General features: G+C 59.3%; 53 protein-coding genes, 3 tRNA genes and 2 pseudogenes (1 of these 58 running past the window's edge). 32 read left to right on the top strand and 26 right to left on the bottom strand.

Annotation, left to right across the window (positions count from 1 at the left end):
- The 7 genes from uvrC to ACIONG_RS04955 form a co-directional block, all read left to right on the top strand.
- On the top strand, positions 1-351 hold the 3' end of the coding sequence (gene uvrC / locus ACIONG_RS04925; RefSeq protein WP_212809125.1) for an excinuclease ABC subunit UvrC. Its footprint begins 1473 nt before the window's first position; only the last 351 of its 1824 coding nucleotides appear in the window; the start codon falls outside the window, past its left edge; its stop codon occupies positions 349-351.
- A 32-nt stretch (positions 352-383) separates the two neighbouring features.
- Positions 384-944 carry a CDP-diacylglycerol--glycerol-3-phosphate 3-phosphatidyltransferase gene (gene pgsA / locus ACIONG_RS04930; protein WP_008080159.1) on the top strand — a complete coding sequence of 187 codons (561 nt, stop codon included), beginning with the start codon at positions 384-386 and terminating at the stop codon, positions 942-944.
- Positions 945-1004: 60 nt separating this feature from the next.
- A tRNA-Gly gene (locus ACIONG_RS04935) sits at positions 1005-1080 on the top strand.
- Between the two features lie 46 nt (positions 1081-1126).
- A tRNA-Cys gene (locus ACIONG_RS04940) sits at positions 1127-1200 on the top strand.
- Between the two features lie 194 nt (positions 1201-1394).
- Positions 1395-1481, top strand: a tRNA-Leu gene (locus ACIONG_RS04945).
- Positions 1482-1914: 433 nt separating this feature from the next.
- Positions 1915-1998, top strand: coding sequence for a YceK/YidQ family lipoprotein (locus tag ACIONG_RS04950; protein ID WP_401297195.1), 84 nt, complete (start codon positions 1915-1917; stop codon positions 1996-1998).
- Between the two features lie 61 nt (positions 1999-2059).
- A complete protein-coding gene (locus ACIONG_RS04955) occupies positions 2060-2455 on the top strand; it encodes a GFA family protein (protein WP_401297116.1) in 396 nt (131 codons plus the stop codon).
- A 36-nt stretch (positions 2456-2491) separates the two neighbouring features.
- Here ACIONG_RS04955 and sseB read toward each other — a convergent pair whose 3' ends face one another.
- Entirely contained in the window at positions 2492-3292 is an 801-nt protein-coding gene (gene sseB, locus ACIONG_RS04960; protein WP_212809122.1) for an enhanced serine sensitivity protein SseB, read from the bottom strand.
- A gap of 177 nt (positions 3293-3469) precedes the next feature.
- Between sseB and ACIONG_RS04965 the strand changes: the two genes are divergently transcribed.
- Complete coding sequence (locus tag ACIONG_RS04965; protein ID WP_212809121.1) at positions 3470-3769, top strand: hypothetical protein; 300 nt, start codon at positions 3470-3472, stop codon at positions 3767-3769.
- 168 nt (positions 3770-3937) lie between these two features.
- Positions 3938-4453, top strand: a complete 516-nt coding sequence (locus ACIONG_RS04970; protein ID WP_401297119.1) for a hypothetical protein — start codon at positions 3938-3940, stop codon at positions 4451-4453.
- 74 nt (positions 4454-4527) lie between these two features.
- On the opposite strand, the gene ACIONG_RS04975 is transcribed toward ACIONG_RS04970, so the two are convergent.
- A complete protein-coding gene (locus ACIONG_RS04975) occupies positions 4528-6657 on the bottom strand; it encodes a TonB-dependent receptor family protein (RefSeq protein WP_401297121.1) in 2130 nt (709 codons plus the stop codon).
- 161 nt (positions 6658-6818) lie between these two features.
- Positions 6819-7643, bottom strand: coding sequence for a suppressor of fused domain protein (locus tag ACIONG_RS04980; protein ID WP_401297123.1), 825 nt, complete (start codon positions 7641-7643; stop codon positions 6819-6821).
- 166 nt (positions 7644-7809) lie between these two features.
- Between ACIONG_RS04980 and ACIONG_RS04985 the strand changes: the two genes are divergently transcribed.
- Positions 7810-8025, top strand: a complete 216-nt coding sequence (locus tag ACIONG_RS04985; protein WP_103302320.1) for a hypothetical protein — start codon at positions 7810-7812, stop codon at positions 8023-8025.
- 31 nt (positions 8026-8056) lie between these two features.
- Here the strand turns inward: ACIONG_RS04985 and ACIONG_RS04990 are convergent, their stop codons facing one another.
- Positions 8057-10702 carry an EAL domain-containing protein gene (locus ACIONG_RS04990; RefSeq protein ID WP_401297125.1) on the bottom strand — a complete coding sequence of 882 codons (2646 nt, stop codon included), beginning with the start codon at positions 10700-10702 and terminating at the stop codon, positions 8057-8059.
- 299 nt (positions 10703-11001) lie between these two features.
- Here ACIONG_RS04990 and ACIONG_RS04995 point away from each other — a divergent pair, with 299 nt between their 5' ends.
- Both ACIONG_RS04995 and ACIONG_RS05000 read left to right on the top strand, forming a co-directional pair.
- A complete protein-coding gene (locus tag ACIONG_RS04995) occupies positions 11002-13197 on the top strand; it encodes an OsmC domain/YcaO domain-containing protein (protein ID WP_401297127.1) in 2196 nt (731 codons plus the stop codon).
- A 143-nt stretch (positions 13198-13340) separates the two neighbouring features.
- The gene (locus ACIONG_RS05000; protein ID WP_401297129.1) at positions 13341-13775 is read left to right on the top strand and encodes a hypothetical protein; all 435 of its coding nucleotides are present in this window, start codon (positions 13341-13343) and stop codon (positions 13773-13775) included.
- A 159-nt stretch (positions 13776-13934) separates the two neighbouring features.
- On the opposite strand, the gene ACIONG_RS05005 is transcribed toward ACIONG_RS05000, so the two are convergent.
- Complete coding sequence (locus ACIONG_RS05005; protein WP_401297131.1) at positions 13935-14393, bottom strand: GNAT family N-acetyltransferase; 459 nt, start codon at positions 14391-14393, stop codon at positions 13935-13937.
- An 82-nt stretch (positions 14394-14475) separates the two neighbouring features.
- Between ACIONG_RS05005 and mug the strand changes: the two genes are divergently transcribed.
- A complete protein-coding gene (gene mug / locus ACIONG_RS05010) occupies positions 14476-14988 on the top strand; it encodes a G/U mismatch-specific DNA glycosylase (RefSeq protein WP_401297133.1) in 513 nt (170 codons plus the stop codon).
- Here the strand turns inward: mug and ACIONG_RS05015 are convergent.
- From ACIONG_RS05015 to ACIONG_RS05030, 4 genes are all read right to left on the bottom strand, one after another.
- Complete coding sequence (locus ACIONG_RS05015; protein ID WP_401297135.1) at positions 14985-15479, bottom strand: PaaI family thioesterase; 495 nt, start codon at positions 15477-15479, stop codon at positions 14985-14987. The genes mug and ACIONG_RS05015 overlap by 4 nt on opposite strands.
- Positions 15480-15487: 8 nt before the next feature.
- Positions 15488-16645, bottom strand: a complete 1158-nt coding sequence (locus ACIONG_RS05020) for a GGDEF domain-containing protein (protein ID WP_212809113.1) — start codon at positions 16643-16645, stop codon at positions 15488-15490.
- Between the two features lie 107 nt (positions 16646-16752).
- Positions 16753-17781, bottom strand: a complete 1029-nt coding sequence (locus tag ACIONG_RS05025) for an NAD(P)-dependent alcohol dehydrogenase (protein ID WP_401297137.1) — start codon at positions 17779-17781, stop codon at positions 16753-16755.
- A 55-nt stretch (positions 17782-17836) separates the two neighbouring features.
- Positions 17837-18085 carry a hypothetical protein gene (locus ACIONG_RS05030; RefSeq protein WP_103302467.1) on the bottom strand — a complete coding sequence of 83 codons (249 nt, stop codon included), beginning with the start codon at positions 18083-18085 and terminating at the stop codon, positions 17837-17839.
- 169 nt (positions 18086-18254) lie between these two features.
- Between ACIONG_RS05030 and ACIONG_RS05035 the strand changes: the two genes are divergently transcribed.
- Positions 18255-18893 (top strand): ATPase, encoded by a 639-nt coding sequence (locus ACIONG_RS05035; RefSeq protein ID WP_401297139.1) that lies wholly within the window; start codon positions 18255-18257, stop codon positions 18891-18893.
- Between the two features lie 87 nt (positions 18894-18980).
- On the top strand, positions 18981-19322 hold the full coding sequence (locus tag ACIONG_RS05040) for a hypothetical protein (protein ID WP_103302310.1): 342 nt from the start codon (positions 18981-18983) through the stop codon (positions 19320-19322).
- Positions 19323-19437: 115 nt separating this feature from the next.
- Here the strand turns inward: ACIONG_RS05040 and ACIONG_RS05045 are convergent, their stop codons facing one another.
- Positions 19438-20436 carry a zinc-dependent alcohol dehydrogenase family protein gene (locus tag ACIONG_RS05045; RefSeq protein ID WP_401297141.1) on the bottom strand — a complete coding sequence of 333 codons (999 nt, stop codon included), beginning with the start codon at positions 20434-20436 and terminating at the stop codon, positions 19438-19440.
- A 260-nt stretch (positions 20437-20696) separates the two neighbouring features.
- Between ACIONG_RS05045 and ACIONG_RS05050 the strand changes: the two genes are divergently transcribed.
- On the top strand, positions 20697-21338 hold the full coding sequence (locus tag ACIONG_RS05050) for a LysE family translocator (RefSeq protein WP_212809111.1): 642 nt from the start codon (positions 20697-20699) through the stop codon (positions 21336-21338).
- 15 nt (positions 21339-21353) lie between these two features.
- Here the strand turns inward: ACIONG_RS05050 and ACIONG_RS05055 are convergent, their stop codons facing one another.
- The 3 genes from ACIONG_RS05055 to yghU form a co-directional block, all read right to left on the bottom strand.
- Positions 21354-22547: an ATP-binding protein gene (locus ACIONG_RS05055; RefSeq protein ID WP_401297144.1), complete on the bottom strand. Its 1194-nt coding sequence runs from the start codon at positions 22545-22547 to the stop codon at positions 21354-21356.
- Between the two features lie 138 nt (positions 22548-22685).
- Positions 22686-24866, bottom strand: a complete 2181-nt coding sequence (locus ACIONG_RS05060) for a TonB-dependent siderophore receptor (protein WP_212809109.1) — start codon at positions 24864-24866, stop codon at positions 22686-22688.
- Between the two features lie 289 nt (positions 24867-25155).
- Positions 25156-25995, bottom strand: a complete 840-nt coding sequence (gene yghU / locus ACIONG_RS05065; protein ID WP_401297146.1) for a glutathione-dependent disulfide-bond oxidoreductase — start codon at positions 25993-25995, stop codon at positions 25156-25158.
- A gap of 254 nt (positions 25996-26249) precedes the next feature.
- On the opposite strand from yghU, the gene ACIONG_RS05070 reads away from it, so the two are divergent.
- Positions 26250-26576, top strand: coding sequence for a hypothetical protein (locus tag ACIONG_RS05070; protein ID WP_401297148.1), 327 nt, complete (start codon positions 26250-26252; stop codon positions 26574-26576).
- Positions 26577-26593: 17 nt separating this feature from the next.
- Here ACIONG_RS05070 and ACIONG_RS05075 read toward each other — a convergent pair whose 3' ends face one another.
- The 3 genes from ACIONG_RS05075 to ACIONG_RS05085 all read right to left on the bottom strand — a co-directional run bounded on the left by ACIONG_RS05075 (position 26594) and on the right by ACIONG_RS05085 (position 29064).
- Positions 26594-27637: an alpha/beta hydrolase family protein gene (locus ACIONG_RS05075; protein ID WP_401297150.1), complete on the bottom strand. Its 1044-nt coding sequence runs from the start codon at positions 27635-27637 to the stop codon at positions 26594-26596.
- 48 nt (positions 27638-27685) lie between these two features.
- On the bottom strand, positions 27686-27940 hold the full coding sequence (locus ACIONG_RS05080; RefSeq protein WP_401297152.1) for a hypothetical protein: 255 nt from the start codon (positions 27938-27940) through the stop codon (positions 27686-27688).
- Between the two features lie 152 nt (positions 27941-28092).
- The gene (locus ACIONG_RS05085) at positions 28093-29064 is read right to left on the bottom strand and encodes a LysR substrate-binding domain-containing protein (protein WP_401297154.1); all 972 of its coding nucleotides are present in this window, start codon (positions 29062-29064) and stop codon (positions 28093-28095) included.
- Between the two features lie 126 nt (positions 29065-29190).
- Between ACIONG_RS05085 and ACIONG_RS05090 the strand changes: the two genes are divergently transcribed.
- The gene (locus ACIONG_RS05090) at positions 29191-29466 is read left to right on the top strand and encodes a DUF2798 domain-containing protein (RefSeq protein ID WP_401297156.1); all 276 of its coding nucleotides are present in this window, start codon (positions 29191-29193) and stop codon (positions 29464-29466) included.
- Positions 29467-29487: 21 nt separating this feature from the next.
- On the opposite strand, the gene ACIONG_RS05095 is transcribed toward ACIONG_RS05090, so the two are convergent.
- On the bottom strand, positions 29488-30258 hold the full coding sequence (locus ACIONG_RS05095) for an APH(3')-II family aminoglycoside O-phosphotransferase (RefSeq protein ID WP_401297157.1): 771 nt from the start codon (positions 30256-30258) through the stop codon (positions 29488-29490).
- 198 nt (positions 30259-30456) lie between these two features.
- Between ACIONG_RS05095 and ACIONG_RS05100 the strand changes: the two genes are divergently transcribed.
- Positions 30457-32244: a thiamine pyrophosphate-requiring protein gene (locus tag ACIONG_RS05100; RefSeq protein WP_401297159.1), complete on the top strand. Its 1788-nt coding sequence runs from the start codon at positions 30457-30459 to the stop codon at positions 32242-32244.
- A gap of 119 nt (positions 32245-32363) precedes the next feature.
- Positions 32364-33113 carry a DUF72 domain-containing protein gene (locus tag ACIONG_RS05105; protein WP_401297161.1) on the top strand — a complete coding sequence of 250 codons (750 nt, stop codon included), beginning with the start codon at positions 32364-32366 and terminating at the stop codon, positions 33111-33113.
- Here ACIONG_RS05105 and ACIONG_RS05110 read toward each other — a convergent pair.
- Positions 33079-33356: pseudogene (locus tag ACIONG_RS05110) on the bottom strand (saccharopine dehydrogenase NADP-binding domain-containing protein); the annotation flags it as partial. The gene ACIONG_RS05105 and the pseudogene ACIONG_RS05110 overlap by 35 nt on opposite strands.
- A gap of 176 nt (positions 33357-33532) precedes the next feature.
- On the opposite strand from ACIONG_RS05110, the gene ACIONG_RS05115 reads away from it, so the two are divergent.
- Entirely contained in the window at positions 33533-33919 is a 387-nt protein-coding gene (locus ACIONG_RS05115; RefSeq protein ID WP_401297163.1) for a DUF1801 domain-containing protein, read from the top strand.
- 285 nt (positions 33920-34204) lie between these two features.
- On the opposite strand, the gene ACIONG_RS05120 is transcribed toward ACIONG_RS05115, so the two are convergent.
- Together ACIONG_RS05120 and ACIONG_RS05125 are read right to left on the bottom strand one after the other, a co-directional pair.
- Positions 34205-34423, bottom strand: coding sequence for a hypothetical protein (locus ACIONG_RS05120; RefSeq protein WP_103302295.1), 219 nt, complete (start codon positions 34421-34423; stop codon positions 34205-34207).
- 174 nt (positions 34424-34597) lie between these two features.
- Positions 34598-36277, bottom strand: coding sequence for an MFS transporter (locus ACIONG_RS05125; RefSeq protein WP_103302294.1), 1680 nt, complete (start codon positions 36275-36277; stop codon positions 34598-34600).
- A gap of 262 nt (positions 36278-36539) precedes the next feature.
- On the opposite strand from ACIONG_RS05125, the gene ACIONG_RS05130 reads away from it, so the two are divergent.
- Genes ACIONG_RS05130 through ACIONG_RS05145 form a run of 4 tightly spaced genes read left to right on the top strand, consistent with a single transcriptional unit; the run spans position 36540 to position 42805 of the window.
- Entirely contained in the window at positions 36540-37661 is a 1122-nt protein-coding gene (locus ACIONG_RS05130) for an AAA family ATPase (protein WP_401297166.1), read from the top strand.
- Positions 37658-38092, top strand: a complete 435-nt coding sequence (locus ACIONG_RS05135) for a hypothetical protein (protein ID WP_103302292.1) — start codon at positions 37658-37660, stop codon at positions 38090-38092. Before ACIONG_RS05130 ends, ACIONG_RS05135 begins: the two co-directional genes overlap by 4 nt.
- On the top strand, positions 38092-39921 hold the full coding sequence (locus ACIONG_RS05140; protein WP_401297168.1) for a hypothetical protein: 1830 nt from the start codon (positions 38092-38094) through the stop codon (positions 39919-39921). Before ACIONG_RS05135 ends, ACIONG_RS05140 begins: the two co-directional genes overlap by 1 nt.
- Positions 39914-42805, top strand: a complete 2892-nt coding sequence (locus ACIONG_RS05145; RefSeq protein ID WP_401297170.1) for a bpX6 domain-containing protein — start codon at positions 39914-39916, stop codon at positions 42803-42805. The genes ACIONG_RS05140 and ACIONG_RS05145 overlap by 8 nt, the downstream gene beginning before the upstream one ends.
- A 14-nt stretch (positions 42806-42819) precedes the next feature.
- Here ACIONG_RS05145 and phnE read toward each other — a convergent pair whose 3' ends face one another.
- The 5 genes and pseudogenes from phnE to ACIONG_RS05170 all read right to left on the bottom strand — a co-directional run.
- Positions 42820-43587, bottom strand: a complete 768-nt coding sequence (gene phnE, locus ACIONG_RS05150) for a phosphonate ABC transporter, permease protein PhnE (protein ID WP_212809096.1) — start codon at positions 43585-43587, stop codon at positions 42820-42822.
- Positions 43584-44408, bottom strand: a complete 825-nt coding sequence (locus tag ACIONG_RS05155) for an ABC transporter permease (RefSeq protein WP_315447230.1) — start codon at positions 44406-44408, stop codon at positions 43584-43586. The genes phnE and ACIONG_RS05155 overlap by 4 nt, the downstream gene beginning before the upstream one ends.
- The gene (locus ACIONG_RS05160; protein WP_401297173.1) at positions 44402-45199 is read right to left on the bottom strand and encodes a phosphonate ABC transporter ATP-binding protein; all 798 of its coding nucleotides are present in this window, start codon (positions 45197-45199) and stop codon (positions 44402-44404) included. Before ACIONG_RS05160 ends, ACIONG_RS05155 begins: the two co-directional genes overlap by 7 nt.
- Complete coding sequence (locus ACIONG_RS05165; RefSeq protein WP_103302286.1) at positions 45196-46059, bottom strand: putative selenate ABC transporter substrate-binding protein; 864 nt, start codon at positions 46057-46059, stop codon at positions 45196-45198. Before ACIONG_RS05165 ends, ACIONG_RS05160 begins: the two co-directional genes overlap by 4 nt.
- A gap of 167 nt (positions 46060-46226) precedes the next feature.
- A pseudogene (locus ACIONG_RS05170) lies at positions 46227-46328 on the bottom strand (RidA family protein); the annotation flags it as partial.
- A 170-nt stretch (positions 46329-46498) separates the two neighbouring features.
- Between ACIONG_RS05170 and ACIONG_RS05175 the strand changes: the two are divergent.
- The gene (locus ACIONG_RS05175; protein ID WP_212809092.1) at positions 46499-47659 is read left to right on the top strand and encodes a radical SAM/SPASM domain-containing protein; all 1161 of its coding nucleotides are present in this window, start codon (positions 46499-46501) and stop codon (positions 47657-47659) included.
- 7 nt (positions 47660-47666) lie between these two features.
- Here ACIONG_RS05175 and ACIONG_RS05180 read toward each other — a convergent pair whose 3' ends face one another.
- Positions 47667-48527 (bottom strand): LysR substrate-binding domain-containing protein, encoded by an 861-nt coding sequence (locus ACIONG_RS05180; RefSeq protein WP_401297176.1) that lies wholly within the window; start codon positions 48525-48527, stop codon positions 47667-47669.
- 113 nt (positions 48528-48640) lie between these two features.
- Between ACIONG_RS05180 and ACIONG_RS05185 the strand changes: the two genes are divergently transcribed.
- From ACIONG_RS05185 to ACIONG_RS05210, 6 genes are all read left to right on the top strand, one after another.
- The gene (locus ACIONG_RS05185) at positions 48641-49693 is read left to right on the top strand and encodes an agmatine/peptidylarginine deiminase (protein WP_401297178.1); all 1053 of its coding nucleotides are present in this window, start codon (positions 48641-48643) and stop codon (positions 49691-49693) included.
- 3 nt (positions 49694-49696) lie between these two features.
- On the top strand, positions 49697-50605 hold the full coding sequence (gene aguB, locus ACIONG_RS05190) for an N-carbamoylputrescine amidase (RefSeq protein WP_401297180.1): 909 nt from the start codon (positions 49697-49699) through the stop codon (positions 50603-50605).
- 2 nt (positions 50606-50607) lie between these two features.
- Positions 50608-51711, top strand: coding sequence for an extracellular solute-binding protein (locus ACIONG_RS05195; protein ID WP_401297182.1), 1104 nt, complete (start codon positions 50608-50610; stop codon positions 51709-51711).
- 53 nt (positions 51712-51764) lie between these two features.
- Entirely contained in the window at positions 51765-52886 is a 1122-nt protein-coding gene (locus ACIONG_RS05200; RefSeq protein WP_401297184.1) for an agmatine/peptidylarginine deiminase, read from the top strand.
- Between the two features lie 50 nt (positions 52887-52936).
- The gene (locus ACIONG_RS05205) at positions 52937-53959 is read left to right on the top strand and encodes a GlxA family transcriptional regulator (protein WP_401297186.1); all 1023 of its coding nucleotides are present in this window, start codon (positions 52937-52939) and stop codon (positions 53957-53959) included.
- Between the two features lie 462 nt (positions 53960-54421).
- Positions 54422-54777 (top strand): Hcp family type VI secretion system effector (locus tag ACIONG_RS05210; protein WP_401297188.1); only part of this gene is annotated, 356 nt, incomplete at its 3' end.

Here is a 54777-nt window from a genome sequence, read left to right on the forward strand (position 1 = left end):
GTCGCCAAGGGCGCGACCCGCAAAGCTGGTTTTGAAACTTTGTATCTGAATGATGCGGCGCACGAGTTCACGTTGCGCGGTGACTCCCCGGCGCTGCATCTGATCCAGCAGATTCGCGATGAGGCCCACCGTTTTGCAATTACCGGACACCGAGCCCGTCGCGGCAAAACCCGCCGGACGTCAACGCTGGAGGGCGTTGCCGGCGTCGGCCCAACCCGTCGTCGCGACTTGTTGAAACATTTCGGTGGATTGCAGGAGCTGTCTCGTGCAAGCATCGAAGAGATCGCCAAAGCCCCGGGGATCAGTAAAAAGCTCGCAGAGTCGATTTATGCAAACCTGCATAGCGAGTAGAATGCCCCTTCACCTCGTAGCCAGTTGTGCCGATGAATATCCCTAATCTGATTACCGTTCTACGCGTTCTGCTCATCCCGATCTTTATTTTGCTGTTCTATCTGCCTTATCAGTGGAGCTACATGGCCTCCGCCTCGGTGTTTGCCTTTGCGGCAGCCACGGATTGGCTGGATGGTTATCTCGCCCGCCGTCTCGAACAAAGCACTCCCTTCGGAGCGTTCCTTGATCCGGTCGCCGACAAGCTCATGGTTGCGGTTGCGCTGGTACTGCTGGTGCAAGAGCACGGCAATCTCTGGCTTACGTTGCCAGCTGCCGTCATCATCGGTCGCGAGATTGTCGTCTCGGCATTGCGCGAGTGGATGGCCGAGCTCGGCGCTCGTGCTCATGTGGCCGTTTCAAATCTCGGAAAGTGGAAAACCGCTGCGCAGATGCTCGCGCTGGTGATTCTCTTGGCCAATCCAAGGGATTTCAGCTTCTGGGTTGTGTTGGGTTATGCCTTGCTGATGGTGTCGGCCGGCCTGACTTTGTGGTCGATGGTTCAATACCTTCGTGCCGCCTGGCCACATCTGAAAACCGATGTTGAAAAGAAATAAAACTTTTTTGAATCAAAGGGTTGACGGGGCTTCTGAAATCTATAGAATGCGCCACACCAAGCGGGAATAGCTCAGTTGGTAGAGCACGACCTTGCCAAGGTCGGGGTCGCGAGTTCGAGTCTCGTTTCCCGCTCCAATTTGTACAGTGTTTGTTGTTGTGCTACTGACAGCAAATGCTTTGAGGCCGAGTAGCAAAATGGTTATGCAGTGGATTGCAAATCCACCTACGCCGGTTCGATTCCGACCTCGGCCTCCACTATAAACAAGCTCCGTAGATCCATGATTTACGGAGCTTTTTTATTTCCAGTGTGCTGCAAGATTTAGTCTTGAAAATCGGCCATTGCGAACTTGCTTCACCGGGGAGTGATGTATATATTTCCCGCACTGCCGCTAGAGCCTGATCCTTTAGGATTACGACTCGGCAGTTGAACAGAGCAACACCGCGCTACCGCCCGAATGGCGAAACTGGTAGACGCATGGGACTTAAAATCCCCCGCTCGTAAGGGCGTGCCGGTTCGATTCCGGCTTCGGGCACCATCTTAAATCAAGGGTTTGCGGGCGAAAGCTGATGCAAACCCTTGTCTGTTTCCGGCTCGCAATTTTGGCCATGGTTCGCTATTCGCCTTATAGGCATGACTTTTTTGCCATTACGATTGCGGATGTACTGCTCAAGCGTGTTCGCATCTCTTTGTTCGGTTAAATGCGCAACATCCATCGAGGCCTGCAGCCCTGAGTCCGGTTTGTCGTCTCACCGTGCCGCGCGTGCTGGCAGGAGGTGTGATGGCATTCGGAAATTTTCCCGATAACGTCTTCAAGGCAGTCAATTTAAAAGTAATAAGGAAATTATGTGCTACGGAAGCTCATGCTGATTTTCGCCGCGTCTCAAATCGGTGGATGTGCCTTCCTCATTGCGGATTCTTACGGGGGCTATAGCTGCTTCGAGGGGACGAAAGTGGAGTTCACAAGCTTGATGCCTTTGGTGGGGCCTCTCATCATTCTTGATCTGCCCTTCACACTGATAGCAGACACTATCGCTTTTCCAACGTGCTTGTAACTTCCAGGGCTTTGGCATCCAGACGACCTGCGGCCAAGCCGTGACAAAAACCGGAGGATAGATGAAAGGAAGCTGCGCCTGTGGGGCTGTAGGTTATGAGATCGACAGCATTGATATGCCGATCAGCCATTGTCATTGCATGACTTGCCGCAAGACCCATGCAGCGGCGTATGTCTCTACGGCTGGAGTTCGAAGGGAGCATTTCAGATGGACTCAGGGCCTGGCGGCACTGAGGGCTTTCGAATCGTCTCCGGGGAAGATCCGACACTTCTGCTGCCACTACGGATCGCATCTCGCGGCTGAGCGAATCGGCTCAGCCGCTATGATCGTGCGAGTTGCCACGTTGGACGAAGACCCTGGCAGCCAAGCTGAGTATCACATCTGGACCGAGCATGACGCCGCCTGGCTGGAAGGAGAAGGTCTCCCCAGGTATTCACAATGGCAGCCTGATCGGTGAGGGCGATTTTTCCGGGGCCGGGCAACGTGGTCTCCGTCATTTCTTGCCAAAACCAAAGATCGAACGCCACTTGCTCACTTGTTTGCGTTCGTAGAAAGGCGTCGTTTGTTCAAGGAAATAGTCGCTAAGCCCTGACTCGCTTTCAGACACGCGATAGAGGTCTACGGGCTCACCGTCGGGAGCCGTATCTCCCGCGACATTGCCCGCTTCGCGCATGACCAGTTCAATATCGCCATCGGCCTCGATACCGACGATCAGATGCGGTTTCTCGTCCACCGAGGTGTCGTGCATCAGCGCAAGAAATGCACGCTTCACGTTGCGGTGGCTGGCCAGTAGTTGCGTCAGCGACTGCACCATCTTCGACGGGTACTGGGCCGGTTGCCCGAGCAGCACTTTGGTTTCTTTTTCTACCTTGCGGACTGTCGCCTTTTGGCCGACTTGGTCAGATAGCAGATTGCGTACCTCTTCCGGGAAGAACTCTTTTCCATAAGGCGATTTCGGATTCAGGAAGAGGTGGGTGCCTTGCGTCATCTCGAACAAGGATCTGGCCGGGAGCTCGAGGTAGGACTCCTCGCTGTCTATCGATTTCTGTAGCGTTTGCAGCGAGGAAAAAAACGGGATGACAGAAGTACCGTCCGGTTTTTCCCAATGCGCGATGCTGACTTTGCTGCCGGCCTCCAGATCCACTGTGCCGTCCTCAGCGTCCGTCGAACCGAGAACGTAGACAGTGGAGTTCAGCAAAATCCGGAAGAACTCGGGCCGATGGGCAGGCTCGTCGGCGGCCAGTCTGAGCGATTGCTCCAGTGAGTTCTCTTGCGGGTGATTCGTGATGTCCATTCGACTACTCCCTGAAATCAGACATGAACGGGAAGGCAACAAGGGCGCTTCATTCTGCCTGTCATCGCTCACAAAAAAAACGTACCGTCATCGGCTGGACAAAGATATTACTAGTTGTTGCCGCAACGCATAGTTGTTTGTTAGATTGCGCGCCTCAAAAATTAACAGGGACGCGTTATGTTTCTTATCTGGCAAGGCTGGGGCATTCTTTCTATTCTGATTCCATTGGTGGGTCTGATTTCTTTCGCCGGACTTCCAAATGGGCTAGGTGTCGGTGTTGGCTTACTGGTTGCCGCTGCAGCTAATGCCTTTATTGGTCACAAGCTGAATAACGCACCGGGCAAAACCTACATTGACCCCGCCACTGGCGGCGAAGTCGTTTTCCGCAAAAAGCACACGTTGTTCTTCGTACCGATGCAGTACATGTCGGTGCTGATGGTTATCGTTGGGCTGTTCGCCTTGCTCAACCTGCACTAAGTACAAAAGGTAAACAGGATGCGCGTGGTCTTTCATGACGGCCACGCGCTCTTTTGCGATCGTCCCTGTCAGGGTTTCCCTGATCGCTTAATGAACTCAGCGGTGGCAGAATTTCTCCCCGTGACCCTGATCTATCGGGCGCCGCGACCTTGAAAGCGGGTCTGATCCATGAATTCTTCTCATTACGTTAGTGTCTTCTTGATGCTGCTCTGCGCCGGGTGCGCCAAAACACCTGTCATACCTCCAGCCGAACTTGCGCTGTTGTCTTTCGAGAAAAGCGCCAATAATTCTTTTATTGTGAATTTCAGCTCGACCGTGAATTTGTTGATTGCTTTCAATCATTACGAAAGATCCAATCAACTCAATCCGACATTGATCTGTTCATTAGACGGAGATATGGAGTTCTCATCAGAACACGCTATCAACGTAAAAGCCGAAGGTCGTGTCGAGGAAAACAGCGAGAATCCATCCGGCTATGAATTCACCACTGAGCTTCTTTTCTATAATGTCAGACCCGACGGAACTCAACACGATCTGAATGACTACGAAGCCATCAGGCCTTTACTGATCAAGCAGTCTTTTATTCCGTGCAAAGTGCGTATTACGGCGTATGGCTACAAGGCTTATTACACCCAGACGCTGCTGATCCCGAGCACGCTGATGCAGGAACGAATGTTTCGCTGAGTTAAACGTTTCTGGGCGACTGCGATCTTCTGAAAATCGCAGCGTCGGCATGGATACCGCGCCGAGCAGTGCCCTCAGAGCAAACTCCACGACACCCCGACATAAACCCCCATTCCTTCACCTGGTGTAGACCGCGCGGCATCCAGCCCTTTGTCGTCATACCCCGGTGTCACCGTTGCCGCGTAGTGCTTGTTGGTCAGGTTGCGCAGGTCCAGCCAGGTCTGCCAGTCGCCCTTCGGCGCGTTGTAACCCAGCGTCGCGCCAAATAGCGCGTACGGATCGGCGTAGTAACTATTGGCGTAATCCACGGCAACTTTTGACACCAATTGGGTATTCATCGCCGCAAAGAATCCTTGCGGCCAGTCGTAGCGTAATTCCCCCTGGTAGTAGTGCATCGGCAATCCCGGCAGGCGGTTATCACCGAAGCGATCATCATCGCGGTAGTGGAAATCGCTGAAGGTATACGCCTGACGCAGGCTCAGTTGGCGGCCGTCATCGGCTGACCAGAGTTTGCTGTTCAAACTGGCTTCGACGCCTTGATGTACGGTGGGGCTGGCGTTGAGCTCATAAGGCGTGACCGCGTTGGCGTCGGGCAGCACGGAAAGCAATTCGTGACGCACCTGCGCGTAATACCAAGCCAGGCTCCATTCGCCGAAGGCGCTGTCGCCGCGACCACCGAGTTCGAGGGTGGTGGCAGTCTGGTTTTGCAGTTTGATCGGATCGCGCTGAGTGCCGGTCGCCGCACCGCTGCCGGTCGGGAAGCGCACGTTGGAGCTGTAGATCAGCGACCACGGGTGCGGAGCTTCGACCGAACGGCTGAGGTTGCCGAATACTTGCAGATCAGGGGTTACCTGATAACGCAGGCCCAGGCGGGGGGCGTAGTCCCAGTCGTTCATGCTGGTTTTGCCGCCGCCTTGCGGGTAGGTGACGGCGCTTTCGCGGCGGGTATAAATGGCGGCGAGGCCGGTGGTCAGCCACAAGTCGTCGGCGATTTCCAGATCGTTGCCAAAATGCAGGACAGTGTCCGAACCCTGATAAGTGAAGTTGCGCATATGAGTGCCGGGCGCATAGCCAGATGTGTTGGGCGCGGTAGGGATGCGCACCAGTTCGCTCGCGCCGTCGTTGGGCAAATGTTTGGTTACGCGCAGGCCCACATTGCTGCGGCTTTCCATGCCCCACAAGGTGTCGCGGCGCTTGTAATCGAAGGTGCCGCTGACATCCGTGTAGGCCACCTTCAAGCGGTTGGGACCTTCGCGCAGGTCCATCGGATAGTCGTGGTAGACGAGGCCGGTCTGGATGCTCGAGTCGTCGTCGATGTAGAACGTGGTTTTGTTGCCGATGAAGGTGCTGCCCGGTTGTTTGCGGCTGTCGTCGCGGGATACATAAGCCGGGTTGGCCGCGCGCGGGTCATGTTCGATGGAATGCTTGGTCACGCGCCCGGCGAGGTCGTTGTCGGTCTGGCGATAACGAATATAGAAGCGCGTTTCCAGGTTCGGGTTGAAGCGATAACCGAAGTTGGCGATCACGCCCTGGCTCTCGCTGGCGGTGTGATCCTGATATCCGTCGGCGTTCGAATCGGTCAGCGACACGTAGTAATCGAAGTCGCCCAGCACCTGCCCGGAACTCAGCTGACGCTGCTGATAACCATGGCTGCCGGTGGCGTAACGCACTTGCAGTTTCGGCGCGTCGTAGCCCGTGTGGCTGACGTAATCGATGGCGCCGCCCAAGGCCAGCGAGCCACGATCAAAGCCGTTGGCACCGCGCAGCACTTCCACATGGTCGACCCACAGTGGTTCAAGCAGTTCGTAAGGCGTGCCGCCGGGGCCGGTCAGCGGCAAGCCGTCGAGCATCGTGTACAGCCCCGAAGCATGCGCGCCCGGTGCCCGATTGATGCCCGAGCCGCGAATCGAAATCTTCACCCCTTCGTTGCCCGCCGATTGCGCATAGACCCCCGGCTGATAGGCCAAGACATCCTGATTGCTCGCCACGCGGCCCTGCAACGGCTGGCGCATATCGACCACGTTGGTGCCCCCGGGCACTTGCTCGAGCCGGGACTTGGCGTCCTCGACTGCCGCGTCCGAGCCGCTGCGATCCTCGGCCGAAATCAGCACTTGTCCCAGTTCCAGACCTTGAGTCTCAGCCATCGCCGGACAGGCAAGGGCCAGGCCCAGCAGGGCAGTGGGCAGGGATTTGGTCGCGGACATCGAGAAAACTCCAGGCAGACAGGGGCAGGCAATGAACATTGCGACGTAAGAAAGAACGAAGGAAACACATGGGAATTTGCTTTCTGCCGGTAAAACCGACGCGCGCAGCCAGCTCACTGCGCGGTGGCAACAACGCTACTGCGGGCCAGCGACGCGTCGGGTCACACCACGCTGGCGCGATCAAGACGGCTGATATGCCCGACACCGGCTTCCTTCAGGCGGGCAACCAGATCATCTCGCGCGCTTTGCCCACCTGTACGGATGTATTCGAGCTCGGCAGCGGTGATCAATGTCACGCAGACCAGTCTGACCGGCGACAAAGGCATGTCATCGATGCGGGTGGAGAAATCCGGCTCGGGAGCGCCAATCACCATGCCGGTCATGTCGTCGTCGGTGACGAAATGCGCGGGCAGTTGTTCGCTCATGTAATCCGATTTGCTGAATCCCGGAATTTCGTAAGACATCGAACCGTATTTCTCCAGCCGATGGACCAGCCCGCCAGCGTGCGCCACTTCGGCCGCGAGGTGTTTCAACAGCTCGAATGCCCAACTGCGCTGGAAGGGGTCGACGTCACCCGGCGCGCCGAGCGCGTGCTCGGGAATGTCCGATGTTTCGATGAACAACTCCATCTCGAAACCATTGCCCATGCCTTCGGCGCCATCGAACGGGTCTGACATGCCTTCGGTCGTGAGGATGATCGAGTCACCACGACGCACCACGCGGTAGGCTTGCCGGGTTGATGGCCAGTCGGGGCCGCCCATGAAACTCGGGCTGATCATGTAACCAAGGACGTCTTTTTCGCTGGTGCCGATAGCATTCCAATGCCGATCCAGGGCTTTCTGGCTGGCTTCACGCTCGGCGAAGTTGGCTTTTTCAGCCTCGCTCAGGTCCTCATAACCGAACGACTCGATGTGCTCTTCGGCGTGTTCCGGGGCCTGTATGGCAGGTTTTTTCGATGAGGTGAACAGCTTTTTGAAGAAGTTCATGTGCGTTCCTTGCGGGCTTGGCGTGCAGCGTCGGGGGAGGGGGCGAATGATACAGAGCGCCGGATATGTGAGGAAGCTCACAGGTGCGCTAATCCGCCCGTCGACTGCGCTGAACCTCCGGGAGGACGTTTCTTTCTACCGAGTGAGTCCTTCACGAGAAAAACCTATGTTCGATCAGCGCAAGAAAGAATTACTGGCGGCATGGCGCAAATTGGCAACGCAGTCGCAACTGCGGATGGACCCGGAGGAGCAGTACGACGAGTTGCTCAAGGCAGCCGATGAAATGGAGGAGCAGGGACTGATCACCAGCGCCGAATGGCGGCAACTGGTGCGGGATGCGGGCAGCGTGTTCCGGGGCGATGCGGATCAGACACCCGGCTGAAACGGCCCATGCGAATACCGGTTGATCGGCGCTATAACCCCTCTAGATTAAGGCCGCTCCGAGAGCGGTCTTTTTTTGCTTTCGGTTTAGCCGGCTGTGCGCTTCTCGACGTTTGCAACAGGCGTGCGAACGCCGCTTTGTCGATCGGGCGGCTCATGAAATACCCCTGCACTTCATTGCACTGATCCACGCCAAGAATATCCAGTTGCTCTTCGGTTTCGACGCCCTCAGCGGTGACCGTCAGGCCCATGGCTTTGCCCAGACCAATGATGGCTTGCACCACCGCCCGGTCATTGGCGCCGCTGCTGATCGAGGCGATAAAACGCTTGTCGATCTTGATCCCGTCGAACGGATATGCGCGCAGGTAACCCAGTGACGAGTAACCGGTGCCAAAGTCGTCCATGTTCAGGCGCACGCCCAGTTCTTTCAGCGCATTCATGGTGGTCAGCGCGCCGTCGGTATCGTTGAGCATGACGTTTTCGGTGATCTCCAGCTCCAGGCGACTCGCCGGAAAACGTGTGGCAACCAGCACTTCGCGGACATCCTCAACTACGTCGGTCACGGCAAACTGCGCCGGGGAAAGGTTGACCGACAGCAGAATGTCTTCCGGCCAGCTCAACGCCGTCTCGCAGGCTTCGCGCAACACCCAGCGACCGAGCGGGACGATCAGATCGGTCTGCTCCGCCAGCGGGATAAACAGGTCCGGCCCGAGCAAGCCCTTGGTTGGATGTTGCCAGCGCACCAGTGCCTCGACCGAGACAATCTGCTTGCCGTCGACCTTGTAGCGCGGCTGATAGTGCAGGACGAATTCGTTGTGCTTGAGTGCGTGGCGCATATCGTCCTCCAGTTGCCGGCGCGTCTGGATCTGGTCGCTCATGTGCGCTTCGAAATAACACCAGGTGTTCTTGCCCTCGGATTTGGCCTGATACAGCGCGATGTCGGCGTAGCGGATCAGCTCGCCGGGGGCGAAACCGTGGCGGCGACTGAGGGCGATGCCGATGCTGGCGCCGATGTGCAGCGGATGATCTTCGAAGATCACCGGTTGATGCAGGTTGCCGATCAGGCGTGTGCAGAACTTGTCGATTTCGTGGCGGCTGTCCATACCGTTGAGCACCACGACGAATTCGTCGCCGCCGAGGCGGGCGACAATGTCGTCGTCGCGGGTGCATTCACGCAGGCGGGCGGCGACTTCTTGCAGCACTGCATCACCGGCAGGGTGGCCGAGTGAGTCGTTGATCGGTTTGAAGTTGTCCAGATCGATCATCAACAATGACAGCGCTGGCGCGTGCTCGCGAAGCATCAGTGCCTCATCCAGATAACGCGCCAGTTTGTTGCGGTTGGGCAGGCCGGTCAGGGCATCATGCATGGACAGGTGCTGGATCTGTGCATGGGCGGCGACTTCGTCGGTGATGTCGCTGGCGGTGCCGCGATAACCGATGACGGCATGCTTGTCGAAGATCGGGCGCGCGGAGAGGCGACAGTGACGTTGCTGGCCGGAATGGTCGCGGTAGGTGCAACGCAAGTCGCTGGCATGGCCTTCTTCATTGAGTTTTTTCAGCCACAGTTCCAGCGGCGTGGTGTCGCAGAACAACAGTTGGCCGATGCCTTGACCGAGCCAGAAGGTTTGCGGATAACCGGTCACTTCACTGAACCGTGCCGATAAATAGGTCAGCGACAGATCCCGATCAACTTCCCAGATCCAGTCAGAAGCGGCTTCTGCCACCGCACGAAAACGTTCTTCACTGGCCTCAAGTCCACGGTTGGCACTTTCCAGCGCCAGATTCGAGCTCTGCATCACTGCAAAACTTTTGTCGACGTATTGCGATGAGCGCAAGGCGTGGCGAAAGAAATACGCGGTCAGCAACATCAGCACCACCATTGTTGCGCCGAGGGTAGGCAGCAATGACCACAATAACTGGCGCCCCGGGCGTTCCAGATCTGCAATCAGGCTGTAACCCGTGTTGTCCAGCGATACCCGAGGTCGGGCCGGATCAAGGGTTTCATCCAGTGCCAGAGTCAGGTTGTTCAAGCCATAACCGCTGCCGATCTTGCGCAGCTTGGTCGGGGTGAGCTTCTCGACGAACACCAGCACCGAGGCTTTCTGCGCGGGGTCCAGTGGCCGTTCATCGTTGGGCAGGATCGTCGCCGCCGAGACCAGTGCCGGCCAGCCCTCGAACAGTGCGTAGCTGCTGACGGCCTGGGTCAGATCGCTCTGGCTTTGCACCTGATCCAGCAGCGACGCGGCACTGGCCCCGAGAAACGCGGAGATGTCCGAGTCGAGCATTTGCCCACGAACCACCGCGTATTTGGTCCGCTCGCGATCCAGCACAAACACGCCGTCATAGCCGTCCGTGGTGAACAGGGTTTTGCCGACATTTTGCTCGGTATAGGCCCAGTTCGTGTCGACCTGATCGCCGAGATGCTCATACGCTGTGGTCCAGTTGGCGTAACTGGTGATGTAGTTTTTTGACGCAGTGATGCGGTTTTCCACGGCGCGAGCGGAATAAAACCGGGTTTTGTTGATTTCTTCGCTGTCGAGCCGGTTGGCGATACCGAGCAGGGCAACGGTCGCAGCGATCACGCCCGTAACAAACAGTGCGCCGACGGCGACCGCCAGGCGCCGGGTGACGGCGCTTTGCCGGGGTGGAGCAGGCGCCGCATAACTGGAAATATCCATTCGCTCGTCCTTGATCCGCAGTCTTCTGAATCTGGAACAGTGGCGCGTGCACAATGTTCAGATTCGTTTTTCGCGATTGCATTGATCCGAATCTGTAGAAGCGTAGTGAACCCGACGAGTCTTTGCCTTGGCGTGTTTGCAACAATTGACGACTGACCCGCAAAACTCGCTGCGGGCATGCATCTGCGGCCCGTAAACCGCGTGGCACCGGTCAGCGGCGATTCCCGAAAGCACAAGACTTCCCGCTCAAAAACCGGATAATGGCCGCCATTCGTTTAGCCGTATTCTGGTAATCCCGCATGGAAATCAAGGTCAACTTTCTCGACAACCTTCGACTTGAAGCCAAGTTCGACGACTTCACGGTGATCGCCGATCAGCCCATTCGCTACAAGGGCGACGGCTCGGCACCGGGACCGTTCGATTACTTCCTGGCGTCGTCGGCCTTATGCGCGGCTTACTTTGTGAAGTTGTACTGCGACACGCGTAACATCCCCACTGAAAACATTCGCCTGTCGCAGAACAACATTGTCGATCCGGAAAACCGCTACAACCAGATCTTCAAGATCCAGGTCGAGCTGCCGGCGGACATCTCGGAAAAGGATCGCCTGGGCATCCTGCGCTCCATTGACCGTTGCACCGTGAAGAAGGTCGTGCAGACCGGTCCCGAGTTCATCATTGAAGAGGTGGAAAATCTCGACGCCGATGCTCAGGCGCTGTTGATGCCGCATTCCACTTCAGAGGCGGGCACTTACATCGCCGGCAAGGATCTGCCGCTGGAGCAGACCATCGCCAATATGTCGGGGATTCTCGCCGACCTGGGCATGAAGATCGAAATCGCATCGTGGCGCAATATCGTGCCTAACGTCTGGTCGCTGCATATCCGCGATGCGCACTCGCCAATGTGCTTCACCAACGGCAAGGGCGCGACCAAAGAGGGCGCGCTGGCCTCGGCATTGGGCGAGTTCATCGAGCGGCTGAACTGCAACTTTTTCTACAACGATCAGTTCTGGGGCGAAGAGATCGCCAATGCCGAGTTCGTGCATTACCCGGACGAGCGTTGGTTCAAGCCCGGCCCGAAAGACGCGCTGCCAATCGAAATCCTCGACGAATACTGCCTGGGCATTTACAACCGCGATGGCGAGCTGCTCGGTTCGCACCTCTACGACACCAACTCCGGCAACACCCAGCGCGGCATCTGCTCGCTGCCGTTCGTGCGCCAGTCCGACAATGAAGTGGTGTACTTCCCGTCCAACCTGATCGAAAACCTGTTCCTCAGCAACGGCATGAGCGCTGGCAACACGCTGGCCGAAGCGCAGGTGCAGTGCCTATCGGAAATCTTTGAACGCGCGGTCAAGCGCGAAATCCTCGAAGGTGAAATGGCCCTGCCGGATGTGCCGCAGGCAGTGCTCGAGAAGTACCCGAGCATTCTGGCCGGTATCAAGGGTCTGGAAGAACAGGGCTTTCCGGTGCTGGTCAAGGACGCGTCGCTGGGCGGTGAATTCCCGGTGATGTGCGTGACCCTGATGAACCCGCGCACCGGCGGTGTGTTTGCCTCGTTTGGCGCGCACCCAAGCCTGGAAGTGGCGCTGGAGCGCAGCCTGACCGAATTGTTGCAGGGTCGTAGCTTCGAAGGCCTGAACGACTTGCCGCAGCCGACTTTCTCGGGTCAGGCTGTAACCGAGCCGAACAACTTCGTCGAGCACTTCATCGACTCCAGCGGTGTGGTGTCGTGGCGCTTCTTCAGTGCCAAGCCAGACTTCGAATTCGTCGAGTGGGACTTCTCCGGTCAAGGCGAAGACTCCAACGCCGAAGAAGCCGCAACACTGTTCGGCATCCTCGAAGACATGGGCAAAGAAGTCTACATGGCGGTCTATGAGCACATCGGTGCCAAGGCCTGCCGGATTCTGGTACCAGACTACTCGGAAATCTATCCGGTCGAAGACCTGATCTGGGACAACACCAACAAAGCCCTGCAATTCCGTGCCGACATCCTCAACCTGCACAGCCTGAGCAAAGTCGGCCTGCGTAACCTCGCCCAGGGCCTGGAAAACAGCGAGCTGGACGATTACACCGAAATCACTACGCTGATCGGCGTCGAGTTCGATGACAACACGCCGTGGGGCAAGTTGACCATCCTCGAACTGCGCCTGCTGATCTACCTCGCCTTGCAGAAGTACGATCAAGCGAAAGACCTGGTCGAAGCCTTCCTGCAATACAACGACAACACCGTCGAACGCGGCTTGTTCTATCAAGCGGTGAACGTGGTGCTGGAGATGGAACTGGACGAGGACCTGGTGCTGGCTGACTACGAAACCAACTTCCGCCGCATGTTCGGCGACGAGCGCATGGACGCGGCCATTGGTTCGGTAAACGGCAGCGTGCGCTTCTATGGTTTGACGCCGACGAGCATGAAGCTGGAAGGACTGGACCGGCATCTGCGCTTGATCGAGAGCTACAAGAAGCTGCATTCGGCGCGGGCCAACTTCACGGCCTGAGACCATGAATGGTGCAGGCACTTGAATAGACTGTGGCACTGACTAACTGCGGCGAGGGAGCAAACTCCCTCGCCGTAGTGGTGATGCAAGGCTTTCGAAACCCTCTGAATTAATGGAATGCCCTCAGTGATGGAGACACGCAGATGGTTGGAGGAGTGGTGAAGTCGAAGCTGGTCAACTTTCTGGTGACCGGTGTGGAGGTGAATTACGACAGGGTTGGCGCTGTGTATGACATCGTCGGCAGCGGCGATGTCGACGTGTTGGCCCGCGTGATGAAGTCCTTCGAAAAAGCCTACGGTGGTTTGTGGGTGGGCGGGAAAATGCTGCTGACCGAGACGGCGGTTCACCTGAGTGCCAATGTTTTGAACCGCATGGTGCAAAAAGGCTCGCTGGACATTGAGATTCCCCTGGAACTGATTCGCAATGTTTGCAACGAAGGCGGGTTCTTTACCAAAGTCATCCGCCTGGACACTGACGCCGGCAGCGTCAAATTCCGCTGCTACGGTGCAAAGGAGGTCGTTGCGTTGATCGAGCGCTACCAAAAGCTGCATTCGGAGGCAGTCAGGGTGGCGGGTTGAACCCAAACCAGCGAAACACCTGTGACTGAGTACCTGTGGCGAGGGAGCTTGCTCCCGCTGGACTGCGCAGCAGGCCCGCTCTTTATAAGAGGGGCCGTTGCGCACCCCGGCGGGACGCAGCGACGATCCGACAAGCCTTCGCCACAGTTCTGTGTAGCGTCAGGAATGGCCCAAGCGTTTCTCCATGATGATCGTGCGTTCGACACCATGAAACTCATCGCGGATTTTCTCGAAGCCCAGCGAGGCATAAAAGGCTTCGGCGGTAATGGAGGAGGGCACTCGCAGACGCTGTACGCCTTCCTTGATGGCGATTGACTCAAGGGTCTCCATCAGCTTTTTGCCGATTCCGGCGCCTTGATGGCACGGAGCAACAAACACGCTTCTGACCACATCCCGAGCAAGACTGGCCGTTGCAACAACGTGCTGATCGATTGTCGCCACAAACATCCGACGTTGATTCAACAACTGCAGGATCGCCGCAGGAGAGAAGCTTTTCTCTACCTGATCGATGATTTCTGGCGAATAGTCCTGGGCATTGGATTCACGCAGGGCGGCGATAATGATCTCGCTGATTGCCGGGGCATCGTCGCCGGTTGCGAGGCGAATCTGCTGACTCATTGAGATGGCTCCATGGTTTACGCTACCTTCCGTGGCTCTATACGGGGCAATGCCCGAGTGAAAATAGCAAAAAAGGAACGGTATGGCAGGTGAAGGGCTTGTGGACATTCTTGTGAATGATCTTTCGGTGATCTTTTGCGGCATCAATCCCGGCCTGCTGGCCGCCGCACAGGGACATCACTTCGCCGGCCGTGGCAACCGGTTCTGGCGCACGCTGCATCTGGCCGGGTTCACGCCTGAGGAATTACGTCCGGAACACGACCGCAGAATTCTGGACTATCACTGCGGATTGACCGCTGTCGTGGATCGCCCGACGGCGCGAGCGGATCAGCTGTCCCTGGATGAATTCAATGCCGCTGCCGCCAACTTCGAGCTAAAGATCAGGCGTTACGCCCCCGGGTTTGTCGCGTTTCTGGGCAAAGCGGCGTTTGCCGCGTTGTCCGGTCAGCGTGAGGTGCAGTGGGGGCGTCAGGACAGCACCTTTGGTGGGGCAGCGGTGTGGGTATTGCCCAATCCGAGCGGGCGCAATCTGGCGTTCACGCAGGAGCAATTGGTGACGGCGTATCGAGCACTTCGTCTGGCCGTCAGGCCTTAGCGTCCCTGCGCCGACGCTGCCAACTGCGCGGTGTCGACCCGCACAAACACCGAGTCGCCCACCGCTGTCAGCACGTCCCCTGCAAACACCTCGCAGATCACCCGGGTCTTGCGCCCGACTTCACCTTCGACTTTCGCCTTCAGGGTCAGCGCTACGCCCATCGGCGTCGGTTTGATGAACTTGATGCCAAGGTTGCCGGTGACGCAGTCGATGCGCGGCAGGGTCCCAGGATCACGGTTTTCTGCGCGGTAGTGATAAGCCATTGCGGTCCAGTTGGAGTGGCAATCGACCAGCATCGCGATCAGCCCGCCGTAAACCAGTTCCGGCCAGCCGCAGTATTGCGCCTCAGGCAGATGTTCCGCGACAACGTGGATGCCGTCTTCGTGCCAGCGGCTTTTCATGTGCAGGCCGTGCGGATTGCGACCGCCGCAGCCATAGCAAACGCCCTCAGGCGCGGCGCTGTCTTGCAGTGAGGTGTCGAAGCTGGACATGGGGATGGTCATCCTGGAGTGGTGCGCCCGGTCAGGCGAATGCGGTTGCGCCCGCCGCGTTTGGATTCGTAGAGCGCGGCATCGCCTTGTTCGATCAGTGCGGCGAGACTGGCGGGCGGTGTGTCGAAAATCGTGGCACCGATGCTCAACGTTACAGCGTCAGGCGTCGGGAATGTCTGTGAAGAGGTTGTCAGGAATTGCTCGCGCAAGGCGTCGCCGAGTTCAACTATGCGTTCATTGGAGGCGTGGGCCAACAGGATCACGAACTCGTCGCCGCCCAGACGCGCCGTCAGCGCTTCACGGGGCAGAAGCGCGCGGATCAACTCGCTTAAGGCGATCAGCAAGCGGTCGCCGGCGGTGTGGCCGTACTGGTCGTTGACCAGTTTGAAATTGTCGATATCGATCAGCAACAGCGCGCCGGGACGTTGCGGCGAGGTGTCCTGCAACAAGCGCGGTGCGCGCATTTCGAGGGCGCGGCGGTTGTACAGGGCCGTCAGCGGATCGCGGGCCGCGAGGCGGGCGATCTCTTTTTCGCGGCGGTAGCGTTCGGTGCCGGTCATCGACAGCGCAATCAGCATGATCGCCATGGTGCCTTCGACCAGCGAGATCTGAATGATCTCGCCACGAAACGCCGCCAGATCGATGAGCGTGCCGGGAATCATCACGGTCAGCGCTTTGAGAACATAGAAAATCCCGTGGGCCAGCAAGACGTAGCGCAGTTGCACCGCACCGACGCTTAGCGACTTGCCGTGGGGGCGCAGCAGAAAACTCGCCTTGAGTGTCGACAGCGCCACCAGCAGCGAGTTGGCCGCCAGCATCACCTTCGACCACAGCGGTCCTTCCGGCAACACCAGCATGACCAGCCAAATGACAAAGATCAGCGACCAGCCGCGAGACAGGCGTGTCTGGGTGAAGCGTGCAACACCCAGCAGAAACAGAAAGTGGGCGGTCACCAACAGGCCGTTGGCGAACCAGATGCCGATCAACACAAAGCCACTGCTGCGCAGCAGGGCAAGGGTTGAACCCACGGTAATCGTGGCGAAACCAGCGCTCCAGAACAGTAGCGAGGGCTCACGAATACTCCGCCACTCGATCGCCAGATACAGCGCCGCGGCGGCGGCGAGGGCGATCGAGATAGTCAACATCGTAGGAGGGTCGAGCGGCATTTCTGGCAGAGCCTGTCTGATTGGCAGTTAGACGGGCGATTGTAAGCGTTCGGGGCTGTTTTGGCAGGAGGGGCGGCGCGTCCGGCAATGGCCGACGCGCCGTTGTTTTATTGACTGGCGTCCAGCACCACGCGGTAGCGCGCCTTGCCGCTACGCAGATGCTCGACCGCCTCGTTGACTTTGCTCATGGGAAACATCTCGACTTGCGGCAGGATCTGGTGCCGTGCACAGAATTCCAGCATGGTCGCCATGGTGCCCGGCGAGCCTACCGGCGAGGCGGAGAGCGACTTTTGCTGCGGAATCAGATCGAACACATGCACCGGGATGGCGCTGGGCACAATGCCGACAAAGTGCAACCGGCCATTGCCGCGCAGGGTGGCCAGCATGGCCGGCCAGTCAAGGTCGGCGTTGGCGCTGATCAGCAGGAAGTCCAGGGTGCCGGCAATCGCCTTCAACGCTTTGCTGTCGGTTGAGGCGACGACGTTATGCGCGCCAAGACGTTTGGCTTCGTCCTGCTTGTTCAGCGATGAGGTGAATGCGCTGACTTCGCAGCCCCAGGCATTGAGAAAGCGCAGCGCCAGATGACCGAGGCCACCGATGCCGACCACGCCGACCCGGTCGGTGGGTTTGACGCCGAATTGCAGCAGCGGGTTGAACACCGTCGAGCCTGCACAGAACAGTGGCCCGACCAGCGCCGGATCAAGCTTTTCGGGTACCGGAATCGCCCATGCCCAGTGCGCGCGCAAACGGTCGGCGAACCCGCCGTTGCTGCCGATGATGGTCGGTTGCGCAGTGCCGCACAGTTGTTGTGAGCCAGAGATACAGGACGAGCAGTGCATGCAACTGCCCTTGTACCAACCGATCCCGACCCGCTGACCCAGTTCGAGACCGCGCACCTGTGGCCCCATTCGCACGATCTTGCCCACCACTTCGTGGCCCGGGACGAACGGATAGCGGCTGATGCCCCAGTCATTGTCGATCAGTGACTGGTCGGAGTGGCAGACACCGCAATATTCCACAGCGACTTCGACATCTTCTTCGCCCAAAGCACCGGGGTCATAGCTGTAACGCTCCAGTGGCGCGCCGGCAGCGGTCGCGGCCCAGCCGTTGAACGTTGTGGGTTCGGTGTTGCTCATGGGACACCTCCGGGTGAACAGACAGGGACATTGGCAGCCCGGAAAGTCTAGTCGGTCATTCGTCCGGCGCGAGCCACGTATCGACGACCCGTCGATCCAGCTCCTCCCAGTACGCCATACCCAATACCCGCGTGGTGTTGAGCCCGCGCAAGTAACCGCGCAACTCATGGGCGGTGTCCCGAATGAGTTGCGGGTCGGCGTCGTTTCTGTTGAGCAATACACTTTCGTACTGGACCAGGTATTCAGCCACCCGCTCGCGAAAATCGGGCAGAACAGCATCTCGGATCAGGTCAAACGTTCTCAAGGAGGGTTCCTCATTCATGTTTTTCTAGTTGTGTTTGAGTGTGTATCAGTCTGCACGTCGCGCAACTATCGCTAGAAGTAATAGTGACCATCACGAAACGCAAGTTCTGCTTTCGCGGCAATGGGCGGAAAATCGCCTCCATCGAAATGCAGCTCAAGGAATTTGCGCGATGAACATTCTGACTCGACTGGCGCTGGCCGCACTGCTGATGGGCGCTGCCGCTGCACCGACCTACGCAGACGATGCCCGGTCGTGTCATTTTCAAACCATCACGGGCAGCAGTGCCACGTTGCAGCACTCGCAGACCGTCGGTGTGTTGTACAGCGAAAACACCCTGGACAACCTGCAATACCTTGAGCGTTACCACGACATGGCGGTCAACGGCGCGAAAGATGCGCTCGACTCGCGGATTCGCGAAGCCTTCGTCGAAAGCTCCGATCCGGGATTGGCCATCGACTGGCTGGTGAGTTCGCTGCAGCAACAGTTCTTGTCCGTGACCGTTTACGACAGCCTTGATGCGTTGATTCAGGCCCATCCGGATGTGGTGGTGAAGCTCGACACCTTCAATCGCCTGTTGACCCAACGCAACAGCCTGGTTGAAGCGCGTTTCACTGCACGTTTCTACGATGCCGACCTGCAATACATCGGCAAGGCCGAAGGGGCGGTGGAAAAACAGCTGCCATCGGTCTGGGTCCACAACCAGGCAGCGCCGCAAATCGCTGCGCAGATCGAGAAACAACGGGACTTGCAACTCAACGCACTGAAGCAGTTCGACAACTCACTCAAAGCGTTGGTGTCCGCAAGCTGAACACCTAAAACATAAATGGCAGCGGCGGCGCCGTGAAGCTGGACCGTTGCCGGTTGAACCGAACCTTTATTTTTCAGGATTACACCGATGCGTCCTTTATTCGTGCCTGCCATGACAGTTGCTTCTTTGTTGCTTGCCGGTTGCGCCTCCGCGCCTAACGACCCGACCCTGACCTTGCAGACCCGCAAGACGCCGGCTCAGTACGCCGATTGCGTGGTGCCGAAGTTGCAGGGCAGCGCACTGAACCCGACTGTGTCGCAGACCCAGCGCAGCTACCGTATCGTCGTTCCGAGCAAGGTGGCGGCGGACAACGTGCTGGAAGCCTACAAGGCCGGCAGCGGCGGCAAGGTGTTTCTCTACGAGCGTCACCTGTTGGCCTCGAACTTCCTGCCGTCGAGTTTTGAACGGGCGGCTCAGGACTGCATCTGATTTCACCCGTTCACCGTATCTGACAGAGCTCCTTTGGTTGGCCGCAACCAACCAATTTTTTGCCCCGTGCCTTCATTCGGTCGCGGGGCTTTTTTTTGCCTGCATTCGTTGAGGTTCAGACGATATCGATCACCACCTTGCCGACGCCCGTGCCTTGCTCCACCGCATCATGGGCCTGACGCGCCTCACTCAGGGTAAAACGCTGCGAATGCAGCAATGGCTTGACCTTGCCTTCCTCGATCAATCGCGTGGCATAACCGAGAATCTCGGCGTGGTGCTTGCGTCCGGTACCGGTAAGCATCGGCAGCAACACAAAAATCCCCGACAGCGTCGCACTGCGCAGCGAGCCGGTGGCCAGGTTGTGGGTGCCGAACGCCGCGCAACTGGTGACGTGGCCATACAGGCGAATCGCAGCAAAAGCGTCATCGAGGCTCTTGCCGCCGACTGTGTCATAGATCACATCGAAACCTTTGCCGGCGGTGTACTGATTCACGTATTGCTCGACCGGCACGTCGCGGTAGTCGATGGCTGTGGCGCCGTAGCCTTCGACAATCGAACGCTTGCCCGGCGAGACCGTGGCGAACACCTCGGCGCCGAGTGCCTTGGCAATCTGCACCGCCATGTGACCGACACCGCCGGCACCGCCATGCACCAGCACTTTCTGCCCGGCCTGGACATGGGCGCGATCCACCAGTCCTTCCCAGGCCGTCAGGAACACCAGCGGGATCGCTGCCGCTTCGCGAAAGTCCAGATTCTTGGGTTTGCGCGACACCAGATCGGCATCCACAGCGATGTATTCGGCGAGTGAGCCGGGCAAGCCGCGCACGCCTCCGACCATCCCGTAAACCTCATCACCCACGGCCAGATGCTGGATGTCGGCGCCTACGGCTTCGATGACACCCGCCATGTCCGTGCCGAGAATCGCCGGCAGTTCCGGCATGGCGTACGGCGCATTGCCGGAACGAATCTTGTAGTCGATCGGGTTCACACCGCTGGCGACGACACGCACCAGCACTTCATGGGCTTGCGGGTGCGGGCGGCTGATCTGCGCTTCACGAAAGGCGTTATTGGCGTAGTCATCCAGGATCAACGCACGAATAGTCGGTTGGCTCATTACACGCCTCGCTGTCATTTTTAAGGAGAGGGCAATGGTGGTAGCTGAGCGGAGGTTTGTCGACCCCCCGAAGGTAGACGCGGCCTGTAGGCAGATTCTGCGGGTTCGAAACGATCACGCGTGTCCATGCGGATAGCGCTCTCCTCGGCAGGCAATCGTGGCACAGAGGAAGTCATAGCCGTTGATAAGCAAGCAGCCGGGCCTGACAGCGCGCCCGGCTCCTGTAATATGCAGTCCACCACTTACCACGAGCATTGAAAATGGATTCTCACTCGATTCTGGCGTTTACCCTGGTCGCTGCGATCGCCATCGCCAGCCCCGGCCCCGCCACGCTGATGGCGATCAATAACAGTCTGGCCCACGGGCAACGCAGCACGATCTGGTCGTCACTGGGCAATGCCAGTGGTCTGTTTTGCCTGTCAGCCGCGGCCATGCTCGGCTTGGGCGCTGTATTGGCGAGTTCCGAGTGGCTGTTCAATGCAGTGAAGATCATCGGTGCCGGCTACCTGTTCTACCTCGGGGTCAAGCAGTTGTTCAAAAAGGGCCCGATGCTCCCGGACGCTCTCGAGGGCGACGCGAACAAGCCGCGCCCGACTCGCGGCAAGCTCTACAAATCAGCCTTTCTGACCGCCGTAACCAATCCCAAGGCAACGATGTTTTTCACCGCGCTGTTCCCGCAGTTCATTGATCAGGGCGCGGCGTTGCTGCCGCAATTTCTGATCCTTACCGCGATCTTCATGGCGTTATCGGTGTCGTCGTTGAGCGTCTATGCCGCGATCGCATCGCGGGCCAAAGGCGTATTGACCCGGCCCGCGCTGTCGCGCTGGGTCAGTCGAGTCGTGGGGACGACCTTTATCGGCTTTGGCGCGGCCATCCTGACGATGCGCCGGCAGACGGCGTAAGGGCGGGGCGGGGGATCAGACCCATTTGAACTGTGCCGGGAACCGCGCCACAAATCGCGTTCCCGATTCAACGTCCGAGGTCACGCTCAACGTGCCGTTGTGTGCCGCCGCAATCTGCGAGGCGATGTAAAGCCCCAGGCCCAGGCCTTCACAGCGCTGACCGGCTTCTGACCGGGAAAAAGGCTCGAACAGCAGCGGCATCAATTGCGCTGGGATCGGCGTGCCCTGGTTGGTCAACGAAATGACAATCTCATCGTTCTCGGCGTAGGCCTTGAGGACGATCGGCGCATCGGTTGAACCATGGGTGACCGCGTTGCCCAGCAGGTTGGACAGCAACTGGCTGATGCGCAACGCGTCGCAGTAAACCCCCGCCGGTAAATCCAGTGCATGGGTGATGATTGCCTGTGGATGGCTCACCTTGATTTCTTCAAGGGTCAGCAGCAGCGTGCGCAGCAAGTCGTCCACCAGTTTGCGCTGCACCGGAATCCCGCCACCGAGCCGGCCCCGGGCAAAGTCGAGGATGTTTTCGATCAGCACCCCCATGCGCACCGAGCTGTTGCGGATCGCCGCAATGAAATTCAGCGAGCGTTTGTCTTCGGTCTTGCTTTCCAGCAGGTCGGCGCTCATGCGAATGGCGCTCAGCGGTGTGCGCAGGTCATGGCCAAGTACCGCGATAAACTGCTCGCGCAGCCGGCCCAGCTCATTGGCGCTATCCAACTCTGTTTTGGTGGCCAGCAGACGACTTTGCGTGTCGAGGCTCATGGCAATCAGTTGGGCGAACAGCGTCAGCGTCTTGGCAATGGCCGGTTCGTCCAGATTGGCCGGTACGGAATCGATCGCACAGAGCGTGCCGAAAAAATCGCCGTTGGCTTTGACGATGGGAATGGATATGTAGCTCTCCAGCCCATAGGTTCTCGGCGTGTGATGTTGCGAAAACAGTGGATGCAGGCTGGCATGGCCGAAGATCACGGGTTGTTTGTGTTGGCGGATTTCGTGACAGATGGTCGATTCGAGTACCAGTTCGCCACCGGGTTTGAGCCCGAAATCAATGGAATCGTCGACCGCGCAGGCCACCCAGTTCCTTTCGGTGACCCGAGCCACAGCGGCGAAGCGCATGCCGGTGAGGTGCTTGACCATGCTCAGGATCACGGGCACCGCATCAATGCTGCGGATGGCTTCAATGTCTGGTGTGAACTCTGGGTTGGTCATGGGGGCGCTTCGCGATGATGTCGGGCAGAGACTATCGCTTCTTGTCGCCTATTGCTAATGGGCCAGGTGCAGGAACGCTAAGGGCGCCGCGGATTTTCCGGGGCGCCCTTGGCCAGTGTCGTCGCCGGCGTGCGCGACTCAGAACTTGTATTTGGCGGTCAGCATGTAACTGCGCGGATTGCCGTAGTTGTCGTTGGAACCCCACGTGATGTTGCTGCCGATGGCGGAATAGTAGACGCGGTCAAAGATATTGTTCGCGTTGACTTGCAGGTCGAGGTGCTTGGTGAGTTCGTATCCGGCCATCAGGTCGGTGGTCGCGTAGCCGCCTTGTTCGAGTCGATAGTTGCCGCCATTGGCAAGCGCGACGTCGTTGTACATGCGGCTTTGCCAGTAGACGTTGCCACCGACGCGGAGTTTTTGTAGCGGGCCCTGGAAGCGGTACACCGTCGAGACCTTGAACAGGTGCTCGGGTGTGTCGGTTTTGAATTTCTGATTATTGTTGGCCGGGTTTTCATCCTTGATGTAGTGCGCGCGGGTGTAGGTGTAGCCAGCGCCCAGCTGCCAGTTTTCGGTCAGCGCGCCTTGCAGTTCCATGTCGATGCCTTGGCTGCGCACTTTGCCTGAGCCGTTGTAGCAGGTCATGACCGGGCAACCGAACTGATTTTCCGCCAGGGTTGCGCGGTTGGTCTGGTCCATCTGGAATACGGCCAGACTGGCGTTGAGGGCGCCGTTGAAATATTCGCCCTTGATGCCGACTTCGTAGTTTTCACCGACGATCGGGTCCAGCACTTTGCCGGAAAGATCCTTCGAGGTTTGCGGGGTGAAGATGTCGGTGTAGCTGGCGTAGACGGAATGATGCTCGTCCAGCTTGTAGATCAGGCCGGCATAACGGGTCAGGTTGCGGGTGACTTTGTAGTCGCCGTCGCCGGTGCGGTCATCGTAGTCATACCAGTCCAGGCGACTGCCGAGGATCAGCGTCAGCGGATCGGCCAGGCTCAAACGGGTGGTCAGGTAAACGGCGTCCTGAGTGGCAACGCTGCGCGTTTTGCCGTCACGCACGAAGTCCGGCTTTGGCGCACCGATCGGCCAGGCCGTGGTGTACGGATCGTACTCCTTGGAGGTCGCATCGTAGACGCGATGGCTGGAGCCGACGACCAGTTCGTGGGTGCGGCCGAAGGCTTCGAACGGGCCGCTGGCAAAACCGTCGAAAGCGTTTTGCTTGTCGGTGTTGTGCGATTGGTAAGCGGTGGTTTCCAGCGGGCCGTTGTAGCGCGACAGGTAAGTGCCGGAGAACTCGCCGTTGAGCGTCGAGGAAGAACCGGCGACGTGCAGCTTCCAGTCGTTGTCGAAGCGATGCTCGACTTCGCCGAAGACCGTGTCGATCTGCAGTTTCTTGTTTTCCCAGTCGGTGCCGGGGTAAGTGGAGCGGGGCAGATCAAGGTGGTGGCCGTTGGTGCCGATCGGCAACCCGCCCCAGAAATAGTTGGTCTGTTCATTTTGCCGGGAGAAACCCAGGGTCGCGGTGGTGCTTTCGCTCAGGTCGGCTTCACCGATGGCGTAGAACAGGCCGTGATCGTTTTGTTCCTTGTCGCGGAAACTGTCGGCGCCCTGATAGGAGCCCACCACACGGCCACGCAACGTACCGCTGTCGTTCAAAGGGCCGGAAGCGTCGATCTCGCCGCGATAATCATCCCAACTGCCAGCCGCGCCGGTGAGCGTCACCTGGGGCGTGGCCGTCGGGCGTTTACGCACCATGTTGATTGCGGCTGACGGGTTGCCGGCACCCGTGACCAGGCCGGTGGCGCCGCGAACGATTTCAACCCGGTCGAACATCGCCAGGTTCGGTTGCACCGCCATCGAATACGGTTGATAGGAGCTGGGCAGGCCGTCGTACATGATGTTGTCGATGTCGAACCCGCGCGCGCTGTAAGCCTGTCGGCCCGGACCGCTGGACTGGTTGAGGAACAAGCCCGGCGTGCCGCGCACCACGTCGTTGATGCTGGTCATGCCCTGATCGTCCATGCGTTGACGGGTGATGACGGTGACGGCTTGCGGCGTCTCGCGCATGGTCAGCGACAGCTTGGTCGCGGTCTGCATGGGGCCAGTCGTGTAAGACTGCGAACCCTCGGTGGTGCTGCTCATCTGGGTAGCACCGATCTCGGTCGCACCGAGTTCCAGCGTGGCGGGAGGGGCAGCATTTTCCGGCGATGGCGGTGGAGCTTCATCAGCTGAAACGGATGAGAGGCTGACCATGCCAATGGCGAGTGCCAGCAGGTTGGGTGAGAGGTTCGAACGGCGGTGGCGGGTGTGAAACGACATCAATCTGCTTCCCCAAAAATTACCAAAACGAATCTGATGCACATGCATGTAAGAAGTATTCGCATTAGCATGTCAGATTGATTCGGTTGAAGAAAGGTACTGACTTCAATTGGATAACAAATTTTTCACATTTGCGGCGTAGGGAAACGATCACCGCCGCGGCACAAATCAACGGCACTGGTGGTAATCAGTAGATCCAGGAGAGGGTGCAGAAGGGCCAGGTTGCGCGACCGCGCCCGATCAACATGAAGTTTGATTGGGTGCGGTCAGAGGGAGGGGAACGCTTGGATCAGCTCAGGTCTTCAGCGTCATGGCGCTCAGGCACCTGGCTCACTTCATCGCCCCACGTGCGGTTGACGCGCTGCCCACGGATGACCGCCGGGCGCTGGGCGATTGCCTCTGCCCAGCGCTGCACATGGGTGTACTCATCGGCTGCGAGAAACTCCGCCGCCGAATAAACATTGTTGCGCACCAACTGCCCGTACCAGGGCCAGACCGCGATATCGGCGATGCTGTAGTGCTCGCCGGCCAGGTAGGGGCTTTCGGCCAGACGTCGATCCAGCACATCCAGTTGGCGCTTGGCTTCCATGGTGAAGCGATTGATCGGGTATTCCATTTTCTCCGGCGCATAGGCATAGAAATGCCCGAACCCGCCGCCCAGGTAAGGCGCAGCACCCATCTGCCAGAACAACCAGTTGAGGGTTTCGGTGCGTCCTGCCGGATCCTTGGGCAGGAATGCGCCGAACTTCTCCGCGAGATACAGCAGGATCGAGCCTGACTCGAACACCCGAATCGGCGGCTCGACGCTGCGGTCCAGCAGTGCAGGGATTTTCGAGTTCGGATTGATCTCGACGAAACCGCTGGAGAATTGATCGCCTTCACCAATGCGGATCAGCCAAGCGTCGTACTCGGCGGCGCTGTGCCCCAGCGCCAGCAGCTCTTCGAGCAGGATAGTGACCTTCACCCCGTTGGGCGTGGCCAGCGAATAGAGCTGCAACGGATGCTTGCCGACCGGCAGCGTTTTCTCGTGGGTCGGCCCGGCAATCGGGCGGTTGATACTGGCGAACTGACCACCGGACGGCGCTTCATTTTTCCAGACCTTGGGCGGAACGTAGGGCGCTTTGCTCATGAAACGGACCTCATCGTGACTGGCTGAGAACAGATGAACACCGTAGGGAAAAATACCGATGGATGCCAGTCCGATTTATCGTTACATCACGATATGCACAGGAGTCGAGCCTTTTCTGGTCACGGGAAAATAAACCAGAGACCCGATAATTTCTTTTTTCATCAGGCGGTTACAATCGCCGCTTTTTCACCCTCAAGGATGCTGGCGCTGTCGATTGGAGCGCCGGGCGATTGGATTTACGGATAAAACCCGCAATGCGAAGTCAACTTCCCCTCAAAGCCATTTCCTGCCTGACCGCCCTGATACTGATGCTGACCGGCTGTGTCGGAGCGTCGGTTTCAACGCTGGGCCCGCTGCCGCACTCTGAGCAGCAAACCGTCGCTGCCGAGACCCCGCGAGAATGGTGCGGGATTACGCTTTGGGCGGTCGTGCCCATCCCGTTGAAGTTGCCGGTGTGCAAGCTGCAGAGCGGCCAGCACATGTCCAATCCTCTTTATGCGTGTGGGCCGTTCATGTATTGGGGGCCGATTCTGTATGGCTATAAGGGAAATGCCCTGTGTGGCGTGTTCCCTTATTGGTGATCAACACCTGACCGATTTCAACCCGCAGCAGAGCGCGCCAGAAACTCGTTGATCAGCAAAATCGTCTGTTGCTGGATTTTCGTGCGCGCGCGTCCGCCATCGCCATCGGTGCAGATGATGCCGTCGCCGGGTGCGTCTTCTTCGAGCATTGCCATCGCGCCAGGCTTGCATGGCGACATGAAACTGAAGTGGCTGGCGTCGCTGATCTCGACGTATTGGCTCGATGTTTTTGGCAATCGCTTGACCAGATCGGCGGACTCAAGCTGAGGGGGAAGGTCTTGCGACGGCACACCGGCTGCGATGACCAGTACCGGAACAGGCAGTGCCGCAAGGCTGGCATCGGTGAAACCACGTGACAGACCGAGGTCCAGTGAAACCACGGCAGAGACGCGTTTGTCGCGCAAGTCGGCGGCCAGTCGTGTCTTCGAATCCGCTCTGCTGGCGGGATTCATCTGCTGATAAACAGAGCAACTGGCCAATTGCGAATGGACTTTGCAGTCTTCGCCGAAACGCTCGGTGTCGAAACGCGCGCCGGCGATTTCCAGGCTGGTCCAGCCGCCGAGAGAGTGGCCCACGACGGCAATGCGCGGTTTCGCGACCGTACCGAACTTTTTCGGCTGAGCCGTCACCGCATCGATGGCTCTACTGACATCCGCAGGACGCAGCCATAACTGTGCCGCCGCCTGAGGGCTGCGGTCATGCGTGGTGCTGCCGGGATGATTGACCGCCGCGACGATATAACCCTGGTGCGCGAGCGCGCTGGCCAGCCATGCCTGGTTGCTCCAATTGCCGCGGTAACCATGTGAGAGCACTACCAACGGGTGTTCACCGGCAGCAGGTGGCGTATTTTTCGCGACCATTACACCGACAAACACCGGGTTGTCGGCGACCAGTTCCGGCGCGGCAGTGGTTGCACCTGCCGGGTACCAGACGACCATCTCTAACGGACGCTCATTGCTCGCGTCCGCCAGGGTCGAGAGCTGAAAACCGATAGGATTCCCGTCAGCGAATACGTGGGTGGTCAGGCAGAAAAGAAGCAGGGCGCCGAAAGCATGTTTCATTGTTTTTATCTTCCGTGATGAGCCTCGATTGGCGAGGTGGACTTTGCCTTAATCGGCGCGCTTCAGCGAGTCAGAATTGAAAATCAGATTGGCGATTTCGCTGGCGTCCGGTTCTTGCTGCCATTCGCCAGAAGCGTTGGCAGTTTCGCGCACAATCCATTGCTGCGAGCCGGTCCAGGACAGCTCGATGCAGGGTCCCGTCAGCTCTGCGTTGTCGATCAGCAAACCGACTTCATCCGCTGGGCCGGGACACATGCCGCCAACCGAAAAAGGTACACGCGCACGTATCAGGTCTTTGAGCATGCCCAGCAGTTCGTCGTGAGAGCAAAAGGGGACGTGACGGGCCCCGGAAACACCGCCAGCAAAAACCAGATGGCCTGCCGCCGAGCCCTCTGTATTTATCGAGGCCAGATGCACGGGAGGCCGGCCGGAGCCCTTGGCATAACGCGATGTGTTCACAGCAACTCCTTGTCAGTGGATGCTTGAAACGGTGCGGTCAAAGCATCTTCTTGCGGCCAACGCATCTTCAAGTGTTCGATCAGATAGTCCATGAATGCCTTGACCTTCGGTGTCATCGCCGCACGCTCCTGCACACAGGCATAAATGTCCATTCGCTCGACAAAGCCGTGACCTGCTCCGTCATGGTTCTGGAACAGCGACAGCAGTTGGCCACTTGCGATGTACGGTGCCGCCACGAACTCGGCCAGTCGCGTGATGCCCGCACCGTTGACCGCCATCTGCGCCAGTGCATCGATGTCATCGCTGATGGTCGTGGCATTGATATTGGCCTCGTAACTCTGGCCGTCTCGCGAGAAAGTCCAACGAAGAAAGCGCCCGTCCAATGGGTAACGGAACGCCAGGCACGCATGGTTTTGCAGATCGTCCGGCGATCGCGGCGTGCCTGCGCGCTCCAGATAGGCTGGGGCGGCGCACATGATGAAGGGCAGCGAAACGATCTTGCGCGCAACAATGCCATCTTCCAGTTGCGGTTTGATCCGCAGGCTCAAGTCGATGCCGTCCTGGATGTGATTGATCTTGCGGTTGGTGGTCGATAGCTCCAGCAGAAGGCGCGGGTGCAGCGCCGCGAACCCGGCGATCAAGGGCGCGAGCACATGCCGTCCGAAAGCAGAAGTGGAGGCAATGCTCAGCCGACCTTGCAGCTCGGTCTGTTCGTTGCTGATTGAACTTTGCGCCGACTCCAGATCTGCCGCGATGCGCTTGACCTTGTCGTAGTACACCGCGCCGTTTTCAGTCAGCGCCATGCTCCGCGTGGTGCGCTGCAGAAGTCTCACGCCGAGATGCGTCTCCAGCCGATTTATCGTCTGGCTCACCGCTGCCGCACTGACGCCCAGGGCTTTGGCGGCGCCGACAATGGAGCCCGATTCCACCACTTTGATAAAACTGGCAATTGCCGCTAAGAGATTCATCCATGGCCTGCCGATACGGTTTGATTCGTAAGTTGTGCTTTATAAAGTACCTACGATTAGCCGTCTAGTTGAGGGGAGTCGCGCTTGTTAAGGTGCCCGCTCCCAGTCAATGGATGGAAACGCCATATGAATCAAACAACCAGCACCGATGCTTTGATTGTCAGCCGTCGCAAGCTGTCACCGCGTGCCACGCCCTATGTGTTTGCCTTGTACATGGCGACGATCATGGCGTTTCTGATGTCACTGGTGATCACCGCCGCCAACTCCGGCATTGATAACGATTACCTGGGTAATGCGTTGCACGCGTACAAACTGGCGATGCCGGTGGCATTCCTGTGCATCCTTGTTGTTCGGCCCGTCGTGATCAAACTGGTGGCGTGGACGGTGCATCCGCATCGTTGAGTGCTGAACGCTTCCGGCGCCTCAGAAAAACTCGTCAAGCAACTGATAAAAGGCAATCCGTTGCAGATCAGGCTCTACGCCATAGGCCTCGAAAAACACTGGCACCCACTGCTCGCCGAGGTTGTAGGTAATGCTGTTGGCGGCCAACGCCAAGTCCTGATAACGGTCAGAGACGCCAAGTCGCCCGCAGTCGACAAACCCGCTGAACTTGCCATTGTCAGCGAGCAGGTTGGGCAGACACGCATCGCCGTGTGTCACCACCAGATCCTCGTGATCAGGACGGGCGGCAAGCATTTGCTGAAACACCTGTTCAGCACTGCGACCCAGACGTGAATCGTCGAAGTCCTCCTCATCAATCAAACCGGCCAGCAGATGCTCGCGGGCGAGGGCGATTTTTTCGTCGAGGCGGTGATCGAACGGGCAGCTGTCGATGGCGACTGCGTGCAGTGATCGCAAGGCTGTGGCCGCGAGCGTCACGATCTGCTCCGGTGCCAGATGCGCGCTGCTGGCCAGATCGCGACCGGGCACAGCCGTCATCAGCAACCAGTTGCGCTCATTTTCAGTGGTGGTGTCGAGCACCCGAGGCGCCGGGAGATCCTGCTCTGCCAGCCAGCGCAACCGCTGCACTTCACCGGGTAATTCGCCCCAGGTCATCACCTGTTCAGACTTCACAAACAGCGGCGCTGAACCCGCCGGCGTAATCCGCAGTACATCGGCGCGGGACTCACCGATGGTTTGTTGTTCGATCTGTGCGTCAGCGAATCGCGGGTGCCATATCGCGGGTAATTCCATGTCGATTCGTCCCTTGTAAATCTGTTGATGAGGCGCATTGTGCCGCGCCGGTGATTTTGCGCGCAAACACCGGGGCAGGGCGTTGCCTTGGCAAATCAATCGAAACTTCGTCGCCAGCCCGACTGTCCAGACCCTTACACCTCTCGGCGGATGCACTGCCGGGAATGCTCCATGCACCGGTGAAAGGCGAGGAACACGATGACGATGACAGTTGGAGATTTTCTGGTTGAGCGGCTCAGCCAATGGGGCGTCACGCGGATTTTTGGTTATCCGGGTGACGGCATCAATGGCGTGTTCGGCGCGCTCGACCGGGCCAAGGGAAAGATCGAATTCATTCAGGCGCGCCATGAAGAAATGGCCGCGTTCATGGCCTCGGCCCACGCCAAGTTCACCGGGGAGTTGGGTGTGTGCATCGCGACTTCAGGGCCGGGCGCATCGCACCTGATTACCGGGCTCTACGATGCGCGGATGGACCACATGCCGGTGCTGGCGATTGTCGGTCAGCAGGCGCGCACTGCACTAGGCAGCCACTACCAGCAGGAGCTGGATCTGGTCTCGATGTTCAAGGACGTCGCTGGCGCCTTTGTGCAGCAGGCTTCGGCACCGTCGCAAGTGCGCCACTTGCTCGACCGCGCGGTGCGCACGGCCGTCGGCGAACGCCGCGTCACGGCGATTATCCTGCCCAATGATTTGCAGGATCTTCCCTACGAAGCGCCGGCCCGCGCCCACGGCACCGCACATTCCGGTGTCGGGTACAGCAAGCCGAGAGTGCTGCCGTACGAGGCGGATTTGCAGCGTGCCGCCGAGGTTTTGAATGCCGGTGAAAAAGTCGCAATTCTGGTCGGTGCCGGTGCTCTGCAAGCCACGGATGAAGTGATCGCCGTCGCCGAAAAACTCGGCGCCGGAGTCGCCAAAGCCTTGCTCGGTAAAGCCGTGCTGCCCGACGATCTGCCGTGGGTCACCGGCAGCATCGGCCTGCTCGGCACCGAGCCCAGCTACAAACTGATGACCGAGTGCGACACGTTGCTGATGATCGGCTCGGGTTTCCCGTATTCGGAATTTTTGCCCAAGGAAGGTCAGGCGCGGGGCGTGCAGATCGACTTGCAGCCGGACATGCTCAGTCTGCGCTACCCGATGGAGGTCAATCTGCAGGGCGACGCGGCTGAAACACTCGCCGCGTTGCTGCCGCTGCTCGAACAGAAAACCTCGGGCAAATGGCGCAAGAAGGTCGAAGGCTGGCGCGGCACCTGGGAGAAAACCCTGGAAAAACGCGCCATGGCCAAGGCCAGACCGATCAATCCGCAACGGGTGGTGTACGAGTTGTCTCCGCGCCTGCCGGACGAGGCGATCATCACCAGCGATTCGGGTTCGTGCGCCAACTGGTATGCCCGCGACCTGAAAATCCGCCGTGGCATGAAGTGCTCGCTGTCCGGCGGTCTGGCCTCGATGGGCGCCGCGGTGCCGTATGCGATTGCGGCGAAATTCGCCTATCCCGAGCGTTCGGTGATTGCCCTGGTGGGCGACGGCGCCATGCAAATGAACAACATGGCCGAGCTGATCACCGTCGCCAAATATTGGCGGCAGTGGCAAAGCCCGAAATGGATCTGCGCGGTGTTCAACAACGAAGACCTCAATCAGGTCACCTGGGAGCAGCGGGTGATGGAGGGCGATCCCAAGTTCGAAGCGTCGCAGAGTATTCCGGATGTGCCGTATCACCTGTTCGCCATCTCCATCGGCCTCAAGGGTATTTTTGTTGATCGCGAAGAGGACGTCGCCGCGGCCTGGGAGCAGGCATTGACCTCGGACGTTCCGGTGCTGATCGAATTCAAGACCGATCCGGACGTGCCGCCGCTGCCACCGCACATCAAGCTTGAGCAGGCGAAGAAATTCGCCACGACCTTGCTCAAGGGCGATCCGGATGAGGCCGGGATCATCGTCCAAGCTGCCAAGCAAGTGCTGAGCTCGGTACTGCCCGGCAAAAAATAACCCGAATTTCCTCGCGAAACCTGTAGGAGTTGCCGACGGCTGCGATCTTTTGATCTTCAAAAACAACATCAAAAGATCGCAGCCTGCGGCAGCTCCTACATTGGAATGGAGGCAGGCAATTGATTTTCATCGGCTGTGCAGGCTGGAGTCTTGCGCGTGAACATTGGCCGGCATTCCCGGCTGACGGCACGCATTTGCAGCGCTATGCCGCGCAATTCAACAGCGTCGAAATCAACAGCTCGTTCTATCGCCCGCATCGCCGACAGACCTACGAACGTTGGGCGGATTCGGTGCCGGACGGTTTTACTTTTTCAGTGAAGATCCCCAAACACATCACCCATGAACTGCGCCTGATCGGCTGTGAGGCTGCGCTGGAAGAATTCCTTGGGCAATGCAGCGGATCAGGCGATCGCCTGGGCTGCCTGCTCGTGCAGTTACCGCCGTCGCTGGCGTTTGATGCGGCCGTTGCCGAAGGGTTTTTCAGCGCACTGCGCCAGCGTTTCTCCGGGCCTGTGGTGCTGGAGCCGCGCCACGAATCATGGGTCGGCGGCGAAGCGCTTTTGATCAAGTACCAAATCAGCCAAGCGGCGGTAGACCCCTCGCGTATCAGCAATGACGCTTCACCGAGAGGCTGGCAGGGCACGAAGTATTGGCGCTTGCACGGTTCGCCGCGCATCTACCACAGCGCCTACGATTTGCCGTACCTGCAACAAATTGCGCGAGCGTTGCAGATCGCCTCAGAGGAGGGCGCCGCAACCTGGTGCATCTTCGACAACACCGCCAGCGGCGCCGCGATCGGCAACGCGTTGAGCCTGGCCAAAGCGCTGCTTATTCCGGCGCCAGATCGCCGTACCAGTACGTCGCTGTAACGCCGCCATCCATCAGGAAATCGCTGCCGGTGACCAACGCCTGAATGGATTCGCGAGAGCCCACTTCAACCACGCAGGTGGTCACTTTGAACCGGGATCAAGCAGGACGCGGGCAGCAGCGTCAGCATTGTCCTGCTTCAAATCCGCCAGCACGACGTGTTTGCCGACACTGACGCGACGGGCAACGGCCTGGCCGATCGAACCGGCGCCAATGACGACAATAACGTTGGTCGGGGTGGGCATGGCGTCTCTCCTCAAAGTGATGCGCCAACCTATATAGCGGGTGTTCGCTCAACAATACGGTGATTGCTGCATAAGCTGATGAGCGAGGCTCATGAATGCGCGCTGTCGCGTGGTAACTCGACCACTGTCTGATCACCGTCTAGAGTTTTTGCACCCGAAGACGTTGAGGACACGTCATGAAGAACGAAGAAGCAATCGCAGCATCAGTGCAGATTGATCAGCGCATCAAGGACCTGAGTGACTGGCGCGGTGAAACCCTGGCACAGATCCGCGCGATCATGCACAAGGCTGACCCCAAGATAGTCGAAGAGTGGAAATGGCGCGTGCCGACGTGGTCGCATGGCGGAATTATCTGCACCGGTGAGACTTACAAGGCAGTGGTGAAAATGACTTTTGCCAAAGGTGCGTCGTTGGAAGATCCGACGGGATTGTTCAATTCAAGCCTTGAAGGCAATACGCGACGGGCGATTGATGTGCATGAGGGCGAGGAGATTGATGAAAAGGCCTTGGTGGCACTGATTCGAGAGGCGGTGAAACTGAATACGTCGAAGCCCTCACCCTAACCCTCTCCCAGAGGGAGAGGGGACTGATCGCGTTGTTCTTTCGTGATACACCGACCTGAACTGTCGCGCCGAACTCAGGTTTGATCCCACTAGAGATCGGCTCACTTTCCCCTCTCCTAGATTGAGAGGGGACTGACCATGGTGTTCTTTCGATTCGAGGTACCCGAACTGAGCTTTAGAGTCGAACTCAGGTTCTGAACTGTACTCGGTCGGCTCCCTTTCCCCCTCGCCCCCTTGGGGGAGAGGGCTGGGGTGAGGGGTTGAATCCAACAATCACCATAAATCTCAATTCCCATCCGCAACCTTGCGCTCAATCTCATCGACCTTGCGTTGCAGCTCTTCAGCATCCTGCTCTTTGACGCGGGTGGAGGAAGGCGTGATGACCTCGTCCACAGCACGGGTGTCATCGTCCCGATCCTGCAAATCGCGCTCGACCACGTTCACGGGTTTGCCCGATGTATCGGTAGGTGGGGCGTTCGGGGTTTTGTCGTCGTTGCTGTTCATATCGTTGACCTCCATGGGTGTAAACATTGGAGGTAGCACTGCGACGAGCGTTCGATTTTTTTTCGACTGCGAACCGACGGTGAAAACGCCAGTTCCGCGTTAACACCAACCCCCTGTGGGAGCGAGCAAGCCCACTCCCACAGGTTGACCGCATTCCAGCGGCCTGAGGTCAGGTCAATCCTTGAGGATGTCGCGATCCTTGGTTTCCGGCAGGAAGAACGTGCCGAGTATCGCCGTCATCACCGCAATCACGATCGGGTACCACAGCCCGTAGTAGATATCCCCGGTGGCCGCGACCATCGCGAATGCCACCGTCGGCAGGAAACCGCCAAACCAGCCGTTGCCGATGTGATAGGGCAGTGACATTGAGGTGTAGCGGATGCGGGTCGGGAACAGCTCGACCAGCCACGCCGCAATGGGCCCGTACACCATGGTCACGTAGATCACCAGGATGGTCAGCAGGAGCAACACCATCGGATAGTTGGTTTTTGCTGGGTCAGCCTTTTCCGGATAACCCGCTTCTTTCAGTGCAGTGCCAAGGGTTGCGGTGAAGGCGTCGTTGCGGGTCTTGAAGTCGGCGGCGGGCAGGGCGCTGCCCTCGAAGCTCTCGACGACTTTGTCACCGATGCGCACTTGCGCGACGGTGCCCGGTTCGGCGATCACGTTCTCATAAGGGATCGCCCGTTTCGCCAGCAGGGTCTTGGCCAGGTCGCAGGAACTGGTGAATTTGGCCTTGCCCACCGGGTCGAACTGGAACGAACACTGATCGGGATTGGCGATCACCTTGACCGGGTTTTTCTCCTGGGCGATGAACACGTCGGGGTTCCCGTACTGGGTCAACGCATGGAAGATCGGAAAGTAGGTCAGCGCCGCCAGCATGCACCCGACCATGATGATCGGCTTGCGCCCGATGCGGTCGGAGAGGCTGCCGAAGATCACGAAGAACGGCGTACCGATCAGCAGCGAACCGGCGATCAGCAGGTTGGCGGTCTGCGGGTCGATTTTCAGCGTCTGCAACAGGAAAAACAGCGCGTAGAACTGCCCGGTGTACCAGACCACTGCTTGCCCGGCCGTACCGCCAAGCAGCGACATGATCACCACTTTGAGGTTGTCCCAGCGGGCGAAGGATTCGGTCAGCGGCGCCTTCGACGCCTTGCCTTCGGCCTTCATTTTCTGGAACACCGGCGACTCGCTCAGTTGCAGGCGGATGTACACCGAGACGATCAGCAGCAGGATCGACAGCAGAAACGGAATCCGCCAACCCCAGGCTTCGAACGCTTCGGTACCCAGCGCGGTGCGGCAAGCGAGGATCACCAGCAGCGACAGAAACAGCCCAAGGGTCGCGGTGGTTTGAATCCATGAGGTGAAGAAACCGCGTTTATTGCGTGGCGCATGTTCAGCGACGTAAGTGGCCGCGCCGCCATATTCACCGCCCAGTGCCAGACCTTGCAGCAAGCGCAGGGTGATCAGAATGACCGGCGCGGCGACACCGATGGTCGCGTAGCCGGGCAGCAAACCGACGATCGCCGTGGAGACACCCATGATCACGATGGTGATCAGGAACGTGTGCTTGCGCCCGATCATGTCGCCGAGCCGGCCAAACACGATCGCGCCGAACGGCCGCACCGCGAACCCCGCTGCAAACGCCAACAGGGCAAAAATGAACGCGGTGGTTTCGTTGACGCCGGCGAAGAAGTGCTTGGCGATGATCGCCGCCAGTGAGCCGTAGAGGTAAAAGTCGTACCACTCGAACACCGTGCCGAGGGACGAAGCGAAGATGACCTTGCGCTCCTCCTTGGTGATGCCGCCGCTGCGGGGTGGACTGCCGGTGGATGCTGTGTCGATTGTAGCCATGGGTGCTCTCCGTCGTGCTTATTGTCGTAGGCCGGAGTCCCCCGATACCGCTATCGCACTCTGGCCTTGTGGCGTATGCCGCATTGCTCTCGCGTGAAACCTGCACAGTCTGACGGCCGCGCATTGCTGCACGGTTTCCTGAAGCATAATCAGCTTCTGGCAGATATCCACTCGCCAAAGGCGTCGATTAAAGATCAACTGCCGGCGGCCGATAGCAGCCGATCAGCCACCCATCAAAAAACCACTTTCAGGGAAGATGTCCATGAACGCTTCATTGCAGAGCGCTGCCGCGCAAATCCGTCAGGCCGTGCGGGTCGCCACCGAGGGGCTGGTGGGGCGCGAGCAATTGGCCGAGCTGATTGTGCTGGCCGCTGTAGCGCAGGAGCACATTCTGGTCATCGGCCCACCCGGTACGGCGAAAAGTGCGGTGGTGCGGCGCGTGGCGCAATCGATCGGCGGGCGCTATTTCGAATACCTGCTGGGGCGTTTCACCGAACCCTCGGAGCTGTTTGGCGCAGTCGACCTGAAAAAGCTGCGCGAAGGCACGGTGGAAACCGACGTCAGCGGCATGCTGCCGGAAGCCGATATCGTCTTTCTCGACGAGGTTTTCCTCGGTTCGACGGCGATCCTCAATACTTTGCTCGGCGTGCTCAACGAACGCCGCTTCCGCCGTGGCCACACGCAGATCCAGTGCCCGTTGCGGGTGTGTGTCGGCGCCTCCAATGGTCTGCCGGATGATGAAGCGTTGGCGGCATTCGGTGACCGCTTCCTGCTGCACCTGTTTGTCGAATCGGTGCCAGACAATCAGCTCGAAGCGATGCTCGCCGGTGGCTGGCAGTCCGAGCAGCGCCCGGTGCAGCAACTGCTGGGCCTGAGCCAACTCGACACCCTCGGCCAGGCTTTGAAAAACGTCGATCTGACTGCCTTGCGCCCGGCACTGGCTCAGGCCATTCGGCGTCTGCGCGAGGCCGGCATTCAATTGTCGGATCGGCGCATCGTCAAATCCCAGCGCCTGATCGCCGCAGCGGCGTTGCTTGGCGGGCGACTTGAAGCCAGCGAGGCGGACCTGTGGCCGCTGCTGTATGTACTGCCGACCAAGGAAACCCAACAACATGGCCGCGAAGTGCTGCGCGAGATCTTCGCGCAGTCGAGCAACAGCCATTTGTTCAGCGCGGTGGAAGAGGCGACCTTGCAACCGCTGTCGCGGCTCAGTCGCTTGCTGGAAACCGGCGAGGAGTATCTGGCGCGCAGTGAGCCACCGGCCAGTGCCTTGCTTGAAGGCCTGCTGCGTGAGATTGATGCCAACTTCAATGATCAGACCATTCCGTCGTCGTTGCAGGACGTGCGCGGTCAAGTGGCGCGTCTGCTGACGTCTGCGGCATGACGATCAAACCGCTGAGTTGGGCCTGGCAGTCACGGCAGACTCCGGTCGAGCCCCAGGCCGCCGTGGCGTGGGGCGACGTAGCACGGCGTTTGCACGCACGCTTGTTGCTGATCCCCGAGGAACAGGCCGGGCGCCTGCAGGCCACGGCCAATCGCGACGTATTGGTGGTGACCGGTGTCGCGGCGGATCTGCCGTGGGTCGACGGCGTGGCGTATGCGGCGATGGACGAACGTGCACCGGGACTGTGGCTGCCGACCAGTTGGGAGCCCGACCGCCCGACAGACCTGCTGGGGCAGGCGCTGTCCAGCCGATTCGCCCGGGCGCCGCTGCTGCTCTGGCGCGAGCCCGCCGCCGTGGTGCCGCTGGATCGTTTGTTGCCGGTGACGACGCAGCATTTGCAGCGCATTGGCGCTTACTGGGCGGGCCGCTGATGCAATTACCTGAATCGCTGCAACCCTGGCGCGACTGGCTGCAATGGTTTGCTCCGGAACAACTTCCGCTGTTTGCCGACCTGTTCGGGCGTCTGGATCCGCTGCTCGGTCCGCTGCGCGGCAAACAGCAGGGCGGCGTGCCCGAGCCCGATGGCTTGGCCGATCTGCAACGTCGTGGCCCTTATGAGCGGTTGTTGTCGAGTGAATGGCTGTTGGCCGACGAAGTACCTGATGAGTTTCTGCGCCGGGCTGTGGTGGGCGAGCATCTGTTTCTCGCGCCGCAATACCGCTCGCATCAGGCCAGTCGCTTGATGGTCGTATTGTTCGATGCCGGGCCATTGCAACTGGGCGCTGCGCGTCTGGTGCACATGGCCTTGCTGATCCTCCTTGCACGTCGCGCCAAAGACGCCGGCGCCGAGCTGCGCTGGGGCATTTTGCAGCAGGCGCCGCAGCTGCATGCGCTCGACAGCGCTGCACAGCTCAAACGCTTGCTCAGCGCCCGTACCTTTAAAACCGTTGACGCCGGGCACTGGCAGGCCTGGCGTGACGGCTTGAATGCGCAACCGGAACCCGTCGGCGAATGCTGGCTGGTGGGGCAGCGCTTGCCCGCGACCGAAGGCCTGTCCTGCAGCCATCGCGTGCAGGTCTCGCGCAGCCTCGACGGACGCAGTCTGTCGGTCGATCTGCAAGCAGCCGGGACTCGGCGCGTGACCTTGCCGATGCCCGATGAGCGCCTGGCCTTGCAGTTGCTCAAAGGCCATTTCGAAGGTGAAGTGGTCGCAGCCGCACCGACCGCGAAGGGCCGCGTCCCGCGAGTGTCGCTGACCTTGCAGCCGGTGATTTCCAGCGCGGGTACGCATGTCGCCCTGAAACTGCTCGGTGAGCCCGGCATGGTGGTGATCAAGCTACCGGTGCACAACCAGAAGAAACCCCTCGAAATCCGCAAAAGTCTATGGTCTGCGCAGCAAACGGCACTGGCGGCGACCTTCAACGGCAAGGCCTTGGGCGCCGTTTTGAGTGATCAGTGGCAATTGACGTTCTGGAGCATGCCCGGGCTGAAACCGGTCGACAAACCGGGCCTTGAAGAACTCAAGCTGCCGCCGGGCACCGCTTCGCTCCTGCCGGTAGCCGGGTTGCGCAATAAGTCGACGGGCCGATTGTTTCTGCTCGACGGCCAGGGTCATCTGGCGTTCTGGGTAGTGGAAACCGGCCGTACGCCGGCCAAACCCAAAACCCGGCGCACCCACCGCTTAGCGGCGGACGTGTTGAGCATGGCCAAGGTTGACAATGACGTCGTGGTGTATGCACGTCGTGAGGGTGATCGATTGCACACGCACTCGGTCAACGCTGACGGCGATGTCACGGCGGCGCATGTGGTGGGTCTCGCCAATCAAGTCGATCAGGTGCTGTTCGCCGCCAGTCCTTTATGGCGCAGGGGCTTTGGCGGTTGCGCGGTGCTGAGGATAAGCGACGGGTGCGAGAGTTGGGGCGTGGTGTCAGCCAAGGGCGCGGCCTCGGAAATCGAACGCATCGTGCTGGCTCCCGGCTGGAAGGGCATCGGCCTGCTGCAAGAGGACAACGAGCGTTATTCACTGTTGTTGCTTGCCCCCAACCAGCACGCTATCGCTGTGTACTGCGAAGGCGGTCAGCGCGTGTTGTTTACCACCGCCGCCCCCATCGTCAAATACAGCTTTTGCCCGCTGAGCGGCGTGATCGCCGTGCTGACCAAGGCCCGCGAACTGCTGGTGTACGCGGTCCCGCAACGCCTCCTGCGTTTGCAGATCATTTGTAATGAACATCCGGAAAACAAGGACGGCAGCGATGCTTGAGCATAACGCAGCGTTGATCCGCCGCCCGCTGTTGACCGGTCATCAACACATTGAAGGCCTGTGGTTCGCCGCCGAGCGTTTCAGCGAGGCCGAACGCGTCCGGCAGCTCCTCGAACACTGGCAAACCGAGGCCCGGGCCTACCGTTTCGCCGACGGCGATTTGTTGCGCTTTCGCCAGCCCATCGCCGTGCAATGCGAGGCATTGACCGGTTGGCCGCTGATTCGCCAAGGCAACACACTGTGTTCGGCGCTGCTCGATCCGCAGGAGATGCGCAGCCTGCCGGCCGCCGATATCTGGCTGGTGCGCGGCAGTCACGTCAGTGCCCAATATTTGCGCGATGCCGAGGCCCTGGCACCGGGTGACTGGCTTGATATCAATGGCCTCACTTTGCTCGACACCTATGACTGCCGAAACGTGCTGCCGGAGCCAGTGCTTGAACCCGTGGCCGTGGTCACCGACGTTCGGGAAATTCTCGGCGACGCGTTGCGTCCGGTCAGTCCCGAGCAGGAACAGGTCATGCAGGCCTTGCTTGATCGCCAGCAAAAAGCTGCGAAAGGGCCGGTCTATCAAGCCGTCACGGCGAAAGAAACCGGCTGGACGCAATCGGCCGATACGCCTTTGCCGTGGCTGAAGCTCAGCGTGACCCTGGTGATTCTGATAGCGATTTTCTGGATGGGGTCGCAGGGGCAAAATCCTGGCCTGCAAGGCTTGCCGGCGAAGACAGCGACGCCGGTATCGGTGCAAATCAGCGGCATCGTGGTCGGCACATTGATCGGTGGTATTGCCCTGACCTTGATATTGGCCGGGTTGCGCCACGTGTTGCGCCGGCCGGTGCCGGTGCAGCCTGCGGCACCCCGCGCCGCCGAACCAGGTATTGAACCCCGCGCCACACCGGCCAAAGCCAAGCCCTCGCGCTGGCGGCGCTGGGTGACACGCCTGACTGAAAATTCGCGCCTCTCGGCCCTGTATGGCAAGCGCCAAGCCGCTTACATGCGGCGCATGCTCGAGATGTTCGAGGACGGCGATTTCGCAGAGGCGCTGCGTCACGCGATTCCATTGGGCAGCGAGCAAAGCAGCGGCGAGCAATCGTTCGGTACGCCGCAGCGACGTCAGGATCTGATGATCGACCACAGCCGTGGGCCCACGCGCTCGATCCGGTTCGAACACGACATGGAAGCGCATCTGCGGCAGGTCTACCGGCAGACCTTTGAGCGCCTTGATCGCGCGGGCCGCATTGAAGAAGCCGTCTTCGTGCTCGCCGAACTGCTCAAGGTGCGTCAGGAGTCGCTCGACTATCTGGAGAAGCACGGCCGCTTGCAACAAGCCGCCGACCTCGCGCTGGCCTGGGATATGCCATCCGCGATGATCGTACGGTTGTTGTGTCTGGCCGATAACTGGCAGCGCGCCTTGCTGGTCGCCCGACGTGACAATGCGTTTGCCGCCGCCGTGACATTGCTGCAAGGCAAGTGGCCAGAGAGCGCCGACCGTTTGCGTCTGGAATGGGCCGAATCGCTGACCCGCAAGGGCCTCTGGCTGCAAGCCGTCGAAGTGATTTGGCCACTGAGCGCGGAGCGTAAACGCGCCGCCCAGTGGCTGCTGGATGCCGAAGCGGCGGGAGGCGCGCTGGCGTTGGGCGCATTGGTCAAACGGGCCGCGCTGTTGCCCGATACCTTGCAGGCGTATGCCGAGTGGGTCGAGCAACTGCGCGATGATCCGGCGCGCCACGCCGAGCGCGCGGCATTGGCCGAGATTTTGTTGCAGCACAAGACGCACGTGAATGCACTGGCATGGCTGGCCGGTGCCATCGTGCACGCGGTGCTGGCCGACCAGATCGACGGCCATGGGCGCTTGTCGCATCAGCAATTGCAGGCACTGGTCAGCATGAGCAAGGACAAGTTGTTGCAGGCCGATCTGCCGGGGGCGTTGCCGACCCTCGCCGCAAGCGTCCCGCTGTCGAAGGTGAGTGAGCCACTTGAATGGACAGCCCCGTTAATGGGCAACCGCAAGATTCTCGACGCGGTGCCGTTGGAGGAGGGGCGTTACTTACTCGCGTTGGGCGAGGCGGGAGCTGTGGTCATCGATGCGCACGGCCAGACCCTGTGTCATTTTTCGGTGCCGGCACACAACATCGTGCTGGCCCATGACCGTCAGGTCGTGCTGGTGCTGGCCCGCCGCGATGATGTCTGGCGCATCAGCAAACTCGATCTGGTCACGCGCAGCGGGACGGACCTGGGCGTGCAAATGTTCGATGTGTTCGCCCGGTCATTCGACGGTTTGACCTGGACCCTCGGCCGGGGGCGGCAGGTGCGGGTGGTGGATGTCGACCATGGATTCGAAACGCTGTGGCATGTCAGCGATTTGCCGGCTCACGTCGGTGGCCTGAACGATGACGCGCACAACGAATATCTGTGGTTGAACGCTGGGGAGAAAGGTACGTACCTGTGGCATTACCGATTGCCCGAGCGTCGGTTGATGAGCCGGGATTTACTGCCGCACATGCCCGCGGACAATTTCCGGCTGCTCGACGCCGATGGCCGAGTGATCGAGGCACATCTTAATGTTGCCGGGAATGTTCTTGAGCTGGCGTGGCCTGACGGGCGCAAGAACTATCGCTTGCCCGGGCTGGACCTTTATGAAATCGATCTGATGGATGCTTACTTGCAGGGCCAATGGCTGGTCATCAGATACCTGACCGTCGATCAGGATATGCGCTGGCACTTCATCCACCTTCCTGGCGACCGTCTCTGCGCCACTCTGCAATGGCCTGTGCAAGGTGTGAAGATGCGTTGTGTCGGCGCCGATTACTTGCTGTTCGATCTCCACGGGCGTTTGAGCCATATCAACGTCGACACCGCCACTCAACACAACATTTCACTGAACTGATCCGGCCCGGCCGCCTACGCTTTGACCCAGCGCTGGCGGCTCCACGCACTCAACCAGTCGACCGCAAACACCAGCACCAGCATCGCCAGGATCACCGTGCTCGCCTGTGCTTCCTGAAACAGGCTCAGGCTCACATACAACATTTGCCCAAGTCCGCCAGCACCGACGAATCCCAATACGCTGGCCATGCGGATGTTGTTTTCCCAGCGATACAGAACGTAGGCGAGCAGTTGCGGGGCAAGGTTGGGCAGGGTGCCGTAGCAGAACGCGAGCATCGGGTTGCCGCCCTGCAAGCGGATCGCCTCGGCCGGTTGCGGCGGTGTGTTTTCCAGCGCTTCGGCGAACAACCGGCCAAGCACGCCAGTGGTATGCAGGGCGAGGGCGAGGGTGCCGGCGTTGGGGCCGAGGCCAGCGGCGAGCACCATCAGCGCCGCCCAGACCAGTTCCGGAATCGCCCGCAAACCATTGAGCAACAGGCGCGCAGCACTGCGCAACGGCCAGCCGAAACGCCCGGCGGCGGGCAGGGCGAGGACGATGCCGAACAGCGCTGCGAGCAATGTGCCCAGCGCTGACATGGCTAACGTTTCCAGCGAACCGTGGAAAATCGCTTTCAGGTAATCGGCGCTCAAGTCCGGGCTGAGAAACCGCTGCACATACGCGCCCATCTGCTTCAGGCTGGTGGCGCTGCCCAACTCGCCCAGATCGAGGCTCAGATAAGCGAACGAAGCAACAACCGCCAAAGCAATGCCGGCGATCAGCAACAGATTGATCAGACGATTCATGCCAGCCTCCAGCGCAGCAGACGGCTGAGTTGATCGGCCACCAATACCAACAGCAGGAAAGTCAGCAGAATGCTCGCCACTTCACCGCCGGCAAACATGCGGATCGACAGATCGATTTGCTGGCCGAGGCCACCAGCACCGACAAAGCCCATCACCACCGAAGCGCGGATCGCACACTCCCAGCGATAGACTGTGTACGACAGCAGTTCTGCGGCGACGTTGGGCAGGATGCCGTAAGCAAAACTGGCCAGCCGACCACTGCCCGATTGCAACAGTGCATGCGCTGGACGCTGGTCGGTGGATTCGAAAATTTCCGCGTAGACCTTGCCGAGCATGCCGCTGTAAGTGATGGCAATCGCCAGCACACCCGCCGCCGGCCCGAGGCCTACCGCGCGCACGAACAACAGCGCCCAGACGATCTCCGGCACGCTGCGCAGGAAAATCAACAAACCGCGCACCGGCCAGCGCAACAAGCGGCCGAGGCGGCTCGGCACCCCGCCGCGTGAAGCTGCGGACAGCGACAAGGCACGGCTCGCCAACAGGCCGGCGGGAACGGCCAACAGCAGCGCCAACGCCATGCCAGCGGTGGCGATTGCCAAAGTCTGCAAGGTGGCTTTGAACAGCAACTGCAGGAAAGCTTCATCGTGCGCAGGCGGCCAGAATTGCGCGACAAACCGGCCCATTTCATTCTGGCTGTCGGGCAGCAATACGCGCAGATCCAGTTCGCTGAGCTGGATTCCCGGCCACAGTAAAGCAATCGCCAACAGCGTCAGCAGCAAACGTGGCCAGGCGGCGGGATCGCGTGAATCGGCTCTCAGCATCGTGGGATCTGCACAGTCAAAGGCGCGAGCGCAACGGCTGGCGATTGCAGTTGTTCGTTGGCGTACAGCGCGTCGAGCATCGCTCGGCTGACTTGATCGGCAGGGCTGTCGAAGAGGATCTGCCCGTCACGCAAGCCGATGATGCGCGGGAAGTGCGACAGCGCCAGATCTACCGCGTGCAGGCTCGCCACCAGCGTGACGTTGTGTTCGCGGGCATGGCGCGACAGGATCGACAGGGTGTGCCCGGCCATCACCGGGTCCATCGCTGATACCGGCTCATCCGCCAGCAGAATTTCCGGCGCCTGATAAAGCACACGCGCAATGCCGACTCGCTGCAACTGACCGCCGGACAATTGCTGGCAATGGGCGAACAGTTTGTCGCCGAGGTCCAGACGCGCCAACGCCGCACGGGCACCGGGCACGTCCAGCGGATGCAGCAGGTTCAGCAGACTTTTGCCCAGACTCCATTGCCCGAGTTTGCCGGCCAGCACCGCCGTTACCACGCGCTGACGCAACGGCAGGGGCGGCGCCTGGTGCACCAGGCCGATCCGCGCACGCAGGCGTTGCCGCTTTTGAGCCGACAAGTGCCAGGCGCGCTCGCCCAGCACTTCCATCTCACCGCTGCTCGGCCGCAGAGCGGTGGCCAGCAGATTGAGCAATGTCGATTTACCGGCCCCGGACGGGCCGATGATAGCGACCTGTTCGCCAACGCCAATCTGCAAGTCGATACCGCGAAGCGCATCGACCCCATTGGCGTGGCGCAGGCTGCATTGGTTAAGGCGAAGCGTCATTTCAGCAGGTCGGCAGCGCGGGCGGCTTCCTCGATGCCCTTGTAGTTGTCAGGCTTGGTGTCGATGAAGCGGGTTGCCGCTTGCAGATCGAGGATCTTCTTCTGCTCGGGGTTGGCCGGGTCGAGATCGAGGAAGGCTTTTTTGATCTTCGCCGCCAGTGCCGGATCGAGCGTGCCACGCACCGTCCAGTTGTAATCGAAGTAGGGCGGGGTGGTGGCGAAGACTTTGACCTTGTTGGTGTCGACCTTGCCGGCATCCACCAGTTTCTGCCAGACACTGGCGTTCAACACACCGGCATCGACCTTGCCGGCCTGCACCCAGGCCACGGTGGCGTCATGGGCGCCGGAGTAGGCGACGCGGCTGAAATACGCTTCAGGCTTGATGCCGTCATTTTTCAGCATGAAATAACGCGGCATCAGGCTGCCGGAAGTCGAGGAGACGGAACCAAAGGCGAAGGTCTTGCCTTTCAGGTCGGCAAGGCTTTTGACATTAGGGTCGGCGGTGATGAACTTGCTGGTGAACTGCGCATCCTGTTCACGCTGCACCAGCGGAATCACCGGGGTGGTGGCGTCAGTCTTCAAGCGTGCCTGAACAAAGGTGAAACCGCCCAGCCAGGCCATGTCGAGACGGTCGGTGGCCAGCGCTTCAACCACTGCCGGATAATCGGCCACCGGCACGAATTGCACTTTCATGCCCAATTGCTGCTCCAGATAAGCACCCAACGGCTCGAACTTGCGCAGCAATTCGGTCGGGGCTTCATCGGGAATTGCGCTGACTTTCAACACGTCAGCGGCGTGCGTCACCAGTGCGGATAGAGACAGGGCCAGACCGGCCGTCAGTGCCAGGGTTCGCTTGAGCATGGAGATCTCCGTTTCATGAGCGTCAATGTCGGTGCGCCTGTGCTGAGCAATCGGCGCAGGCGCAAAGTCAGGGTAGACGAAACGGCGAGGTTATACGCAGCCGGTGGCTCAAAGACCAGCTACGACGGCCGGTGATGTTTTACGCCACGTTTCTCCTGCGGGAGAGCTCAGTGTGTTTCGGGGACCCTGGCTATCACCTTGATCTCGAAATCGAAGCCGTACAACCACGTCACGCCGACGGTGGTTACGGTCGGATGTGGCGCAGCGCCTCAGAACTCCGAGAGCAGTGTTTATCGATTGGGTGGTGAAGTTAATGGCGTAGAGAGTGACTGGTGCAGTTTTTGCTAGCTCGCTCCGAAGCCGTCAAATAACCAACACTGCTGGCGTCCCGCAGACCTGAGGCGTTGACCAGAAAAGCTCTGGGTTCAAGGAATTTCACATGAATATGTACATCGATATCGTCGGCGCCTGCAATCTGAGCTGCCCCTCTTGTCCGATGGGTAACTCGGAAAACCTCAACTACAAAAAAGCCATGCAGCTCGACATGTTCCGGGCGATCGTCGAGAAAGCCAAGCGTGAAGGCGTCAGCTCTATCTTTCTCTACAACTGGACTGAGCCTCTGGTGCATCCAAAGATCGGCGAGTTCATCGAGATCATCAATGCGGCGGGCATCAACAGTGGCGTCAGCACTAACCTGAACCTGGCCAAAAACATGGAAAAAGCCTTGTTGGCCGAGCCGGGTTTCTTTCGGATCTCGCTTTCAGGGTTTTACCAGGAGACCTACTCGAAGGGGCATGTCGGGGGGGATATCGAAGTTGTAAAACAGAACATGATCACCCTCAGTGAACTCGTGCAGCAGCATGGTCTGAATACCCGGATCGACGTTTATTACCATCGTTATCTGGACAACCTCGAAGAAGAAATGCTGATGCGCGAGTTCAGTGAGCGTCTCGGCTTCACATTCGGCACGGGTTATTCCGTGATGATGCCGCTGGAAAAAGTGCTGGCCATTGTCGAACACGATCCTTCGGTGACTGAAACCGACCACGAGACCCTGAAAAGGCTGGCATTGCCGCCTTACGATGATCTGGTCAATGTTGTGCAGAACTTCCACAAACAAGCGTGCACGCTCAAGGACAATTGGCTGGTGATCGACTGCAACGGCAATACAGTGCTGTGTTGCACGATCTTCAATCAAAGCGAATACCAGGTCGGCAAGTATCTCGACATCGCTGTCGACGAGTTGATGCAGCGTAAAAACACCCAGAAAAACTGCGTCGACATGTGCGATCGGTGCGTCAACAAAGGGATGCACATCTACGCGATGTATCCCGGCAAGGGCGCGCTTGAAAGTCATGCGATCAATCGCATGATCGATTTCCAGCAGCGCAGCATTGCGGGTTTGCCGATTGATAGCGAACAACTTGGCCGGGCCGGTGAAGTCAGTGCCGAAAACTTCGATGAAGCCCGATACCTTCAATTGAATGACGACGTCCGACAGGCCGTTCACAACGGCTCCTTCTCCAGTGGCTATCAGCACTACGTGCTGTTTGGACGCCTGGAAGAAAGAGTCGGTGCCGGTGCCTTTTCAGTCGTTTGATCGCAAGTCAGGCTGACTGCAGATGATCCGATAGCCACGCGGTAAAACGCTGGGCCATCGGGTCATTTTCACTGTCACGGTGAGTCAGCAGTGCCCAGTTAGGCCCGCGAATGGTGTCCTCGACCAAGGGCTGCAACACGCCGTCAGCCCTTGCCTGCCGGCTGAGCAACTGACTCACCAGCGCGATACCGAGACCTGAACAAGCGGCATCGAGCAGCAATCCCGGATCGGAAAAATTCAGGCCCTGATCCTGCTGGCCGACATCGATTCCGGCCTCTACTGCCCAATGGCTCCAGTCCATTTCCCGCTCACCATGCAATGTGGTGCGTTGCGCGGCAGGCAGCTCCAACACGCTTGGATGGCACGCCGGATAAAGACGATCGGCATACAGCACTTTGAAGCTGCACTCCGCCTGCGAACTGATGTCGTCGCGCACCGCCAGATCGATGGTCTGCGTGGTCATGTCCGGCACTTCATCGGTACTGAAGATCCACAGATCGACCTGCGGATGCTCCCGGCGAAACGCCCCCAGTCGCGGCAACAGCCAATGCCGGGCGAACGCCGGTGTGGTGTTGAGCACCAGTTGATTGGGCTTCTGATACTGCCCGAGACGACGAATCCCGACCGCCAGTTGCTGCAGCATCGCCTGCGTGGTGCTGAGCAAATCATTGCCGGCATCGGTGAGCGCCACGCTGCGACCGTTGCGGAAAAACAGCGGTTGTTCCAGATACGTCTCCAGGCTGCGGATCTGCTGGCTGATCGCCGACTGCGTGAGGTGCAACTCGTCGGCAGCCTTGTGAAAACTGCCCAGCCGGGCGGCGGCTTCAAAGCCGCGCAGCGAGCTGAGTGGGGGCCAGTGCTTGAGCATGATCGATAAGTTCCTCTAATCAGTTGTGCGCTAAATCCATCGTTTGTTCGCTGTTTTTATGGACCGTAGCATAGGTGCCATTGAACACAACAGCTTAACTGACGAGGCTTATCATGCAGCACGACAACATTAAAAACAGCGGTTGGATGATGCCGGCCGAATGGGTGGCGCACGCGGCGACGTGGATGGTCTGGCCACATAACGAGGCCCTTTGGCAATCCGCTTGGGGTGTGACCTTGCCGCTGGTACAGCAGGATTTTGCCGGCGTGGCCAATGCCATCGCCCGCTTCGAACGGGTAAAAATGGTCGTCGATCCCTCGGCTATCGCCAGCGCCAAAGCCCTGTGCGGGCCGAACGTCGAGTTGATCCCGTTGGCGGTCAACGACAGCTGGTTCCGTGATTCCGGTCCAAGCTTTGTCTGCCATGCGCAACTTGGGCTTGCCGGAGTCAGCTGGCGCTTCAATGCCTGGGGCGGCAAGTCGGCGCATGATCTGGATGAAAGCGTGGCGCGTCGTGCGCTCAATCACTTGGGCCTGGAATGCTTCGGCACGCCGCTGAGCAACGAAGGCGGGGCGATTCATGTCGACGGCGAAGGCACGCTGATCACCACCGAATCGGTGCTGCTCAACCCCAATCGCAACCCGGGCATGAGCAAAGCCGAGATGGAAGAAATCTTCAGCCGCCTGCTCGGCGTGAAGAAAACCATCTGGCTGCCGGGCGATCCGGATTACGTCACTGGCGACGTCACGGATGGCCACGTCGATGGCGTGTGCGCCTTCGCTCGTCCGGGTGTGCTGCTGGTGGATGCGACCCATGACCAAAGCTCGGTGTATGCCGAAGTGGCTCGGGAAAACCGTCGCGCGCTGGAACTGGCGACCGACGCCCAGGGCCGTAAATTCGAGCTGATCGAACTGTTCGAAGCCTCCGAGGCGGTCGACACCGAGGCCGAAGTGTTTTGCGCCTCTTACACCAATTTCTACATCGCCAACGGCGCGATCATCATGCCGGCCTACGGTATCGAGGCCGACCACGTTGCGGCGAAAGTACTGAAGCAAGCCTTCCCCGGTCGTGAAGTGGTGCCGGTGCGGATCAATAATCTGGCCCATGGCGGCGGCGGTGTGCATTGCATTACCCAACAGCAGCCAGCCTGGCCTCTGGAGGGTTGAGCGATGACGCTACTGACCATCGCCACCACCCAGATGTCGTGCACCTGGGACTTACCCGGCAACCTCGATCAGGCTGAACGTCTGGTGCGGGAAGCTGCGGGGAAGGGCGCGCAAGTCATCCTGCTGCAGGAACTGTTCGCCACGCCGTACTTCTGCATCGAACAAAGCCATAAGCACATGGCGCTGGCCGAGGAGTATCGCGACAGCCGCGTGCTGGCTCGTTTCGCCGCGCTGGCCCGTGAGCTGGGTGTGGTGCTGCCGCTGAGCTGGTTCGAGAAGGCCGGCAATGCCTACTTCAATTCGCTGAGCGTGGCCGATGCTGACGGGCGTCTGCTGGGTGTGTATCGCAAGACCCACATCCCCAACGCCATTGGCTATCAGGAAAAGGAATACTTCAGCCCCGGCGACACCGGTTTCAAAGTCTGGGACACCGCGTTTGGCCTCCTCGGCGTCGGCATCTGTTGGGATCAGTGGTTCCCGGAAACGGCGCGGTGCCTGGCGTTGATGGGTGCGGAAGTCTTGCTCTACCCGACGGCTATCGGCTCTGAACCGGGCTGCGCGACGCTGGATTCCCGCGACCATTGGCAGATGACCATGCGCGGCCACGCCGCCGCCAACTTGCTGCCGGTGGTGGCATCGAATCGAGTTGGCCGAGAAGTCGCGACGACCGATCCGAGCCTGCAAATGAGCTTCTACGGCTCATCGTTCATCAGCGATCACAAGGGCCAATTGTTCGCCACAGCCGACCGCGACAGCACCGGCGTGCTGCTGCACAGCGTCGATCTGGCCGCGATGCGCGAAGAGCGTTTGAACTGGGGCATCTACCGCGATCGTCGCCCGGACATGTACGGGCCGCTGCTGAGTCAGGACGGTCGGCACCTCCATGCACGCTGGAACACTCAAGGGGTTTGATTATGGTTACCCACCACAAACGCTGGCTCGGCGCGATAGGCCTGGCACTGACCTGCTTCATGCCGTCACTGCATGCCGAAGACAAGACCCTGCGGCTGTACAACTGGGCCGATTATTTCGCCGAAGACACCCTGAGCCGTTTCACCGCCGAAACCGGGATCAAGGTGATCTACGACGTTCTCGATGGCAGCGAAACGCTAGAGGCGAAGATGCTGTCCGGCGGCAGCGGTTACGACCTGATCTTCCCCGGCGACACCGTGGCCGAGCGCCTCGTGCGCGCCGGCAGCCTGATGCCGCTGGATCAAGCGAAGCTGACGGCAATGGATGACATCGAGCCCGGTTTGCAGAAACTGCGCAGCCACTACGAGCACTCGCAAAAAGCCACGGTGCCGTACACCTGGGGCACCATCGGCCTGACCTACAACGAGGAGCAGATCGAACAGCGCATGGCCGATGCGCCGGTCAACAGTCTGGACATGCTGTTCAAACCGGAACTGGCGGCCAAATTCGCCAACTGCGGTATCTCGGTGATCGACTCGCCGGACGAAGTGCTCGCCGTCGTACTCAATTACCTCGGCCGCGATCCGCGCAGCGCCAAACCGGCGGATCTGGCGGCAGCGAGTGATTTGCTGATGAAACTGCGGCCTTACATTCGCAAGTTCCAGTCGCAACCGGTGACCGATCTGGTCAATGGCAATCTGTGCCTGTCCCTCGGTTACAGCGGCGATATGACCCAGGCGCAACGCACCTCGGACAGCGCCGGCAAGCACACCAAATTCCAGTACCGAGTGCCGCGTGAAGGCACGACGATCTGGATGGACACCATGGCCATTCCCGTCGACGCCCGACACCCGGAATACGCCTACGCGTTCATCAACTTCGTCATGCGCCCGCAGAACATGGCCGCGATCAGCAACGCCACCGGCTACCCGACCTCCAGCGCCAAGGCGCGGGCGGGGGTCGATGCGGTGATGCGCGACAACCCGGACATCTACCTCGACGAAGCGACCTATGCGCGGTTGATTACCGGCAAGGACATTTCCCAGGCCGACATGCGTGCGCGTATGCGCACCTGGACCAAATTCAAAACCGCCACCCGCCAATGATTCACGGCCGGCGAGCAAGCGCCGGCCTTCACCGATATTCAGGAAACGTGCACATGACGACTCGTCGCGATTTCATCAAACAGGCCTCGGTGGTTGCCGGTGTCAGTGCAGTAGTGATGGGCCTCGGCCTGTCGCCACGCACCGTACTCGCGGCTGCGCAGGGCCGCTGGTTCATGCCCGACGAGGGTGACAAACACGAGCGCGCCTACATCGCCTTCGGCGCGCAAGATGCCATCTGGGAAGACTTCACCGAAGACGTCCAGGAAGCCCTCGGCCGCGTCGCCCGCGCCATCGCCCGGTTTGAACCGGTCACCGTGTTCTGCCGCAAGAACGAGCGCAGCCTCGCCGAAGAATTCTGCGGCACACGCAACATCACTTATGTCACCGCTGCACTCGATGACATCTGGATGCGCGACATCAGCGCCAATTTCGTCATCGACGACAAGGGCGGGCTCGGTGCCGTGGATTTCAACTTCAGCGGCTGGGGCAACAAACAGCAGCACAGCAAAGACGCGAAAGTCGCCCGACTTGTGGCCGACGATGCGCAAGCGACCTATCAGCGCAGCGAACTGGTGGGCGAGGGCGGCGGCATCGAAGTCGATGGCCACGGCACCGGGATCATGACCGAGAGCAGCTGGCTCAACAGCAACCGCAACCCGGACTGGAGCAAGGCTGACGTCGAGGCTGAATTGAAGGAACGTCTGGGCCTGCGCAAAATCATCTGGCTGCCGGGGATCAAGAATAAAGACATCACCGATGCCCACGTCGATTTCTATGCGCGCTTTATAAAGCCCGGCGTGGTGCTCGCCAACCTCGACAGCGACCCTGAGTCCTACGATCACAAGGTCACGCTGGCGCACCTGGAAATTCTCAAGAACGCCACCGATGCCGACGGGCGTAAATTGCAGATCCACACGATTTCGCCGCCACTGAAGCCGCGCAAGAGCAAGTTCAACAAGGACAACGCTGACTTTGCCGCCGGGTACATCAATTACTTCGTGATCAATGGCGCGATCATCGCTCCGGAATTCGGCGACAAAGCGGCGGACAAAAAGGCGTTTGACCTGTTGTCCGAGCTGTATCCGCAGCGTGAAATTGTCCAACTCAACATCGATGCAATCGCGGCTGGAGGCGGCGGAATTCACTGCGTGACCAGCCATCAACCGCAGGCGTGATTGACTCTTTGTTCGATCAGGCCAACTATCGGCGGATAACAACATGACCGATGGACCCGACCTTGATCGAACGACGCCAATTCAGCGGAGGCATGAAGGGGAAAAACCTCCGCTATCTGAATGAGCAATCCGCTGACGCCCGCATGACCCGCACCGGTTTTCTGCTGCTCGAACACTTTTCGCTGCCGGCCTTTACCCAGGCGCTGGACACGATCATCACCGCCAATCTGTTGCGTGCAGAGCTGTTTGCTTCTCGTACGTTTGGCTTGGGCGAAGGTGAGGTGATCAGTGATCTGGGCTTGGTCATTCGCCCGGATGCGCGGATTGATCTTGCGGCATTGGATGATCTGGATTTGCTGGTGGTGTGCGGTGGTTATCGCACTGAGCTGAAGGCATCTGATGAGTTGTCCAGCCTGTTGCGGGCGGCGGCGGAGCGGGGCGTTTCCCTCGCCGGTTTGTGGAACGGCGCGTGGTTTCTCGGACGCGCCGGATTGCTTGACGGTTACCGCTGCGCGATTCACCCGGAACATCGCCCGGCCCTGACTGAAATTGCCAAGTCCACTCAGGTCAGCAGCGAGCCTTACGTGATCGATCGCGACCGGCTCACGGCCTCGAGTCCGTCCGGGGCGTTCCACATGGCGCTCGACTGGATCAAGAGCTTGCACGGCAAGGCGTTGGTCGAAGGTATCGAAGACATTCTGGCGTTTGAAGAGTCGCGGTATCGGCGGATCAAACCGGATGAAAACATCTGCGTCAGTGCGCCGTTGCGTGAAGTGGTGAAGTTGATGGATGCCAACCTTGAGGAGCCGCTGGAGCTGGAGCAACTGGCGGTTTACGCCGGCCGATCCCGCCGGCAGTTGGAGCGTCTGTTCAAGGAGCAACTCGGCACTACACCGCAGCGCTATTACCTGGAGCTGCGCATCACCGAAGCGCGGCGGTTGTTGCAGCACACTGAGCTGTCACAGGTGGAAGTCCTTGTCGCTTGCGGCTTCGTTTCACCAAGCCATTTCAGCAAATGCTATAGCTCGTATTTCGGCTACCGACCCTCCAAAGAAAAACGACTAGTCAAATAACACCAGCCGTTTTTTCTAACCTGAGTTCCACCCGATATCACACGTCGGCGTACCTCCCCCATACACCACGGTCAGTCCCCTCTCCCTCTGGGAGAGGGCTAGGGTGAGGGGCTCTCCATTACGCACCACAGAATTCAGGCTCAACCAAATAGTGGCCTCACACCAATGTGCGCAACTTCTTGCGCACTCGAATGTGGATAACCATGTGGACACATCTCTACAGGCCGCGTAATCCGTTCTGTACAGACGAGTGCGCAACTTCTTGCACACCACTGCGCAAGAAGTTGCGCACTTTTCTTTGTTTATCTTGGTTTAAACGACGTAGGAATGCGCTGGGTCCAGCTCAAAACATTGATCCGAAAGGGGTTCGAAATATCTGGCATGAAGTTTGATAGCTCATCGCCACTCTGACCGGCAATGGTGCCTGTCGAGTAAGTCCTTTTGAGCAAGGAGAGCACCCCCATGGCAACACCAGCGTACATGTCGGTTACCGGCGAAAAACAAGGCCTGATCACTGCCGGCGCCTTCACCGCCGACTCCGTTGGCAACACCTACCAGGAAGGTCATGAAGACCAGGTCATGGTTCAGGCATTCACCCACGACGTGATCATCCCGCGTGACCCGCAATCCGGTCAGCCAACCGGTCAACGCGTACACAAGCCTGTTGTGATCACCAAGGTCTACGACAAGGCTTCGCCTCTGCTGCAAGCCGCTCTGACCTCGGGCGAGCGCATGAGCGAAATCGTTATCCAGTGGTACCGCACTTCGGCTCAAGGCACCCAAGAGCACTACTACACCACCAAACTGGAAGTCGCGAT

Origin of the sequence: Pseudomonas sp. NPDC087817, from assembly GCF_044742875.1 — a bacterium.
Classification (GTDB): domain Bacteria; phylum Pseudomonadota; class Gammaproteobacteria; order Pseudomonadales; family Pseudomonadaceae; genus Aquipseudomonas.

What these genes read in the sequence shown, in the direction of transcription:
- ACIONG_RS05185 (WP_401297178.1), top strand. Translation starts at nt 48,641, where the DNA reads ATGCAGCACGACAACATTAAAAACAGCGGTTGGATGATGCCGGCCGAA.
- ACIONG_RS05140 (WP_401297168.1), top strand. Translation starts at nt 38,092, where the DNA reads ATGCAATTACCTGAATCGCTGCAACCCTGGCGCGACTGGCTGCAATGG.
- ACIONG_RS05060 (WP_212809109.1), bottom strand. Translation starts at nt 24,866, where the DNA reads ATGTCGTTTCACACCCGCCACCGCCGTTCGAACCTCTCACCCAACCTG.
- ACIONG_RS04950 (WP_401297195.1), top strand. Translation starts at nt 1,915, where the DNA reads ATGCCTTTGGTGGGGCCTCTCATCATTCTTGATCTGCCCTTCACACTG.
- ACIONG_RS05070 (WP_401297148.1), top strand. Translation starts at nt 26,250, where the DNA reads ATGCGAAGTCAACTTCCCCTCAAAGCCATTTCCTGCCTGACCGCCCTG.
- ACIONG_RS05200 (WP_401297184.1), top strand. Translation starts at nt 51,765, where the DNA reads ATGACGACTCGTCGCGATTTCATCAAACAGGCCTCGGTGGTTGCCGGT.
- ACIONG_RS05075 (WP_401297150.1), bottom strand. Translation starts at nt 27,637, where the DNA reads ATGAAACATGCTTTCGGCGCCCTGCTTCTTTTCTGCCTGACCACCCAC.
- ACIONG_RS05165 (WP_103302286.1), bottom strand. Translation starts at nt 46,059, where the DNA reads ATGCTCAAGCGAACCCTGGCACTGACGGCCGGTCTGGCCCTGTCTCTA.
- ACIONG_RS04975 (WP_401297121.1), bottom strand. Translation starts at nt 6,657, where the DNA reads ATGTCCGCGACCAAATCCCTGCCCACTGCCCTGCTGGGCCTGGCCCTT.
- ACIONG_RS04980 (WP_401297123.1), bottom strand. Translation starts at nt 7,643, where the DNA reads ATGAACTTCTTCAAAAAGCTGTTCACCTCATCGAAAAAACCTGCCATA.
- ACIONG_RS05120 (WP_103302295.1), bottom strand. Translation starts at nt 34,423, where the DNA reads ATGAACAGCAACGACGACAAAACCCCGAACGCCCCACCTACCGATACA.
- ACIONG_RS05015 (WP_401297135.1), bottom strand. Translation starts at nt 15,479, where the DNA reads ATGTCCAGCTTCGACACCTCACTGCAAGACAGCGCCGCGCCTGAGGGC.
- ACIONG_RS04965 (WP_212809121.1), top strand. Translation starts at nt 3,470, where the DNA reads ATGTTTCTTATCTGGCAAGGCTGGGGCATTCTTTCTATTCTGATTCCA.
- ACIONG_RS05205 (WP_401297186.1), top strand. Translation starts at nt 52,937, where the DNA reads ATGGACCCGACCTTGATCGAACGACGCCAATTCAGCGGAGGCATGAAG.
- ACIONG_RS05095 (WP_401297157.1), bottom strand. Translation starts at nt 30,258, where the DNA reads ATGGAATTACCCGCGATATGGCACCCGCGATTCGCTGACGCACAGATC.
- ACIONG_RS05145 (WP_401297170.1), top strand. Translation starts at nt 39,914, where the DNA reads ATGCTTGAGCATAACGCAGCGTTGATCCGCCGCCCGCTGTTGACCGGT.
- mug (WP_401297133.1), top strand. Translation starts at nt 14,476, where the DNA reads ATGGCAGGTGAAGGGCTTGTGGACATTCTTGTGAATGATCTTTCGGTG.
- ACIONG_RS04955 (WP_401297116.1), top strand. Translation starts at nt 2,060, where the DNA reads ATGAAAGGAAGCTGCGCCTGTGGGGCTGTAGGTTATGAGATCGACAGC.
- pgsA (WP_008080159.1), top strand. Translation starts at nt 384, where the DNA reads ATGAATATCCCTAATCTGATTACCGTTCTACGCGTTCTGCTCATCCCG.
- ACIONG_RS05090 (WP_401297156.1), top strand. Translation starts at nt 29,191, where the DNA reads ATGAATCAAACAACCAGCACCGATGCTTTGATTGTCAGCCGTCGCAAG.
- ACIONG_RS04970 (WP_401297119.1), top strand. Translation starts at nt 3,938, where the DNA reads ATGAATTCTTCTCATTACGTTAGTGTCTTCTTGATGCTGCTCTGCGCC.
- ACIONG_RS05005 (WP_401297131.1), bottom strand. Translation starts at nt 14,393, where the DNA reads ATGAGTCAGCAGATTCGCCTCGCAACCGGCGACGATGCCCCGGCAATC.
- ACIONG_RS05085 (WP_401297154.1), bottom strand. Translation starts at nt 29,064, where the DNA reads ATGAATCTCTTAGCGGCAATTGCCAGTTTTATCAAAGTGGTGGAATCG.
- ACIONG_RS05055 (WP_401297144.1), bottom strand. Translation starts at nt 22,547, where the DNA reads ATGACCAACCCAGAGTTCACACCAGACATTGAAGCCATCCGCAGCATT.
- ACIONG_RS05195 (WP_401297182.1), top strand. Translation starts at nt 50,608, where the DNA reads ATGGTTACCCACCACAAACGCTGGCTCGGCGCGATAGGCCTGGCACTG.
- ACIONG_RS05025 (WP_401297137.1), bottom strand. Translation starts at nt 17,781, where the DNA reads ATGAGCAACACCGAACCCACAACGTTCAACGGCTGGGCCGCGACCGCT.
- ACIONG_RS05040 (WP_103302310.1), top strand. Translation starts at nt 18,981, where the DNA reads ATGCGTCCTTTATTCGTGCCTGCCATGACAGTTGCTTCTTTGTTGCTT.
- sseB (WP_212809122.1), bottom strand. Translation starts at nt 3,292, where the DNA reads ATGGACATCACGAATCACCCGCAAGAGAACTCACTGGAGCAATCGCTC.
- ACIONG_RS05160 (WP_401297173.1), bottom strand. Translation starts at nt 45,199, where the DNA reads ATGACGCTTCGCCTTAACCAATGCAGCCTGCGCCACGCCAATGGGGTC.
- ACIONG_RS05035 (WP_401297139.1), top strand. Translation starts at nt 18,255, where the DNA reads ATGAACATTCTGACTCGACTGGCGCTGGCCGCACTGCTGATGGGCGCT.
- ACIONG_RS04985 (WP_103302320.1), top strand. Translation starts at nt 7,810, where the DNA reads ATGTTCGATCAGCGCAAGAAAGAATTACTGGCGGCATGGCGCAAATTG.
- ACIONG_RS05180 (WP_401297176.1), bottom strand. Translation starts at nt 48,527, where the DNA reads ATGCTCAAGCACTGGCCCCCACTCAGCTCGCTGCGCGGCTTTGAAGCC.
- ACIONG_RS05125 (WP_103302294.1), bottom strand. Translation starts at nt 36,277, where the DNA reads ATGGCTACAATCGACACAGCATCCACCGGCAGTCCACCCCGCAGCGGC.
- ACIONG_RS05130 (WP_401297166.1), top strand. Translation starts at nt 36,540, where the DNA reads ATGAACGCTTCATTGCAGAGCGCTGCCGCGCAAATCCGTCAGGCCGTG.
- ACIONG_RS04995 (WP_401297127.1), top strand. Translation starts at nt 11,002, where the DNA reads ATGGAAATCAAGGTCAACTTTCTCGACAACCTTCGACTTGAAGCCAAG.
- ACIONG_RS05020 (WP_212809113.1), bottom strand. Translation starts at nt 16,645, where the DNA reads ATGCCGCTCGACCCTCCTACGATGTTGACTATCTCGATCGCCCTCGCC.
- ACIONG_RS05115 (WP_401297163.1), top strand. Translation starts at nt 33,533, where the DNA reads ATGAAGAACGAAGAAGCAATCGCAGCATCAGTGCAGATTGATCAGCGC.
- ACIONG_RS05135 (WP_103302292.1), top strand. Translation starts at nt 37,658, where the DNA reads ATGACGATCAAACCGCTGAGTTGGGCCTGGCAGTCACGGCAGACTCCG.
- ACIONG_RS05000 (WP_401297129.1), top strand. Translation starts at nt 13,341, where the DNA reads ATGGTTGGAGGAGTGGTGAAGTCGAAGCTGGTCAACTTTCTGGTGACC.
- ACIONG_RS05050 (WP_212809111.1), top strand. Translation starts at nt 20,697, where the DNA reads ATGGATTCTCACTCGATTCTGGCGTTTACCCTGGTCGCTGCGATCGCC.
- ACIONG_RS04990 (WP_401297125.1), bottom strand. Translation starts at nt 10,702, where the DNA reads ATGGATATTTCCAGTTATGCGGCGCCTGCTCCACCCCGGCAAAGCGCC.
- yghU (WP_401297146.1), bottom strand. Translation starts at nt 25,995, where the DNA reads ATGAGCAAAGCGCCCTACGTTCCGCCCAAGGTCTGGAAAAATGAAGCG.
- phnE (WP_212809096.1), bottom strand. Translation starts at nt 43,587, where the DNA reads ATGAATCGTCTGATCAATCTGTTGCTGATCGCCGGCATTGCTTTGGCG.
- ACIONG_RS05100 (WP_401297159.1), top strand. Translation starts at nt 30,457, where the DNA reads ATGACGATGACAGTTGGAGATTTTCTGGTTGAGCGGCTCAGCCAATGG.
- ACIONG_RS05080 (WP_401297152.1), bottom strand. Translation starts at nt 27,940, where the DNA reads ATGCTCAAAGACCTGATACGTGCGCGTGTACCTTTTTCGGTTGGCGGC.
- aguB (WP_401297180.1), top strand. Translation starts at nt 49,697, where the DNA reads ATGACGCTACTGACCATCGCCACCACCCAGATGTCGTGCACCTGGGAC.
- ACIONG_RS05175 (WP_212809092.1), top strand. Translation starts at nt 46,499, where the DNA reads ATGAATATGTACATCGATATCGTCGGCGCCTGCAATCTGAGCTGCCCC.
- ACIONG_RS05155 (WP_315447230.1), bottom strand. Translation starts at nt 44,408, where the DNA reads ATGCTGAGAGCCGATTCACGCGATCCCGCCGCCTGGCCACGTTTGCTG.
- ACIONG_RS05045 (WP_401297141.1), bottom strand. Translation starts at nt 20,436, where the DNA reads ATGAGCCAACCGACTATTCGTGCGTTGATCCTGGATGACTACGCCAAT.